The sequence below is a fragment of the Streptomyces ipomoeae 91-03 genome, from assembly GCF_000317595.1.
Lineage (GTDB): Bacteria > Actinomycetota > Actinomycetes > Streptomycetales > Streptomycetaceae > Streptomyces > Streptomyces ipomoeae.
The window spans coordinates 1-57,671 of the sequence record NZ_AEJC01000153.1 but is presented as its reverse complement, the minus strand read 5'-3'; the positions used below and the strand labels follow the sequence as shown (position 1 = coordinate 57,671).

Sequence of the window (57,671 nt, the reverse complement as noted above, 5' to 3'; positions counted from 1 at the left end):
TTTGACCTGCGCTTTCGTTTCGCGGTCTAGGCGGATGGGCAATGTTCGGGCAGCGTGGTCCCGGTCTGCACGGACCGAGGGAGGGGGAGCGCTGTGCATGACCTCGTACGGACGCCGGACCATGTCCGGACGGCCGACGGGCGGCGGTTGCGGGTCGAGTGCTCGGGGGATCCGCGGGGGCGGCCGGTGTTCCTGTTCCACGGGATGCCGGGCAGCAGGGTCGGGCCCCGGCCGCGGCCGATGTTCCTCTATCACTGCGGGGCGCGGCTCATCAGCTTCGACCGTCCCGGTTACGGGGGGTCGGACCGCCGGCCCGGCCGGCGGGTCGTCGACGTCGTGGAGGACGTGGCGACGGTGGCCGACGCCCTGGGCCTGGACCGCTTCGCGGTGGTGGGCCGCTCCGGTGGCGCCCCGCACGCGCTGGCCTGTGCCGCGCTGCTGCCGCACCGGGTGACCAGGGCGGCGGCCCTCGTCACGCTGGCCCCACGGGACGCGGTGGGGCTCGACTGGTTCGCGGGGATGGCGCCGTCGAACGTCCGTGAGTTCCGTACGGCGCACACCGATCCCCAGCGTTTCGCGGCCGGGCTGATCCCGCGCTCGGCGGCGATCCGTTCCGATCCCGCGCGGCTGCTGGAGGAGCTGCGCGACGACCTCACCGACGACGACCGGTCGATCGTCTCCGACAACGGCATCCGTTCGATGCTGCTGCGCAACTACAACGAGGCGCTGCGGACCTCCCCGTACGGCTGGATCGACGACGCGCTCGCGCTCACGTCGCCGTGGGGGTTCGACCCGGGTGAGATCCGGGTGCCGGTGCTGTTCTGGCACGGGGCGAAGGACGTGTTCTCACCGATCGCCCACTCGTCCTGGCTCGCCGCACGCATCCCACGGGCCACCGCCGTCCTCGATCCGGCCGCGGCGCACTTCGCGGCGCTGCGTGCCCTGCCGACCGTGCTCAGCTGGCTCCTGGCGGACATGCCGTTCACCATGTCGCCCCCCGCGTGAACCCGCGAGGTGGCCGTAAACCGCGAGGTGCCCGTGTGAACCCGCGAGGTGCCCGGCTGAACCCGGGAGGTTCCCCCTGAACCCCGGAGCCCCCGCCGCTCTCCCCGTCACACCGCCAGCGGCTCCAGGTCCCGGTAGATCCGGCGTTCCTGGCGCACCAGGCGGGTGATGCCGTTGTCCGGGCCCAACTGCCTGGACTGGCGCTCCAGCACGGCGAGGGTCTCCTCGCGCAGGCGTGCCGCGTCCTCGGTCCGGCCGAGCGCGCGCAGCGTCAGCGCCGAGTTGGCGACCACACCGAGCGCCTCCGGGTGCTGTGCCCCGAGCACGTTCTGGAGCGTGTCACGGGTGGGCTTCTCCACCGCCCAGGCCTCCTCGACGCGGCCCCGCTCGGCCAGGACGTTGGCGTAGTTGGCGCGCGCGAACAGGGTGTGGGGGTGCTTCTCGCCCAGGACCTCGGCCATGCGTTCCGTGACCCGCAGGAAGAGGGCCTCCGCCTCGTCGGCGTTGCCGCAGGCCCACTGGTAGATGCCGAGGTTGTTGAGCGCGGCCTGGGTGTACGGATGCTGCTCGCCCGGCACCTTGATGTACTCCCCGAGCACCGCCTGTGCCACCTGCCGCGCCTCCTCCCGCTGGTCGGCGGCGAACAGGTCGGCCGCCAGGTTCAGCTCGCAGGCGAGGGAGGCGGGAATGCGGGTCTCGTACTGTTTGCGGTACTCCGCCAGGGTCGCCTTGGACAGCCGGTGCGCGTCCTCGAACCGGCCTGCCCTGCGCAGTGACACCGCCAGTGACTTCGCGCAGGTCAACGTGCCGGGGAAGTCCTTGCCCAGGGTGTCCTTGTAGGCCCGGTACGCGTCGGAGAGCAGGTCCGCCGACTCGCTGTAGCGGCCGTCCTCGCGCAGGTCGCGGCCGAGTCGCTGGGCCGAGGCCAGGGTGTAGGGATGCTCGGGGCCGAGGACCTCCTTGCGGCGGTCGTAGGTGTCCTGGTCGAGATCGCGGGCGGCGCCGTAGTCGCCGACCATGCACAGCGTCAGTGCGAGGTTGTTCGCCGCGCTCAGGGTCCTGCGGTGCGACTCGTGGAAGATCTGGCCGAAGCCCTCGTGGGCCTCGCGGGCCAGTTCGAGCGCCCTGTCGTACTGTCCCCGGGCCGCGAGGTCGCTGGAGAGCGCGGAGACCGTGATGAACGTGTGCGGGTGCGTGGGACCGAGGACCCTGCGCTGGCGTTCCAGTACGTCCTCGTTCATCTCCAGGGCCTCCACGTAACGCCCCTGGGAGCGCAGCACGTTGGCGAGCTGGGAGCGCATGTACAGATACTGCTCGTGGTCCTCGCCGAGCAGCGGTTTCCACTGGGCCAGCACCTCCTCGGCCCGCGACTGCGCCTGGGGGAGGTTTCCGCGCTTCCACAGGTAGCGGACGCGGTCGATGAGCAGTCGGCGTGGCTCCAGCGTGGCGCCGGCGCCGATGTCGGAGGCGCGCAGATGCGGCCACAGGAGTTCGAACTGCGGCCAGTTCTTCGGGTCGTCGGTGGGTTCGTCGCCGTCGGGCCGGGCGCCCGCGAGGATGGTGTGGACGACTTGTCGTGCGGTCCGCTGCTCGTCCTCGGTGAGCTGGGAGCGGATCACCGCCTGGACCAGCCGGTGGATCTGGATGCTGTTGCCGACCTGGTCCACCTTGGCGAGCGCGAACCGGGCGATCTCGCGGATGACGCGGCCCAGCATCAGGCTCTCCGTCAGGGTCCGGTCCACCTTGCGCAGTTCGTCGAGCATCTCCTTGCTGTAGAGCAGCTGGGAGGCGATCGGCTCCGCCGCCATGAACGCGCACAGCTGCAGCATCCGTACCGAGGCGGGCGAGCGTTCCTTCAGGCGGGCGATGGAGATGTTCCAGGTGGCGGCCACCGTCTTCGGGTAGTCGGCGGCCTGGTTGAGGTCCAGTACGTCGGTGGTCTGCTCGGCCAGCAGCCGCAGATAGTCCTTGACGGGGGTGGCGGTCTCGTAGAGCCAGGCCGCCGCCTGCTCCACGGCGAGCGGCAGGTCGCCGACCGCCTCGGCCACGCGGTCGGCCTCCTCGGCGGACAGCCCGGGGGCGCGCAGCGAGAGATGCTCGACGCTCTCCTGCCGCTGGAAGACGTCGACGGGCAGGGAGGCGCCCTGCTGGGCCCAGGCCTGGTTGCGGGAGGTGACGAGGATGTGCCCGCCACCGCCGCGCGGGAAGAACCGCTTCAGCTCCGTGGGGTCGTCGGCGTTGTCGAAGACCAGGATCCAGCGGTTCGTCGGCACTCCGCGCGCCAGCAGCTGTACGGCTTCCTGGCTGGCCATGGCCATGTCCTCGCCGCCGAGCGCGCCGATGCGGGTGCCCAGCTGGGCGAGGGAGGAGACCACGTTGTCGATGTCCTCGGCCGACACCCACCACACCAGGTCGTAGTCGGCCATGAACCGGTGCACGTACTCCAGCGCCACCTGGGTCTTGCCGACGCCGCCGAGGCCGAACAGCGCCTGGGCCTGGGGCAGTACGACGGACATACCGCCCCGGAGCTGTTCGCGCAACTGGTCGAGGATGACCCCGCGGCCGGTGAAGGTGGTGTTGCGCTGCGGCGCGTTCCACACCTGGGGGACGCTGCCCGGGAAGCGGGGGCCGGCCGTTCGGCTCCCCGTGGGCTGTTCCGCGAGCCCCAGGGCGCCCAGCAGACCGCGTACGCAGTCGGCCTCGTCGAGGCGGTGCAGGTCCACCGGTTCACGGTCGAAGGAGGAGTCGGCCAGCCGGACCTCGTCGACGCGCAGGGCGACGGGGGCCGAGTGCGGGGCGTCCGCCGCGCCGCCGCGCAGGGCGTGCCAGACCTCGCCCGCGGCGCGCGACTTCTGGAAGGCGTGCGACAGCAGGACCAGGACGCGGGTCGTCGTGTCCGGGCGCTCCGGCGGGCCGGTGGACACATCGTGCAGCGCGGCGTCGCACCCGGCGGTGCGGAGCACCCCCTGCACCCACTCCGCCCACATCCGGTTCTCGGCGGCGTAGACCACCACCGCGTTCACCGACTGCAGCTGTGGCCGGCGCCGGGTGAAGGCCTCCACACAGCGCAGCCGGACCTGTTCGGGGATCGGCGGCAGCTGGGTGACCTCGCCGTCGGTGATCACCGAGGTGAGGCGTTCGAAGGCAGACAGCAGGGAGTTCGCGATCCCGCTCTCGTCGCCGACGGTCGCGAGCATCTCCTCGTACGCGTAGTAGGGCCGGTAGGGGATCTCCACCGCGCCCCAGTACGCGTTGACATCGGCGGGATCGAGGTGCTCACCGTCGGGCCCTTTGGGCAGGCCGTCGAACTTCTGCCGGGCCAGCGCCCGCCCCGCGTCGACCTTCTCCTTCTCGCCCTCGTCGATGCGCATCGGCACCGGCAGCACCCGGATGCGCCGCTTGCGGTAGCCCTCCTCGACGCTGTGGGCGACGGCCGCGGCGCCGTCCATCGACTGGCCGCTGAGGGTGAAGCAGTCCACGAGGACGTCGGGCATCTGGATGGTGCAGATGTCGGCGTTGTCCGACAGACCCGTGCGGCTGTCGATGAGCACGTAGTCGTAGGACGCCCGCATGTCGTCCCGCAGCGCGTCGAGGAACAGACCGCCGCCGAGCCGCTCGTAGAAGTTGTCCCACTCGAACGACGACACGGTCGCGGAGTACTCCCGGTTCTGCCTCCCCGCCGACAGGAAGTCCAGTGAGCCGCCGTCGGGGAAGGAGAGGCCGAGGACTTCGGGGTTGAGCGACATCGCGTGCGGCTCGACCCGCGCGTAGTCCAGGTGCCAGGACCCGGAGCGGGGGCCTCCGGTGGTGGCCGCCCAGGAGTACTCGGTGATCATGTCTATGACACCCGTGGTGGCGGCGAGCGCGTTGGGGTCCAGAAACGGGCGGAAGAAACGATCCAGCCCGGGGGCTTCCAGGTCCCAGTCCACCGTCAGCACACGCTTGCCGTTGGCGGCGAGGATCCACGCCGTGTTGGCCAGGGCCATCGTGCGGCCCGTACCGCCTTTGTACGAGTAGAAGGTGATGATCCGTCCGTCCTGCCGGGCCGTCATGCTTCTCCTCCATGGTCGGGACCCCCGTCGTGGGAGGGCGGCGGATCGTGGGGGCCCATGAGGCGGGGCCGGGGCCGGTGCGGGCCCGGGGGCGGGTGCGCGGAGGCGTGTCTGAGGAACTGCCGGGTGGCGTGCGCCACGACGGAGGGCAGGATGTCGATGAAGGCCTTCAGGGTGGGGACGCCGTTGACGGCCACCCGGCAGTCGGTGCGCCGGCCGCGCTCCAGGATGTTCGGCAGGACCCGTTCCAGCTCGGCCTTGAGTTTCAGCCCTTCTTCCCCGTGGCACTGCAGGTCGTTGCGGTTCCAGGGGACCATCGCGCTGACCCAGGGATGGGAGGCCCGGTCGAACGCCTCCAGTCTGCGCCGGCGTTCGTCGTCGAGGACCGCCCAGCGGTCGACCAGCAGGATCCCGGGGTGCGGGGGCCGGGCCGTCTCGCCGGGGGAGTGCCCGTCGTGCCCGCCACCCGTGGTCGGGACGTCGGAGGAGGGGTCCGTGTCGTCGAAGTCGGAGACGCTGATCCGGTAGTCCAGCGACCGGATCAGCTCCTCCGTCAGCATGGGCAGCGGACGCGTCGACTCGCTGTGGTACGGGTTCCAGTCCCGGGCGTCCTCCCCGTACGGCCGGACGTCACGGTGCTCCGGGACGGTGTGGCGGGTGGGTGCCGCCACGGTCAGATGGATGCTGCGGGGTCCCTCGCCGCGCGGCTTGAACGCGCTGGGCGTCGTCTCGTACGGCCGGGGCCTGCTGGACGGCAGCGGAGACTCCTCGGCGACCCGCACGATCCGCTGGGCCAGGGTGAGCACGGTCTCGTCGTACTCGTCCTTGAACCGGTTGAGCTTGATCAGCCCGTAGATGCCGTTGGTGAGATAGCGCTCCCCGAACGAGGAGTGGTCGATGTGGATGTGCCGTACGGAGTCGGGGAGCTGGTCGAAGGCGACATGCGTCCACAGGGCCGGGACGATGGCGGGCACGTCGCCCGCGCCGGCGCTCTTCGCCTGCACGATCCGCTCGTTGAACGCGTACCACTCACGCCCGCACATCTCGCTGGTGAAGTACCGCGGCGAGAACAGCGGTACGAACACCCGGCACAGGGCGAGGTTCTCGCTGAGCTTGTCCGGCCAGCCGTCACCGGAGCGCATCTCCCGGTCCATGAACCCGGCGGCACCGGCGGGCAGGTCGGTGAGGGCCATGATGTGGTCGCACAGATCCCGGAAGAGGACATGCACCCAGTGGTCGGGGTCGCCGCCGCCCGGCCCCCAGGAGGGTGTGTGGGCATAACTGAGAAAGAAATAGGGCCGGTTGTCCGCCGCGGCCCGCCCCCGTTCGGATATGTCCACTGATCCCCCCTGCCCGTCGAGACTCCGCGCCCCCTGGCGAAGCCGTCATCCGGGCGGACCAACAATGTGCCTGATCACCACCGTCACCCGGTGGCTTGTTTCACGCCATTTCCCCACGATATCCGGACATCAGTTCACAGGCCGTGTCGACGGCGTCACGCATCCCGAGGAGCACTGCGGCCTTTCCCGCCACTTCCCCCTCAGTGACAAGATCACGCGGAAGCCGGGCCCCGATCTCGCCGAAGTCCCCGTCGTGCAGGTCGAGATCCTCGTACTCGATCCAATTCCCCGTCGCCTTCACCACGCAACGATACGTCCGGATCGGCGGCGGCCCGGGCATCCGGTACTCGGCCAGATGGAACGCCGTGCACACCTCGAACCCCACCCGCAGCAGCAGGATCTGGGCGTCGGCCGCGTACAGCGAGGCCAGCGGGGAGCGCTCGCCGAGGTGGCAGTACGGGTCGTGGTCGGCGAGCAACTCCGCGGCCCGGGGCCCGAGTCCGGCGAAGGAGGTCTGCGGATGGAGGCTGCGGACCGCGCCCGGGGTGGTCCGCACGCACTCGGCGAGCGCGCCCATCGTCGGGCAGGGCGAGGTGTCCGGCTCGAAGGGCGGCATCGACGCCCGGAACTCGGCCTTCTCCCGCTCGCTCATCCCCTCGGTCCGGCGGTGGTACGCGGGGGAGGTGTCGGAGTTCTCCGGTGTGAAGGCCGGTACGACGAGGGTGCCGCCGGGGCCGAGCGCGTCCAGGAGGACATCGCGTACGGCGCCGGGGGCGAGGCCGGTTCCACCGAGGGACGCGTGCACCATGAGCACCCCGCCGCCCCGGATGCCCAACCTCCCTATCTCCTCGCGGAGCCGAGCGGGATCAGCCATGGAGCCCCGCCCATTCCCGCGCCAGCTCGTCGGCGAAGTGGGCGCCGCTCTGCGTGAGTTCGCCCGGGGGAAGCGCGGCGAGCCGTTCCAGGGCCCGCCCGGCCTCCGCCAGCGACTCGACGGCGTCCCCGGGGCGCGCGGCGGCCCGGCCGAGGCGCTCGCTCGCCTCGTCGAGCAGCCGTCCGGCGGCGTTGCCGGGCACATGCAGGTCCGTGACCTCGCGCAGCGCGCTGAGTCTGGCCCGTCTTCCCAGCAGGGGCAGTTGACGCACGAACTCCTCCGGTTCGAAGTCGACGGCCACCCCGAGAGCACCCGGCCCGTGCGAACCGAGCCGCAGTCCCGAGCCCGCCGCCAGCGGCGTGATCGTGGTGGCGAGCAACGCGTTGACACCCTCGCGCCAACCGGGCTCGCGGGCTTCCAGCATCTCGTACGCCGCGCGCAGCCGCTTGCCGAAAAGCGCCAGATCGCTCGGGCTCAGCGGCGCCGCGACCGGCACCGGGTAGCAGTCGCGGTACGGGTCGGCGTCGTCGATCAGCGCCGACGGCCCGTCGGCCGGGTCCAGCGACTCCAACGGCCGCCACTCCACGGGCACTTCGGTGGCCGGGTCCGTGCTCTCCGTGCCGCGCACCCGGAAGCCGTCCGCGGTGACCGTGAACTCCACCCGGCCCGGCCGTGCCAGCCGTACGGTCCCCAGGGTCGGCAGATGCGCCTCCGTGCCCGGCTGGTGCCAGCCGAGGGTCGTCTCCGCCTCCGCGAGTACGGCCGCCGCCGTGGCCACCGCCATGAACCGGGGCAGATCGACGGGGCCGTCCAGGGAGCGGTGCAGCGCGGGGCGGGTGTAGGGGTGGGCGAGGACCGTGTTGAGGTGCGCGGCGGTGCCCTCGTCGGAGTCGAGGCGGTCGAGCAGCCGCCAGGCCGCGTCCCAGTCGGGGTGCCCGGCCAGGTTCCGGTTCACCCGGGCCAGCAGGGACCGGTCCAGCGCCAGATGGGCCAGCCGGAGTTCGTCGCGGCCGGTGACCGCCGGGGCGAGGGCGTGCTCGGTGATCCGCTCGGCGACGCCCTCGACGAAGGCGCGCAGATCGGCGCAGTACACGGACGGGTTGTCGAAGCCGCGTTCGCCGCTGTACCGGTGGGCGTAGAGGCCGCCACCGCAGGACCGGACGACCGGGCAGCGGCGGCAGGTCTCGCTGATCCCGTCGAGCCCGAGTTGGCGCGCACGCACGCCGGGGTGGTCGGCGAACTCCTGGAAGGTGTGGTGGAGCACGTCGTAGCCGGTGGCGGGAGCGCCGTCGTACGCCGTCTTGAGCGAGTCCGCCTGCTCGAACGTGCCGTCGGTCTCGACGACCGCCAGATCGCTCGGCGCGAGCCCCATCGCCTCGGTGAGGCTGGGGCCGCCGCGCAGGGTGCTCAGCACCGAGTCGAAGGTGCGTACCGGCATGGGCCGGCCCTGTGCCTCCCAGCGGTCGAACACCTTCAGCAGCCAGTCCGCGTACGGGGTGCCCTCGCCGTGCCCCGGAGGCGGGTTGTCCCAGGTGGAGTGGGGGAGCAGATAGTCGATGCGGGGCGGTTCCAGCGCGGTGAGCGCGTCGTGCACCGCGACCGGGTCGTTGGCCACGTCCACGGTGCACAGCAGGCCCTGGTAGAGGTGCCGGTACTCCGGCAGCCGGAGGAGGTCCAGCGCCCGCAGCACCCGGTCGTAGCTGCTGCGGCCCCGGCGGTCCAGCCGATGGCGGTCGTTCGCGGCGCGGTCGCCGTCGAGCGAAATCCCGACCTTCACTCCGAATTCCCCGAACACTTCCAAATGGCGTCTGTTCAATTGCACGCCATTGGTGTGAATACGCAGGTCCAGTGCCGTTACCGGGGCGATGACGCGGGTGAGTTCCGCGCAGATGTGCCGCAGTCGGGCCGGGCCGACGAGCAGGGGTTCCCCGCCGTGCAGAATGACGGCCACGGATTCCAGTCCTTTGACCGTGGCATATTCCGCGAGTCGACGGGCGACCCGTTCCACGGTTTCCTCGGCGATCAGGATCGGCCGGGACTTCCAGCTCTGGTCCGCGTGCTCGTACACGTAACAGTGGTCGCAGGCGAGGTCGCAGCGACTGTGGATCTTGAGGACCAGTTGATGGATCGACCGCTGGTCGTGGAAGTCCGTCACTTCCCGCAGTGTACGCGCCGGGGCGGTCGGCGGCGGACATGCCGAGGCCCCAACCCCCTTGATGATCAAGGAGATTGGGGCCTCGGTGGTGGAAGCCCTAGGGTGCGTTTCATATGTGGATCTTGATGTGTCAAGATCCCACTTCGTGGGGCGGCATGATCTGACGAATACACAGTGGGCGAAGCTGGAGCCCCTGCTCCCGGTCGGCAAGAAGCCTGGACGGCCACCGGTGCACACCAAGCGGCAACTGATAGACGGCATACGGTGGCGCACCCGCGCCGGTGCTTCCTGGCGGGACGTGCCCGAGCGCTATGGCCCGTGGGAGACGGTCTACGGCCTGTTCCGCCGCTGGCAGCGGGACGGCACCTGGCACCGCATCTTCGAACAGCTGCAGGCCCAGGCCGACGCCGAGGGACTGATCACCTGGGACGTCTCGGTGGACTCGACCATCGCCCGCGCCCACCAGCATGCGGCCGGCGCCCGCAAAAAGGGGATCTGCAGATCGAGCCGCCAGGCGGTGTGTTCATCGAGCCCGACGACCACGGGCTCGGACGCTCCCGGGGCGGGCTGACAACCAAGCTCCACCTGGCGGTCGAGCAGGCCCAGAAACCGATGTCGCTGGTCATCACGGCAGGACAGCGCGGTGATTCCCCGCAGTTCCAGGTGGTCTTGGGCCGCATCCGGGTGCCCCGGCTCGGGTCGGGCCGCCCGCGCACCCGGCCGGACAAGGTGCGTGCCGACAAGGCGTACGGCTCCCGCGCGAACCGTGCCTACCTGCGCAAGCGCGGTATCCGCTGCACGATCCCGGAGAAGCGCGACCAGATCGCCAACCGCAAGAACCGCGGCTCCCACGGCGGCCGGCCACCTAAGTTCGACAAGGCCGACTACAAGGAGCGCCACGCGGTCGAGTGCGGAATCAATCGCCTCAAGCGGCACCGCGCTGTCGCCACGAGATACGACAAGTTGGCAGTTCGCTACGAGGCGACCGTGCTGGTCGCAGCCATCAACGAGTGGCTGTGACCAGCACTTTCAAAACGCACCCTAGATGGTCGAGTTGAACTCGGCCGACCTGTCGAGGCGTCCTGGGACGTCCGTCACCCGCGCGATCGACCGCAGGGTGCCGGGCGCGCTCGTGTTGATCGCCGTGAGCCGGTCGAGCCCCTTGGGGGCCGACGGGGTGCTGTGTGCCGTGCGGGGCGGCTTGGGGACCAAAAGGTTGTTCATGGGCTGTCTCGTCTCTCCATCCGGGCGTGAGGGACCAGCTCTGCCATCGGTCCCTTGCGGACACGATCCTGATGGTGGGCTCGGACAATGGGGGCGTGGACGACAGGCCTTTCGAAACTCTTTTACCACGTGGGAGGCTGGTGCGGCGAGGCAGGGAGGGGGGTGGCGGGGTGGTGCCATTCCGTGTTTGACGAGAGCATGACTCGGCCGTCAATTCCATCAATCCCGCGCGAGGTCCTGCATGGTGGCGACGCCCGGCCCGAGCACCACGGTGAGTGATCGAGATCTGCCCCCGCTGTTCCATGTGTGCGACGAGCTGGCACTGGTCCATCAGGGTGAGTCCTTCCGCATAGTCCGCACCCAACTGCTCGTCCTGCTGCTCGCCACCGCGACCGCCTCCCTCGCCGAGCGGGTGGGCAGCCGGATACCGTCGGCGGTCGCCGCCGTGCTGTACGCCGCGACCTTCGTGATCGGCATCCATGTCTCGCGGCGGCGGGCCCGGGCCCACTGGCAGGCCCACCGGGCCGCCGCCGAGGTGATCAAGTCGCTGGCCTGGCAGTACATGGTCCATGGGGGCCCGTTCCACTCCCGGCTCGCCAACCCCGAGGCGCTGTTCGCGGAACGGCTGGAGGAACGCCTCAGCGAACTGCGGAAGGTGGGGTGGGAGGACCCCCGGGAGAGCCCCGCCGAACTCGGCCTCGGGCAGATCACCACGAGGATGCGGGCGGTGCGCGCCAAGCGGTTCGTCGCGCGACGGGACATCTACCTCCGCGACCGGGTGGTCGAGCAACTCGCCTGGTACGGCAACAAGGCCGGGCAGGCCCACCAGGCGTCCGTGCGCTGGTCGGGCGTGACGACCCTGCTGACCCTGCTGGCCCTGGTCACCGCCGTCCTGCGCGCGATGGGTGCGATCGGCAGCCGCTGGGACCCCACCGGCGTGCTCAGCGCCGCCGCCGCGGCCGGTGTCGCCTGGCAGGAGGTCCGCCGCCACCGCCCGCTGACGTACGCCCACAAGCTCGTCGAACAGGACCTGGAGACCCACCGGGTCGCCATGTCCACCACCGTCACCGAGGAGGGCTGGGCGGACGCGGTCGCGGAGGCGGAACGGCTGGTGTCGCCGCAGCACACGGACTGGCTGGTGCGGTTCGGGTCCTGACGGTACGCCACTGGTGAGGCGGGATCGGACGCGTTGTGAGGCGGGTCAGGCGCGGCGTACGCCCGGGCTCCACAGCACTGTCACCGGGACGCCCGTGTGGCGGGCGTAGTCGACGATGTCGGCGGTGCCGCCGAGGCCGCGGGAGGGGGCGCCGTCCCAGACGGCGAGCATGCGGTCGGCGTGATCGACGATGTAGCGGCCGGCCGCGTAGTACGCCTCGTCATGGGTGCGCTCGTACGGCAGTTCCACGCGCTCGGCGCTGCACTTGAGGAGTCTGCGGTACGACGCCTTCACCCGGTCGTCGCCGAGGTGGGCCTCGTAGTCCGTGGCGGGGATCACCGCGGTCAGCGGGATGCCGTACTCCAGGGCGATCTCGGCGAACATCTGGTCGGCCCCCTCGGCGAGGCTGCTCAGCACCCGGGCCGAGGCGATGCCCCGCAGCTCGGCGCGGATACCGGAGCGTACGACGGGGAGGGCGGCGTCCGGGATCACACGGTGTCCGGTGATGCCGATCCGGGTCACGGGCCCTGCCATCCGAGCCTCACCTCCGTGGCCGCGGTCGTCGAAGTCACCTTAGCGTCACGGATGTTGTACGGATACGAACGTACGGGCGTTCGGTGGGGCGCCGGGGGCTCACAGGCGCGGCGGTCAGGTGACCGCCGGATTTCCGGCCGCCCCCTTGTGCCCCGGGGTGCTGCCGACAGCAGGCGTGGACATCTCGTCGATGGACAACAGGACCGTACGGCCAGTCGGTCGGTCGGGTCGGTCAGTCGTCGTTCACGTCGTTCACGTCGTTCACGGGAACGACGCTGAGGGGTACCGTGCGGCCCTCCAGCATGGCGCCGACGCCGAGGGCCGCGCACACGTCGGGGCGTTCGGCGATGTACACCGGCATGCGGGTGGCGTGGCGGAGCATCTGGTCGAAGCCGGGAAGCAGGGCGCTGCCGCCGACCATCATGATGCCGCGGTCGGCGAGGTCGGCCACCAGGTCGGGCGGGCAGTCGCGGAGGACCTTGCCGATGCCGTCGACGACGGCGGTGAGAGGGGTCTGGATGGCGTCGCGCACGGCGGCGGTGTCCACCTGGACGGAGCGGGCGAGTCCGGTGGCCACGTCGAGGCCGTGGATCTCGGTGGAGGCGGGGCCGTGCGGGGTGAGGCCGTTGCCGGAGAGGGCGAGCTGGAGGGGGCGTACGGACTGGCTGGGCAGGGTCAGCTCGTGATGGAGCCGCAGATGCTGCACGATCGCGTGGTCGATGGCCTCGCCGCCGACGGGGACGCGGACGGCGTTGACGACCGAGCCGAGGGAGAGCACGGCGAGCTGGGTGGCGGCGGCACCGCAGACCATGATCATGGTCGCCTCCGGCTGCTCCACCGGCAGGCCGCAGCCGACCGCCGCCGCGATCAGCGTGTCGACGAGTTCGACGCGGCGGGCGCCCAGGCCCACCAGCGTCTCGATCGTGGCGCGCTGGGCGAGGGGGTCGGCGTCGTGCGGGGTGCAGGCGGCGCCGCGCAGCACCGGCTTGCGGCGCAGCGTGCGGCGGACCTTGTCGCCGAGCAGATGGCGCAGCATGCGCTGGGCCATCTCGATGTCGACCACCGTCCCGCCGGAGACGGGCCGTACGACCCGGATGTAGTCGGGCGTACGGCCCATCATCTTCTCCGCGAACTCCCCGACCGCGATCAGCGCACCCGTCCGCGTGTTCACCGCCGCCACGCTCGGCTGGTCCACCACCAGACCCGCGCCCTTCACGAACACCCTGGTCCGCGCCGCCCCCAGATCGACGGCGAAATGACAACGGCGGAGCTGTTCGAGGCTGGCGCTCATGGTGCTGGTCATCGCGGCGGATCCTCCCGAGAAACACGGGCCGTACGGACCGCCGGGCGGCGGTTCCTGGTTTCCCTTGCCATCGTGAGCGGGATGGGGGGCGGGCCGCCTGTTGGAGTGGGCCGGGTGGGGTGGGGCTGGACGGGTGGTTCCGTGAGGGGCGACCAGTTGGACGACACGGTCGGTGGCGCGGTAGGGGCGGGCGCGGTGTCTGCGGTCCGGGGAGGCGGCGCAGGCATCGCCGCGCCTCCTTCACGCCCCGGCCGACGGATCGACGATGCCCCGTACGACACCCAGATCCACCAAGTCCTGTGGACGCAGTCGGAGCTGGGCGGCCGTGGCGTGGATCTCGGTCTTCGGGCGTTTGAGTATGGCGGTGGCCAGTTCCGGGGCGATCACCGAGAAGTAACTGTCGGGGGTGGCCCAGGTGTGGTCGGGGGCGGCCAGGGCCAGGGCGCCGCCTGAGCCGCCTTCGCCGATGAGGAGGGTGGTGATGGGGGTGTGGGCGGTGGCGACCGTGGTGAAGAGGTCGGCGATGGCCGCGCCCGCGGCCTGGCGTTCGGCTTCCGCGTCGTTCGCGGCACCCGGGGTGTCCACGAGGGTGAGGACGGGGATGCCGAGACGGTCGGCCAGGCGGATCAGGCGGGCGGCCGTGCGGTAGCCGGTGGGGCGGGTGGGTGTGCCGCGTTGGGCGGCGTAGGCGATGGTCCGGCCCTCGCGGTCGCCGAAGCCGCAGGTCATGCCGGGGTCGGTGCCGCCGCCGACTCGGTCGCCGCTGATGGTGGTGCGACGGGTGAAGTAGGCGTCCAGGTAGGTGTCCGCTCGGGGGCGCTCGGGGGAGCGGGCGCGGGTCACGGCTTCCCAGCCGGTGGCGGGGAGGGCGGGGAACGAGAACAGAGCGGAGGGAGGGGGTGCCGGGGTAGGTGAGGGGGTCGTCAGCAGGCGCAGCCACAGGGCCAGGGTCGCCCGTAGGTCCTCCGGGTGGACGACCGCGTCCGCCGCGCCTGTCGCCACCTGGGACTCGGCCGTGTACGCCGCCGGGTCCGCGTCGGGTGGGCGGACCCGGGAGCCGGCGAAGCCGACCTGGGCGTGGGGGAGGGCGAGGATGATGTCGGCGCCGGCGCCGAGGGTGGCCCAGCCGCCGCCCGTCGTGGGGTCGCGGAGGACGGCGATCTGGGGGAGGCCCGCCTCACGGGTGAGCGCCGACTGGCGGGCCACACGCTGGAGTTGGGTGAGGGCGCGCATGCCCTCCTGCATACGGCTGCCGCCGGTGGCGACCAGGGAGACCACCGGCAGGCGGTGGTCACGGGCGTAGGTGTACGCCGACTCCAGACGGTCGCCGGTGCGTTCGCCCAGGGAGCCGCCGAGGAAGCCGAACTCGAAGGCGATCAGGACGGCCGGGGTGGCGCCGACTCGCGCGTGACCGCAGATCACCGACTCCTCCTCCCCGGTGCGTTCGGCGGCGCGGGCGCGTGAGGCGTCGTAGCCGTGCCAGGCCAGGGGGCCGTCGGGCTCGGACCTCCTCATGGGGTACGGGAGTTCGGCGAAGTCGTCGGCGATCAGGGCGATGGCCTCGCGGGCCGAGGGGCGCGTCTCCTCGGTCGGTCGCTCAGTCATCCGTCTTCAGCGCCCGCTTCATGATCTTGCCCATGTCGTTGCGGGGGAGAGCGCCGAGGTAGTGGACGGTTCGCGGGCGCTTGTGAGGGGCCAGACGGGTGGCGACGTGGCTCGCCAACTCGTCGGCGGACGGCGGGGATTGGGGGTCGGCGGGGACGATCCAGGCGACCACGCGTTCGCCGAGGTCCGGGTCCGGTTCACCGGTGACGGCGGCCTCCCGTACCCCCGGGTGTTCCAGGAGCGCGTTCTCGATCTCGCCCGCGCCGATCTTGTAACCGCCGCTCTTGATCAGGTCGGTGGCCTTGCGGCCGACGATCCGTACGTAGCCGTCGGGGTCGCGGACCGCCATGTCGCCGGTGCGGAACCAGCCGTCCGGGGTGAACGCGGCGGCGGTGGCGTCGGGGCGGTTGAGGTACTCGGTGAACAGGTTCGGGCCGCGTACCTGGATCTCGCCGACCGATTCGCCGTCGTACGCCGTGAGAGGGGTGCCGTCGTCCTCCACCAGCCTCAGCTCCACACCCGGCAGCGGGACTCCGACGGTTCCGGCGCGGGGTTCGCCGTCGGCGCGGACGCTGGTGTTCATCAGAGTCTCGGTCATGCCGTACCGCTCGATCACACGGCGGCCGGTCGCCGTCGCGATCCGCTCGTGGTCGTGCACGGGGAGGGCGGCCGAGCCGGAGACGAGGAGTCGGGCGCCGGCCAGGGCCTTCGCCAGCGCCGGGTCGGTGGGCAGGGCCTCCGCGATGCGGTGGTACATCGTCGGGACGCCGAACAGCATCGTCGCGCCGGACGACAGCTCCCGGGCGACCCCTTCCGTGTCGAACCTGCCCAGGTGACGGACCGCGCCGCCGCGCCGCAGCGGGCCGAGGATGCCCAGGACCAGGCCGTGCACATGGAAGAGGGGCAGGCCGTGGACCAGGACGTCGTCGCCGGTCCACTGCCAGGCGTCGGCCAGGGCGTCCAGGGTCGTCGCGATGGCTCGGCGGGGGATGACGGCGCCCTTGGGCGGGCCGGTGGTGCCGGAGGTGTAGACGACGAGGGCGGGGTCGTCGTCGTGGGTCCGGTCCTCCGGAACGGTCCCGTCGGTCGCGCGCACGTCGATGTCGATGCGGTCCAACTCCCGGACGGGGGCGGGGAGTTCGTCGCCGGGGGCGGCCAGCACGAGTGACGGCGCGCTGTCGGACAGGATGTGGCCGAGTTCCTTCTCCCCGGACTTGGGGTTGAGCGGTACGGCGGCCACACCGGCGAGCAGGACGGCCACGACACCGACGGCCGTCTCCAGCGTCGGTGTCGCCCACACGGCGATCCGGCCCGTCCCGCGGATCCGTTCCGCCAGCGCGCCGGCCGCGGTGCCGAGTTCGCCGTACGTCAGCCCGCGGTCGCCGAAGCGGAGGGCGGGGCGCTCGGCCGGGTTGCCGGTCAGGGCCGGGAAGAGAGGGGACACGTGTCGTACTCCTTCGGTGTTGCCTCAGCAGTTGCCTTCATCGTCAGTCGCCTTCATCGGCGTGGTCGCCTTGGGTGGTCTACCCCCAGCCCGGTACGACCAGCACCAGCCACACCACCGCCGGTACCACCGCCACCACGATCCCCCCGTAGATCATCAGCTGTCGGAAGAAACGCTCACGGTCCACGTCCGGTGCCGCCGCCAGCACCAGTGCGCCGTTCGTGGAGAAGGGGCTGACGTCCACGACCGTCGCCGAGACGGCGAGTGCCGCGATCATGCCGACCGCGCCGATCTCGCCCCGTGCCAGGAACGGTACGGCGAGGGGGATCAGGGCGCCCATGATGCCTACGGACGAGGCGAACGCCGAGACGATCGCGCCGATGTAGCAGAGCAGGACCGCTGCCAGCAGGGGGATGCCGATGTCACTGACGCCCTCGCCGGCCCAGGTGATGGTGCCCAGTTCGTCCAGTACGCCTACGTAGGTGAGGACGCCGCAGATCAGGAGGACTGTGGACCAGGCGATCCGCGTCACCGCCTTGCGGCTGTCCTCCGGCCAGACGGCGCTGAGGAGGACCGCGAGGGTGATCGCGGTGAGGCCCGCGTCCAGGTCCAGGGCGAGGACCGCGATGACCAGGGCGGCGAGGGCGGTGAGGGTGGCTGTGCGTGCGGGCGTCAGGTGCGGGGTGTCGGGTGGGGTGGCTACGGCGACGGTCGTTGCCGCCCCGGCAACACGATGGCCCGCAGCCACCTCAGCGGTGGCGGGGCTGCCCGCAGCCGGGTCAGCCGGGTCAGCCGGGTCAGCCGGGTCGGCCGGGTCGGAGGTGGTCTCCACGGACCCCTGCTTCCACAGCCTCAGACCCCCGAACAGGACGAAGACCACGGCCGCGATCGCGATGTTGATGACCAGGGAGGTCAGGAAGAGGGCCAGTTCGCTGCCGGGGAGGTTTTCGCGTTCGACTATGCCGTTGACGATCGTCCCGTAGATGCTGATGGGGGAGAAGCCGCCGCCCTGGGCACCGTGGACCACCATCGCGCCCATGAGCAGCGGGCTGATGCCGTACTGCGCGGCGAAGCTCAGGGCGATGGGGGCGACGATGGCGACGGCGGCGGGGCTGACCGCGCCGATCGCCGTGAGGGTGCCGGTGAGGGCGAACATCACCCAGGGGATGAGGGCCACCCGGCCCCGGACCAGCCGGATCGAGGCATGCACCAGCCAGTCGGTGGTGCCGTTGGCTCGGGCGATCGCGAAGAGGTACGTGACGCCGACCAGGACGACGAACAGGTCGCCGGGGAAGCCGGCGAAGATGCCGTCCGCGTCGAGGTCGGCGACGAGCTCGCCCACCCCGAAGGCGGCGGCGAAGGCCAGGGCGCCCATGTTCACGGAGCGGGTGGTGGCGATGACGAACACCACGGCGAGGACGAGGATCGAGATGAGTTGGGGGGACATGCGGGCTCCCGTCGTTGGGTCCCGGGCGACTGGGGGGAGGGAGAGGGGGGAGGAAGGGCGGTGGGGATAAGTGGTCGAGTGGCTGAGCCACTTATGAAGGGTCAGCGTGGGGGCGTACGAGGGTGGCGTCAAGGGGGTGGACCGAAATTGGCTCAGCCACTTGGCCAGTCAGCCACCGGTCCACTGCCAGGACCCGGTGTTACGCTCCCGGACGAGAGGGGGAACCCGTGACCGATGCCCTGCGCCCCATGGCCAAGCAGCGTCTGTACGAGCAGGTGCTCGACCGGCTACGTCAGTACGTCGCCGAGGGGGGCCTCAAGGCCGGTGACCGGCTTCCGCCCGAGCGGGATCTGGCCCAGCGGCTGGGCGTCAGCCGGGCCTCGGTCAAGCAGGCGATCGTCGTCCTGGAGGTCCAGGGCCTGGTGGAGGCGCGGCACGGCGGCGGGACATATCTCGTCCGGGACAGCCTCGACGCCGAACCGGTGGAGAGGATGGTCGAGCGTCGGCGGCGTCTGCCCGATGTGCTGGACGCCCGCGAGGCGCTGGAGACCAAGCTCGCCGAACTGGCCGCCGAGCGGCGTACGGAGGAGGACCTGGCGGCGATGCGGGGCGCGCTCGCGCACATGGCCGAGGAGATCGAGCGGGACGGGCACGGCGTCGAGGGCGACCGGCTCTTCCACGCGGCGGTCACGGCGGCGGCGCACAGCGGTCTGCTCGCCGAGTTCATGCGCTCCATCGCCGACCAGATCGCCGAGAGCCGCACCGAGTCCCTTCGCCAGCCGGGCCGCCCCACCCGCTCCCTCGCCCAGCACCAGGCCATCCTCGACGCCATCGCCGCCGGACACCCCAAACAGGCGGCCACCGCGATGCGCCGCCACGTACGCACAGTCGCGAAGGTCCGCCTGCTGGACTGGGACCCGGGGGACTCGCCCGCCTAGCCGTGGCCCGACCTCGACCCCGACCCCGCCCCCGGCAATGGTCACCCCCCGGCATCGGTCATGGCTTGGCCACCACGTCCGCCACGACGCAGCTCACGTTGTCCGGGCCGCCCGCCTCGTTCGCCTCGGTGATCAGTCGGCGTACGGCCGTCTCCGGGTCCTGGACCGAGGTCAGGATCCGCTGGATGGCCGGTTCCGGGACCACGCCCGAGAGACCGTCGGAGCAGAGGAGGTAGCGGTCGGCGGGGTGGGCGTCCTGGAGGCGGAGGTCGGGGGTGGAGATGGTGTCGTCGGTGGTCAACGCCTTGAGGAGCAGGGACCGTTGAGGGTGGGCCGTGGCCTCCTCCGGGGTCAGGCGGCCCTCGTCGATCATCGACTGGACGACGGTGTGGTCGTGGGTGATCCGGAACAGTTCGCCGTCGCGGAGCAGATACGCGCGGGAGTCGCCGATGTGGACGAGGGCGAGCTGGGAGCCGGTCCAGAGCATCGCGGTGAGGGTCGTACCGTCCTCCCCGCCGCCCGCGATCTCCCGTACGGCGGTCGTCGCGCCCCGTACCGCGTCCTCCAGCAGGTTCAGCACGCCGCCCGCCGGGAGGGTCTCGCGGTCCAGGGTCTTCAGCGCCTCCACGGCCGCCGTGCTCGCGGGCGCGCCGGCCGGGCCGAAGCCGTCGGCCACGGCGAGGACGCGGGTGCCGGCGTAGGCGGTGTCCTGGTTGGCGGCGCGGACCAGTCCGGTGTCGGAGAGCGCGGCGTAACGGAGTTCCAGCATGGTGGTGTCCTTCCCTGAGGAGCCGGTGAGGTGGTCCACGAGGAACGCCGCCAGGTCGCGCCGGGTCGCCGTCTCGGCCTCGACCCCGGCCCAGTACGCCCGGATCTCCCGTGCCGCCGGGCCCGGGTCGAGCGAGCAGACCGTACGGATACGGGCCAGCGGCATGCCGAGTCGGCGCAGCCACGCCACCAGCCGGGCCTGTTCCAGCTGCTCGGCGGCGTAGTAGCGGTAGCCGGTGTCCGGGTCGACGCGGGCGGGCCGGAGCAGGTCCAGCTCGTCGTAGAGCCGCAGCGCCTTCGGCGACAGCCGGCACGCCTTCGCGAACGCCCCGATCGTCAGCATGCCTCCGGTCTCCACCACAGCTCCCCCTTGCCCACCTTTGCTCAGCCCTGGTCCCGCTTGTCCTGCCGGCCGCGGCTGATTTCCTCGCGGCCGTTCCTCGTTCCGCCATCGAGGCTGGGGCTTCACCAAAGGTGAAGGTCAACCATGTGTTCCGGAGGAGATTCACCGAGCGAGGCATGCGCGCGTCAAACACCCGTTATCGTTTCGTGATCGATCGGGCCACATCCGATCACATCCCGATCACACTCTGAAGGAACATGACCGCACACGATGCGACACCCGACGCGACACCTTCCCGCGGCCACCGGCGCCGAAGCGGCTCCGCACACGCCGCCAGAGGCCGAGGCGGCTCCGCGCACGCCGGTTCCGCACGCGCCGCCGGGCGCGCCTCAGGGCGCCCGGGAACGGGCACCGGCTCCGGAGGCGGCCGGCGGAGGAAGACGTCCGGGCGTCGAGGCAAGGGTCCCGCGCGCCGAGGCATGGCGCCCTTGTGGGGAGGCCTCGCGGTGACGGTCGTCCTGGCCGCCACCGGGTTCGTGGCCGTGGACTGGGCGACCGGCGACAAGGACGGCAAGGGCGAGTCATCCGCCGACGCCGGGCCCACCACGTCCGGCGAGCCCACCCCCGAGGACGCGTCCGAGCCCTCACCCGACCCCTCCCGGTCCACCCCCGGCACCTCCCCGACCGCCTCGCTCGGCGCGTCCCCCGAGGGGTCCCCGGACACCTCCCCCAGCACCTCCCCCGACACCTCCCCGAGTACGTCACCCAGCCCGCCCCGTCGTACCACCATCCCCGAGACCGGGCCGGGCACGTTCACCGTGGCCTCCGGCAAGAGCGCCAAGGTGGGCAAGGGGACGGCCCTGCGCTACCGGGTCGAGGTCGAGAAGGGGCTGTCGCTGTCCGCCTCGGACGTCGCCGAGGAGGTGGAGGGCATCCTGCGGGACCCGCGCGGCTGGACGGCGGACGGCACATCGGCGTTCCAGCGGGTCTCCAGTGGCGCCACCGACTTCGTCGTCAAGGTCGCGACCCCCGGCACCGTCGACGACATCTGCGGCGAGTTCGGCCTGGACACCCGCGGCGACTACAACTGCAACGTCGGCGAGAACGTCATGGTCAACCTTGAGCGCTGGGAACTGGCGACCCCCGTCTACGCGGACGACGTCAAGGCCTACCGCGCCCTGATCATCAACCACGAGGTCGGCCACTTCCTCGGCCACGGCCACGTCACCTGCCCCGGCGAGGGCAAACCGGCCCCCGCGATGATGCAGCAGATCAAGGGCATGAAGGGCTGCGTCCCCAATGTCTGGCCGTACGACGAGAACGGGCGGCTCATCACGGGGCCCGCCGTGCCCTGAGCCCGGGCCCGTGGTGCCCTGAGCCCGGGCCCGTCGTGCCCTGAGCCGGAAGTCGCCGCCGGGCGCCGACGCGAAACCGCTCCGTCCTGGTCATTCCGTCCTGGTCATCCGGGGTTGTTAGCCTGCGCCGAGACCAGCCGTCGAACGGCAGTCCCGACGACCGACCTACGAGAGTGGAGTCCCCGTGGCCCGCACAGCCGCCCCCCGTATAGCCGTCGCCACCTACGACCCCGGCGCGGAGGCCGGCGCCGACCGGGATCTGCCGGGGCTGGTGCGCGCCCTGCGCGAGGCGGGGGCGGACGCGGCGGCCGTGCACTGGGACGACCCGGAGGCGGACTGGTCCGGCTACGACCTGGTCGTCATACGGTCCACCTGGGACTACAGCTGGCGGGCGGCGGAGTTCGTGGCCTGGGTGGAGCGGTGCGGCAAGGCCACCCGGCTCGCCAACCCGGCCGAGGTCGTGCGGTGGAACACCGACAAGCGGTACCTCGGTGACCTCGCGGCGGCCGGGGTGCCCGTCGTGCCGACCGCCTATCTCGCGCCGGGCGACCCGGTCGAGGGCGGGCTGCCCGACGCGTACGAGTACGTGGTGAAGCCGACCTCCGGCGCGGGCGCCCGGTTCGCCGCGCGATACACCCCCGGGCAGCGGGAGACCGCCGTACGGCATGTCGAGCGGATGCACGCCGAGGGGTTCACGGCGATGGTGCAGCCGTTCATGACGAGCATCGACACCGAGGGGGAGCGGGCGCTGCAGTTCTTCGGGGGCCGGCTGCTGCACGCCAGCCGGAAGGGGGCGGTGCTCTCGCCCGGCACCGCGTACGACGCCGACAAGGTCGCCCACCCGGACCTGGTGCCCTGGCCCCCGACCGAGGCCGAACTCTCCGTCGCCGAACGGGCGCTGGCCGCCGTACCGGGGTCGGCCGAGCTGCTGTACGCGCGGGTCGACCTCGTCACCGGGGAGGACGGGCAGCCGTGCGTCATGGAGCTGGAACTCGTCGAGCCCAATCTCTTCCTGTCCCTCCACACCGACTCGCTGCCGCGCGTGGTCGAGGCGATCCTGACGGCGGCCACCGCCGAGCGCTGACCGCGCCCTCCGGCCGTCTTCGACCCGCCGGGTCCTCTCACCCGGACAGGCGGCAATCCAGGAAGGGGGCGAACGGGCCGTGCCCGCTGCCTACCCTTCGGGGTTACAACAGCGCGTACGGGAACCACAACTGAGGGCGTGACCGGGGTCGTGGGCGGATCGGAGTCGCGGCGCACTTCCGGCTTCCCGACGGAGCTCACGAGCTTCGTGGGGCGGCGGGACGAGGCGGCGGAAGTCAGGCGGTTGTTGTCGGCGGGAAGACTGCTGACGCTGACCGGGCCCGGCGGGGTGGGCAAGACCCGGCTCGCCGGCCATGTGGCGGCACAGGTCGCGCGGGCCTTCCCGGACGGGGTGTGGCTCGTGCAACTGGCCGCCCTGCGGGACGAGGTGCTCGTACCGCACGCCGTGAACGACGCGCTCGGTGTGCGCAACGCGAGCGTACGGCCGCCGCTGGAGATCCTCGTCGAGTACTTGCGCGAGCGGCAGTTACTGATCGTGATCGACAACTGCGAGCATCTGCTGCGCAGTTGCGCGGTGCTCGCGGGGACCGTGTTGAGCGCCACCGAGGGCGTACGGATCCTCGCCACCAGCCGGCATCGGCTCGGGGTGGCCGGGGAGCAGCTCTTCGAGGTGCCCCCGCTGTCCGCGCCCGCACCGGAGGAACTGGCCCCGTCGACGGACCCCTCGGCGGCTTCGTCAGCGGTCGAGAACTTCCCCGCGCTGCGGCTGTTCGCCGACCGGGCGGCGGCGGTGGTGCCCGGCTTCACGATCGGTGAGGGCAACCAGCAGGCGGTGGCCCGGCTCTGCCGACGCCTCGACGGGCTGCCGCTCGCCATCGAGCTGGCGGCGGTCAGGGTGCGCGCCCTCGGCGTGGATCAGCTCGTCGAACGGCTCGACGACCGCTACCAGTTGCTCACCGGCGGCAGCCCGGTCTCCGCGCCCCGCCACCGCACGCTGCGCTCCGCCGTCGACTGGAGCCATGGACTGTGCACCCCGCAGGAGCAGTTGGTGTGGGCATGGCTGTCGGTCTTCGTCGGCGGCTTCGACCTGGCCGCCGCGGAAGCCGTCTGCGGCGGCGGGCGGACGGGTGGGGCCACCGGTGGCGGCGCGGACTCCGGCCCCGGTGGGGAGGGCGACGAGTCGGCCGGAGAGGGCATCGAGTCGGTCGACGTCCTGGACGCCGTCGCCGGGCTGGTGGACAAGTCGGTGCTCGTGCGGGAGGAGTACGGCGGTCAGGTGCGCTACCGGCTGCTGGTCTCGCTGCGCGACTACGGGCTGGAGAGGCTTCAGGAGCTGGGCGGGGCGACCGAGGCCCGGCGGCGGCACCGGGACCACTTCGCGCGGCTCGGCGCCGAGTACGAGCAGGCCTGGTTCGGCCCGGACCAGGCGGAGATCACCGAGCGGCTGCGGATCGACCAGGACAACTTCCGGGCCGCGCTGGACTTCTGTCTCACCACCCCCGGCGAGGCCCAGCACGGGCTCCGGCTGGCCTCCCTCCTGTGGTTCCACTGGGTCGCGGGCGGCAACTGGGCCGAGGGCCGGCACTGGATGGACGGTGCGCTGCGGGCCGGGGCCGCACCGGACGTGGCGCTGACCCGGGCGCTGTGGGTGGGCGCCCTCACCTCGCTGGTGCACAGCCGCTCGGCCGCCGTCCTGTCCGGCCTCGACCCGGAGCGCACCGCTGCCGTGGCCGACAGGGAACTCCCGGTGCCCGCCCCGCCGCCGGTACCGGCAGCCACCCTCGGCCCCGGCCGGGCCCGCACCTCCACGACCGGTTTCGTCGTCCTCACCCGCGTCGAACTGGCCTGCACTCTCGTCAGCCGGGGCCGCGCGGCGGAGGCCGTCCCGCTGTGCGCCGAGGCCGTCGCCCTGTGCGAGGCCCACGGCGAACAGTGGGCCCGCGCCTGGGCGTTGCGCACGCTCGCGCTGGCGCACTGGTCGACGGGGGAGTACGAACGGGCCGCCGAGCACGCGCGTGCCTGTCTGCGGCTGCCGTACACCGTGCAGCAGCACCACAGTCTCGCCCGCACGCTCGATCTGCTCGCCGCCGTCGAGGCCCTGGCGGGCGGCGCCGAGCGGGCCGGTGTACTGCGCGGCGCGGTCGACCGGATCTGGCACGACATCGGCGGCAACCCCGTGAAGTCCCCGCGACCGGGCCGCCCCGGCGTCGCCGAACGCCACGCCCGCCAGGCCCTCGGCGACGCCGCCTACGAACGGGCCCACCGCCACGGCGGCACCCTGTCGGTCGAGGAGGTCGTCGCCTACGCGCTCGGCGAGCCGCACGACGACGCCACCGGGCCCGTACGACGGCGCGCGGCATCGGCGGTACGGACGAGCACCGGCTCGGCGGTACGCAAGGGCAACGGGCCGGTCGCGGCGGGACACGGGGGCGCCGCACCGTTCGGTCACAGGGATTCGTCCCCACCGGGCCGTCAGGACCTGTCCACGGCCGGCCGTGACGGCTCGTCCCCGGCCGCACGCGACGGCTCCACCCCGGCCGCGGGCGCTGGTTCGGCACCGCCCGCACGCGGCGGTTCGGTCCCCCTCGGCAGCCGCCCGGTCGGCGAGGCATGGGCCGGGAGCGCCGCCCCCGCCGCTCACCCCGCCCCCGCCTCCCCCGTCGACGACCCGGTCCCGCTCACCCGGCGGGAGCTGCAGGTCGCGGAGCTCGTCGCGCAGGGGCGTACCAACAAGCAGATCGCCGACCATCTCGTCATCGCCCGGCGCACCGCCGAGGGCCATGTCGAACGCATCCTCGTGAAGCTGGGCTTCCACAACCGCAGTCAGGTGGCGGCCTGGTTCAGCGCGCGGTCGCGGTCGTAGCGGAAGGGGCCGGGATCGTAGGGGCCGTCGGGGCGGGGAGGCGGACGGAGAGGGTCGTGGTGGTGCCCCGGGGAGTGGTGTGGAGTTCGAGACGGCCGGCGAGGGACCGGACGAGGGACTGGGCGAGACGCAGCCCGTGGGCCTCGGGCCGATTGGTCAGCAGCCCGGGTCCGCCGTCGGTGATCTCGCAGTGCAACTCGCCTGCCAGCACCCTCAGTTCGATCGTCCCCGTGTCACCGCCGTGGGTCACGGCGTGGGCCGCGCTCTCCACCACGGCCTGGACGAAGACCCCGTGGGAGGGCGGGGAGAGCCCGGCCCGAAGGGCACACTCCGTCACCAGGACGCGCAGGAGCGGCAGTTCCTCAGCGTCGAGCCCCGCCCACAGCAGCCGCTGCCCGCCGCGCTCCCCGCCGCTCTCCTCGAACGGCCGGCCCGCGCTCACCGCACCCCTTCCCGACAACCCTGCTCGTGCCCCTGAGCCGGTTCCCGACAACCCTGCTCGTGCTCCCGTGCCCGTTCCCGTTCGTGCTCCGGCGGCTCCGGCTCCTCCTCCACGCTGACCACCAACTGCGGCACCTCGCGGGCGCCCAGCTGCTCCAGGACCAGCCCGAGCAACTCCCCGCAGCGCACGGTGACCTCACTGCCGGTCGGCAGCGACGAGGCGAGGCTGATCAGCTGCCACGCACAGTGGGCCTCCATGAAGCACAGGTCCCGCAGGTCGAGGACGAGACGACGCGGCCCGGAGTCGTCGCGCCGCTCCAGGGCCGCGCGCAGCGCCTCGACGAACTCCGTCCGCGTACTCAGCTCGGCGGTGCCGGCGATCCGGCCGCCCTCCGGGGTCTCCGTGATCTCCAGTGAGTCGAGGCGTTCCATGACCCGCAGCGGATGCACCTTGGCGGCACTCGCCGCCATCCCGTCGTCGAACCGCTGTCGGTCGTACCAGCAGATCGCGGTGAACAGCGGATTCGCGAAGAGCGGCGCCACCGAGGCCTCGTAGTCCAGCAGCCGGTCCTGGGCGAGGTTGATCCGCGGCGCCCAGCCCATGTCGGCGGTGACCCGCAGCCCCGACCAGCCGTCGTCATGGGCCCGATCGAGTTCACCCCGATAGGTGTCGAGCGTGCGCTGCTCCTGGAACCGTCCGTCCGGAACGTACACCTCCGTGTTCCGCCTGACCGACAGCTGCCCACTCTCCCGCGCCGCCACCACCTGCCCACTGCCCCGGTCCAGCAGCGCGACCACCTCGTCGTCGCTCAGATCGTCCGGGTCCATGACCAGCAGAACCTTCTCCCGGCGCGCCAGACTCGTCCGCGTGTACGCCGTGAACACCTTCCAGGGCGACTCCCCGTCGACATCGACCGGCCCCATACAGGCGTGATCACCCAACCGCAACCGTTCGACAGGCACGGTCCGCTTCGCGGGGCGTTCGGTCGTCATGGGGGCGCCTCCCCTTGAGACTTGGGATCGGGACAGATCAGGACTCTGCACGGACCGTAGGTCCCTTAGGACCGAGATCCGTCAGCTGACCACCGATTTCCGTACCGGCGCCGCTTTTCGGGGACATTCAGGGCAACGGCCGACCGAGTATGTCCGTGAAGGGGCGATCCCTGACAGCCGGGGCCTGTGTCCCGTCGCCTAGGCAACCCGCTGCAACAGCCCCCACGTGAACTCGGCGACACACTCCCGCCGCACCCCCTGCCGGTCGGGCGCCATGAACGCCAACCCCCACCGCGTAGGCGCCGACCCCTCCAACGGCCGAGCCGGCGCGAACGCCCGCGCCACCTCATCGACCGTGCAGGACCACGGCGTCAGATCCTCCAGCGTCCGCAACTCGGGCCCGGGCGCACCCGGCGCCCGCACCAGCCACTCGTTCCAGACCGCACGGTTCGGCCCGACCAGCACCTCGAACCGCAGATCGGCCCACAACGGCACCGGCCACAACCACGCCTCGCACTCCAGATCCCCGATCCTCCGAGGCACGACCGACTCCGGCACACCCAACACCGAGCGGTACCGGGACGCGGCCCCACGCCCCCGGGGCGCCCGCACCATCGCCTGCCACCGCTTGTTCGCCTCCCGCATCTCCCCGATGGAAACCCCCAGCTCACGCCGGGCATCCTCGACCAGCCCGGGGTTGTGATCGGCCATACGCCGCAACAACACGAGCTGAAAGTCGAGCGGGGTGAACGGACCGGAGGAGCCACCAGGGCTACCGGCGCGCTTCGCGGAGGACATGTGCCCCATCGTGGCGCATCCCGCCGGAGGCGCACGGCCCACCCGGGCGCCGCCCGTCCGGCAGGAACAGCACCGAGTTCACATACCGAGGCCCCGAGAACGGCAGCACGCGCCGCAGCAGCCCCCGGGAGACGACGTACGACGTCCGCGCCTGGTGGGCTTCGAGGGCGGCCGGGTCGAGCGGGAGCCAGGTCCCGGCGGGGCGGACCCAGCCCGCGTAGCCGAGGCCGCCGAGGAGGCCGACGACCGGGGCGATCGGCTGGATACGGGACTCCAGCTCGATGAAGAGCGCGGGGCGGTCGCGTACGAGGAGGCCGGTCGCGCCGCGCAGGACGGCGAGCTCGTTGCCGTCCACGTCGATCTTGATGAAGCCGACGTCGGTCAGACCGAGCCCGTCGAGGGTGACGCACCGGACGTCCAGCGCGCGGGCGTGGATGTCACGGCGGACCAGCGACGACACACCCCGCTCACCCTGGTCTCCCGGCGGCAGCCACAGCCGGGCCGTACCCGGGTGGTCCGAGGCGGCGGCCTGGATGACGCGGACGTTGTGGGGGGTGGCCGAGGCGAGCAGCCGGGCGAGCCGGGGCACCGGCTCCACGGTCACCACGCGCCGGGCCCGTGTGGACAGGCGGCGCGTCCAGGGGCCGTACCAGGCGCCGACATCGACGGCCGTACCGCAGTCCGGCGGGCACAGCTCGTCCAGCCGGGCCAGTTCAGGCTCGAAGCGCGGATAGACGGTCCGGGCCGCCGCGGCGACCAGCCGCTCCGGCAGGAGAGGCGCGAGACGGGCGGCCAGCGTCGTCATGAGGACATCCTTTTGAGCAGTTCCTCGTGCTCGTCCTCCGTCACCTGCTCGCCCGAGGACGGCAGCAGCTGGGGAATGCCGTCGACGATCGGATAACGGCGGTGCAGCCGGGGGTTGTACAGCGACTCCGACGTCTCGGAGGGGTCCGGCCGGTCGCCTTCCGGGGCTTCCAGGCCGTCCTTGGCCTCCTCGTGGCGCACCAGGTGCAGCGGGCCCTTGTCCAGGGGGCACGCCAGGATCTGGAGCAGCGGGTCGTCGGGGCTCATGGCGGGGTCAACTCCTTGGCGGGGTCGGGGGTTTCGGACGGCGCGGGCGGCGGGGTGTCGTGCTTGGGCATGCTCAGCAGGACGGCCACCGCCAGCACCGTGCCGGACAGCCGCAGCGCCAGCCGCAGCGGATCGTCCGGCAGTGACTCACCGAACGACAGCGTGCCGAGCACGGCCGTGAACAGACAGGTCACCGTCGTACAGACCGGCACGATCAGCGAGGCCCGGCAGCGTTGCAGCGCGGCCTGCGACATGACCAGACCGAAGGCGCCGGTGAAGAGCAGGAGGTACGGGTACGGGGAGCGCAGCAGGCCGAGTACCGCGTCCCCTGGTCCGCTCGCCGTCAGATAACTCGACACACCCTTGATCGCGAGCGAGCTGACGCCGTACAGCAGGCCCACCGCCACGCCGTACTCCACGCCCGTGGTCGGCAGCCGGTGCCGGTGCCGGGCGCGTCGCTCGGCTGACCGGTACAGCCACACGCCGGTCGCCAGCGCGGGCAGGCAGATCGTGAGGACCAGCGCGTACGGGGCCCCGCGGCTGACCGTGTCGGCGCCCTCGTCCAGCGACAGCACCACCATCAGCAGTGCGGCGAGGATGGCCCCGAGGGCATACCGCTCACGGCCCGTCGTCTCCTCGCCGAGCAGCCGCGCCGACAGCAGTACGAGCAGCACCAGACCCGATACGAAGATGCCCTGCGCGGCGGCGATCGGCAGCGTCCGGTACACGGCGAGTTGTGCGGCGAACCCGGCGGCCAGCGCCAGCGAGCCGCCGATCCACAGCGGACTGCCGAGGACCAGCCTCAGCAGGCGTACGGGCTGCCGGACCGTCACCTGGGGCAGCGCGGTCAGCGCCCGTTTCTCCAGCACGAATCCGGTGCTGTACAGGGCGTTCGCCAGCAGGGCCGCGGCCACTCCCCACCACATGTCACGCCCCCCGCGACGGCTTCCGCGCGTGCAGCAGCAGGATCGACGCGGCCGACGGGGCCGCACAGGCCAGGCGGTCCAGCGCGCGCAGCGGGCGCGGCACGCCGTGGAAGGGCGCCCCGCGCAGTCGTACGACCTCGAAGCCCGACGCGGCGACGAACTCCCGTAGCGCGCGAGCGGTGTAGAGCCGCAGATGCCCCACGACCTCCGTGCCCGGGCGGCCGTGGATGCCGCGCAGGCTCACCTCCGAGAACACCGGCTGGACGCCCGCGAGCAGCAGGGCGCGGTTGTACCAGGCGGCGAGGTTCGGGGTGGAGAGCATCAGATGGCCGCCGGGGCGCAGAACGCGGCGGATCTCGTCGAGCGCGGCGTCCGGGTCGACCAGGTGCTCGATCACCTCGCTGAACAGCACGGCGTCCGCCGAGTCCGACCTGAACGGCAGTCCGCCGTCGGTCAGTTCACCTCGGATCGCGTAAGGGAGGCGGGTGCGGGCGCGTCTGAGGGCGTCCTGGGACCAGTCGATGCCGATGATGTGGTGGCCGGGGAGGAGGGGGGCGGCGGTGGCTGCCGCGGTGCCGTCGCCGCAGCCTATGTCGAGGATCGTGCGCCTGCCTCCGGCGGGTGGGCCGAGGGCTTTTGCCAGCATGCGGGCCTGGGCGAGGGTGCGGGGGGTGCCGGAGGCCACGGGGACGGCCGGGTTCTCGTAGAAGTCGCGAAGTCCCGGTCGTGCGCGGTGGGTCGGGGTGCCGGGGGCGGGTGTCGTGGTCGGCATCACGAGGTGTCCTCTTCCGTCTTGTGCAGGTAGTGCTCGAAGAGGTCGCGGAGATGGGCGCCGTCGCCGTGGCTGAGCAGGGCGCGGGACCAGCGCAGGGCCAGGTGCAGGCGGCCCGCCGTGGCGGCCGTCGTCACCGTGAGGCCGCGGGGCATACGGGCCGGGGCCGAGAACCATACGGCGTGGGCGCGGCCGGCCTCCTCGCCGAAGTCCAGCGCGTACGGGATGCGGCCGATGTTGCTGAGCAGGGTCGTCGATGTCCATGGGGCCGCGGCTCGGCGCAGGCCGCGGGTGAGGGCGGCGCGCCACGCCACCGGGACGACCGGGGCGGTCAGCAGGGAGGCGCCGTGGCCCAGTTGGGGGCGGGGGAGGGACTTCAGGGCGCGGGTGCGTTCGGCCGTGCGGCGGAGGAGGGCGGGGGTGGGGGTGTGGGTCGGGTCCAACTCCCTCGGACTGAACGGGACTTCGACCAGGCGGGTGCCGTTTCCTATCGGCATGTCCGTGTCCCTCGGGCGGTCGTCCACGGGCATCGTGATGCGGAGGGGGCGGGGGGTCGCGCCGTGTTCCCGGTTCCAGTGGGCCAGCATCAGGGCGGTGGTGACCATGAGTTGGTCGTTCACGGTGTACGGGGCGGACTTGGGGCGGCGGGGGACGGGGAGTTCGGTGACGAGCATGCCGTTGCCGGGGGAGGGCTGGGGGGTGCCGGGGGCTACTCGGGCGGGTGGGGTCCAGTTGGAGGGGGTGTCCGGGGCGGGGGGTGTTGTTTCGGGGGTGGTGGAACGGACTGGGGGTGCGGTGGGGGAGTTGTTCCGGCCGCCGTACAGCTCCGCTGCGGTGGCGAGTATGCGGAGGCAGGCCGGGCCGTCCAGGGCGGTGTGGTTGATGGTGAGGAAGAGGACGGTGCCGTTGCGCGTCGGCTCCGCAGCAGCACCTCGTACCGCCGAGTCGCGGAACCTCCCCCCGGTCGGCCCCGCCTCCGTGCGTCCGACGGCGTGGCCCACATCGTCGCTGGCCTCGCTGCCCACCGCCGGTCCCGCACCCGCGACCACCTCCAAGCGGATCGGCGGAGACAAGGACAGCGGGGGTGCCTCCATCAGGGCCCTTGTTCTCGCGTCGCGCAACGCGTGCGGGCCCGGCGGCAGGAACCTCACCACCTCCACCTCCGGCTCCGCTGTCAGTTCCCACTCGTAGCGGCGGCTGTACCAGTGGCCCGGGACCTCGCGCATGAGGATGCGGGGGTGCTGGTGGAGGGCCGCGATGAAGGCGGTGCGTAGGCGGTCGGGGTCCACGCGGCCGGGGAGGTGGACCTCGATGTGGACGGTTTCCGGTTCCTCCTCCTGGAGGCAGTGGCGGGAGATCTCGTCGACCACCGGGAAGGGGATGCGGACGGGGGCACGGGTCGCGTCGTCGCGGGCGGGGTGTTCCAGTGCGGTCATGTCGGCTCGCCCCTTTCCTTCCCGTCGGTGCCACTGCCGGCGCCGCCGGTGCCGTTGACACCGCCCGCGCCGCTCCCGCCCCGGCCGCCCTCGTCATCCGGCTGCGTCGCCCTGAACCTCGGCTTCGTGAACGGGATCCGCCGGGTCGGAGGGTCGAGGTCAGGGTCAGGGGCAGAGGCAGGGGCAGGATTCGGTTGCGGGGAACCGGGGCCGCGCGCGGAGATCGTCGGCCCGGCGGCCGGACCACCCGTCGCGCTCCCCGTCGGGCCGCCGCCCGTCCCCGCAGGCGCCGCGGCGCTCGGCGCAGCCGCCCGCCCCGTCGTCCTCCTCCGCTGCGGCAACGGCTCCGTCGGTGCCTCCGCCCCCGGCGGTACCCCGAACTCCAGCGTCGAGCCAGGGCGTTCGGCGGCGGTGGACCCGACGCCCGCCCCCGCCCCCACGGTCACCAGCGCCGCGAACAGCCCGATCAGCGCGAGGAGCTGGGCCACCGGCCCGAACGCGCCCTCGTCCGCCGCCACCGGCTCGCCCGCGCCCACGGCGGCGGCGATACCGGCGCCGGTGAGGGCGAGGAAGGCGATCGGTACGAGGAGGGCGTGACGTTTCCAGGCGAGGAGGGCCAGGAGGGGGACCAGCAGGGCGAAGAAGCCGGCGATCACGATTCCGACCAGCGTCAGCGCCACCGTGCCCAGCCACAGCCCCGGGCCCGGCGGCACCGGCTGCGGGGCGTCCGGGTTGGGCTCCCGGCGGCGCCACAGGGCGAGGCCGACCAGGGCCGCCAGCCCCACACCCGCGCCGATCAGCCCGGCCTCGTACGTGACGGACGGCTCGTACGACAGTTTGACCGTGCCGCCCGCGCCGCCGGGGATCCGCCAGCCCTGCTGCCAGCCGTCGAGGCGTACGGGGGTGAGTTCACGGCCGCCCAGCGTGGCCGTCCAGCCCTCGTTGAAGTTCTCGTACGTGGTGAGGTACGAGGCGGCGCCCTCGCCGACGGTCACCTCGCGGCGGTCGCCGAGCCAGTCCCGTATGCCGAGGTCGCGGCCGGTGGCGGAGGGCTCGGCGACCGTGCCCCGGGTCAGGGTGACATCCGTGACGGCCAGGGCGCCGGAGTCCTCGGACTCGACGGTGTGCCGGTCGGCGGAGCCGAGCTCCAACTCCGGGTTGACGGCGGAGCCCTGACAGACAGTCACCTCGATCGCGCGGCGCTCCACCAGGTCCCGTACCGTCCCCTTCGCGCTCGTCTCGTACGACTTGCCGTCCACCTCCACCACCGGGCCCTCGCCGCACGGCAGCTCGAACTCGCGGGTGGGGGCGGGCTGCGGGGTGCGGTACTGGTCGAGGGCCGGGATGTAGGCCTCGGTCAGGCCGACCGGGAGGCGCAGATCGTCGTCGGCGACGGGGTTGTGGAGGGTGAGGGGGGCCGTCTCGGTGATGGTGATGTCGAGCTGGTCCGTGGTGATCGGGTCGAAGCGGACCCAGCCGTTCTCGTCGACACCGGCGATGACGGCACCGTCCGGGGAGCTGATCTCGACCTGGGTCGGCCGGGTCGACAGTCCGCCCGCCGGGGCCAGGACGAGCGAGCTGATCGGCCACTTGTCGCCCCAGCTCAGATGGATGGTCGGGTCGTCGCCCGCGATCCAGGCCGTGGTCAGGTCGCCGTCGGTGAGATTGCGCGGCGAGAGACCGGCGCCCAGCGCGGCCGTGGAGTCGGCGGTCGCCGTGATCCGGGTCTGCTGCTCGGGGGCGACGTCGTACAGCAGCTGGTCGAGGTCCTCGCCCGGCACGGGTACGGCGGTCGCCCTCACCTCGTACGTGCCCGCCGTGGAGGTGGCGAAGGTGCGGTGCAGCCCGGGTTCCGTGCCGGTCGGGGAGAGGCCGGTCGGGTCGGTGGCCCGGTGCAGGGAGATCACCTCGGCGTCGGCCTCCGTGACGTCGGGGACCTCGGCGTCGGTGGGCAGCCGCAGCATCCGGGTGACCTCGACGCCGGGGATCTCGATCTCGGAGAAGCCCGCGCCGACGATCCCGGCGTGTCGTTCCGCCGAGTCGAGGATCGTGATCTTCAGCCAACTGGTGTCGCCGGGACGGACATTGACCGTCTGCGTGGACCCGTCGGCCTGCAGATTCGTGGAGCGCGAGCCCCGCTCGGTCTCGACCTTGATCCGTGTCGGCGCCGACCGCACCCCGTCCTGCGGCAACGGCGTGACCTCGAACGTCGACGGCAGCTCCAGCGCCTCGTCGAAGTCGATCCGCAGCCACTGCCCGTTCGCCGAGCCGGGCGCCCCCTCCGCCCACGCGGTCGCCGGGTCGCCGTCGAAGGCGTTGACCGGGTCGTACTGGGGGAGGTGGAACAGCCAGTTGCCGCTGGTGGACGCGGTCACCTTCGCGGCCCCGCGCAGCTCGGCCACGGTCTGATGGCCGAGCCCCCGCACCGGCAGGATCTGCTTCGGCTTCCTGCCCGGATCCTGCACGCTCCCGCTCGGGTTCCGCTCGTCCGCCGTGTACGTGTACGACGTGTTGGCGTTGACCAGCCCGAACCGGGTGTCCGCCAGCCGCAGCCCGTCACCGACGACCTGGACGGCAGGGGTGCCGAGGCCGGGGTGGTTGTCGCCGGTCAGCACGGTGGCGCGGTCGCGCAGCTGCGGGTCGGCGGCGAGCGGCAGCAGCGACTCGGGGCCGCCGGAGACCACGGCGGTGTCGGCGATCGCCTTCAGCCCGGCCTGCCCGGGCCGCGGCACGCCCTCCGCCGGCCGGTAGATCTCCACGGCCCGCTGCCTCGGATACAGCCCCTCGACCTGCAGCGGCGTGTCCTCGGCGATCCGCCCGCCGGTCATCACCGGCCCCAGCCCCGTCACCCGCTCGTACCCGGACTGCTCCAGGGTCCGCTTCACGGTCGTGGTCGGCACATAACCGATCTGGTCGGGGTCCAGATCATTGCGTACGACGACGTAGTACAGCCCCGCCCGGCTCAAGTAGTCCGCGAGCCCCGGGACCTGGCCGCCGGTCAGCAGCGCCTGCTCGACCGCGTCCATCGCGCGCCGGTTGCCGGGGGTGCCGAAGGGCACGTAGTCGCGTTGCGCCCAGCGGGAGTCGGCGAGCACGTCGAGGGGCTGGTCGATCGTGGAGCCCCAGGTGTAGATGCCGTGCGCGGTGGCGGGCACCACCAGCGCCCGCGAATCCGGCGAGTACTTCTCCAGCCAGTCCGCCGTGGCCTGCCAGTACTTGGGCAGCTCCTGGAACGACCCCGGTTGCAGCACCGAGCCGTTCAGATACGGCCACAGCAGCCCCGGAAGCACCAGCACGGCGGCGACGAGCGGCGCGAACCGCCGCCCCCGCACCCGGCGCGCCCCACGCTCCTGTACGGCCACCCCCACCAGATGCGCCAGCCCCAGCACGAGCGCGAGCGCCAGCCCCGTCTGGAACTTGTAGATGTTCCGGAAGGGCGCGAGCCCCGCGTTCAGCCAGTCCTGGACCACCCCGTGGAAGGGCGCCCCGAAGGAACCCCCGTAGCCGGCGAGCGTGATGAGCGCGACGACGAGGACGGTCAGCACCAGCCACTGCCGCTCGGGCATGTCCCGCCGGGCGAGCCCCGCGAGGCCCAGCCCCGCCGCGAACGCCGAGCACACGATCACGATCACCGAGGCGGCGACGGACCACCCGGCCGGCAGCCAGGCCTCACCGAAGTTCAGATACGCCACCCAGTTCCCGGCGCCGCGCAGCGCCTCGGTGGCGGACATGGGGGCGGTCGTGGTCTGCGAACTCTCCACATAGGGAAGGAAGTTCTCGCCGTAGACCCCGAGCAGCAGCAGCGGTATGACCCACCAGGCGGTCGCCAGGAGAACCCCCGGCACCCACCACGCGATCAGCTTCCGCTGCCGTGGCCCGCGCGGCCGGGTGAGCAGATACAGCCCGACGGGCAACAGCGAGGCCAGCGTCGCCGCCGCGTTGACCCCGCCCATGAAGGGAATGAAGAGCGCCGACCGCAGCGCCGCGACCCGCGCGCTGTACCGCTCGTTCGTCAACGGCAGCAGCACCCACGGCAGAAAGGCCCCCGGCAGCGCGGCGGCCGAGGTGGACCCGACGACGGTGGTGAAGACGGGCCACAGCGCGTAAGCGGCGGCGGCCACCAGCCGGGCGGGCGGACTCCCCACCCCCAGCCGCTCGGCCAGCCGCAGCGCTCCCCAGAAGGCGACCGACACGATCAGCGACAACCACAACCGCTCCGCCAGCCACACCGGCAGCCCCACCGCATCGGTGAGCCCGTAGTACGGCAGCATCGGCCACGCATAACCGACGTACTGGTCCTGGATCCCACCGAACCCGCCCCGGTCGTGCCAGAGCTGCCCGAGATCGGCCAGGAACTGCCAGGGATCGGTCGTCACCCCCAGCTTGGTGTCGAAGGTCTGCCGCCCCGGCTGCACGGCGACGAGCAGCACGAACACCACGGCCCAGAACCCCAGCAGCCAGCGCCGCGACCGAGGGCCCGCAGGAGGTCCCTCGGTCGTGCCGACCGGCCGTACCGGCGCGGGAGGTGGAGCCTGGACCGTGCTCGTCATGGTGGACACCGCCGGAGAATGAGAAGGAGGTTCCAGGTGGCGAACTCGCGCAGTCCCGGCGCCTTCACGACGGTCTCCGCGAGAAACGGCCAGTAGCGGGAGCGCGCCGACACGACCGTCACGTCGTCCCGGTCGCGCACCTGCCGCAGAGTGCGTCCGATGTGCACGGCGAAGAGGTTCTCGCCGAGGGTGTGCTTGGCGTCCTTCCCGGTACGCCGCCGATAACGGGCCCGAGCCCGCTCCGCCCCCAGGTAGTGCCAGGGAGCCCACTCGTGCCCGCCCCAAGGGGACAGCCAGTTGGTGAACGACACGTAGATCAGCCCGCCGGGCCGGGTCACACGTACGAGCTCACTGAGAAACGTCTGCGGATCGGCCACATGCTCCAGCACATTGGAGGAGAAGGCCACATCCGCGACCCCATCACCAAGGGGCAACAAATACCCATCGGCGACGACGGCCCCGTCGGGCGGCTCGGCTCCCAGCTCCCGCGAGTCCGGCTCGAAGAGATACGCATGCGCTCCCCGCCGCCGAAACTCCTCGGTGAAGTAGCCGGAACCCCCGCCGACGTCGACGACGGTACGACCGTCGACGACCCCGCCGTACGCCTCGACCTGATCGACGGCGTCGCGAGCGAGCAGCGAATAGCAGTACTCGGGGTCCTCCTGCTCCCGCATAAAGGCCCGAAAGAGAGCGAGGGACCGCTGCAAAGAGGGATCTTTGAAGCGCCGCTGAGCATCCGCGCCCCTCAAGGGGCGCGAGGCCGTGACGTGTGCGGCTCCGCCGCGATGGGGGAGTGACCAGCCAAGACGATCCCGCACTCGCCGTCCGTCAGTCGCGGCACTCCGTTTGGCGCTCACGTCGAACCCCAACCCCGCACAGCTTCTCCGGCGACATCCCGAAACCGCCGAACCGTGTGAGCCCACCGGTAACGCGCGGCCCGCTCCCGCGCGGCCTTCCCCATCCACTCCCGGCGCTCCCCCGAGAGGGCGAGCGCACACCACGCCGCGGCGAACGAGGACTCCCCCCGAGCCAGCACCCCGGTCTCCCCGTCCACCACGGAATCCCGCAGCCCGGGCACATCGAAGGCGATGGCCGGCGTCTCCCGGACGGCGGCCTCGGTGACGACCAGCCCCCACCCCTCGACGGCCGACGGATGCAGCAACAACCAGGCCGCACACAGCAACCGGTGCTTCTCGCCCTCGGAAACATGCCCGGCGAACTCGACACCGGGCCCGGCCAGAGCCTCCAGCCGGGCCCTCTCGGGCCCGTCGCCGACGATCACCAGCCGCCCGCCGGTCACGGGCCGCACCCGCTCCCACAGCCGCAGCAGCAGATCGATCCGCTTGTACTCGACCAGCCGCCCCACGGCCACGAACAGCGGCTCGGCGGAGCGCGCGGCCCGCGGCCCCGGCTCCTCGACGCCGTTGTGGACGACCCGTATCCGCTCCCGCTCCACACCGATCGAGCGGAGCGCGCCGGCGGTGGAAGGGGAGACCGCGACCACGAGATTGCGACGCTGCGCACCGGTCAGCGCCCAGTGTTCGAGTCTTCGGCCGAGCCGCGCCGCCGGCGCCAGCAGACCGCCGAACCGCAGCTGCCACAGATCGGTGTGCACATGGTTGACGAGGCAGAGCGTGGGCCCGCGATGCCACAGCGGCGTCAGATACGGCATGCCGTTGCACACCTCGACGAGCAGGTCGCAGTCGCCGACCTGGCGGGCGAACGTGGATCTGGCCCGCAGATGATGGCTCAGGTCGCCGCCGGCCGACACGACCCGGTAGTCGCGGACGGCCGCGGGGCCGCCGCACAGCAGGGTGACCTGGTGGCCGAGTCGGGTCAGGCCCTCGGCGAGCCGGTCGACGAGGAGCTCGGAGCCCCCCGCTGCCGGATTACCGAGGTCACGGCGGGCGAGGAAGACGATGCGGCGTGGCGGTGGGGCGCCCGCCGCCTCGTGCCGGACGCCACGCGGGAACGTGTCGACCAGCGAGAACGGCACGTGCTGGGGCATGGGTGCTCCAACTCGTCTCGGGGTGCGGAACTCAGCGGGGGAGAGAACTTCGCTGTGGGGGGTCGTTCCAGTAGGGGTCGTTCCAGTAGGGGTCGGTCCAGTCGCAGGGAATCCGGGGCGTATGGGCGAGGTGTGGGCGGGCTGTGCTCAGGTGGGGTGGATAGTTTTCGCCGAGCGGTTCGAAGCTGCTACTCACCGGCGTGACAATTTCCGGGGTTTGTTGAGCTGACGCCCTGTCACATCGTGATCGGCTCCTGGGACGACTCGGACGTATCAGGGCGCCGCCTGCCCCGTACGACCAATACGGCACCCGTCGCGGCGAGGGCGAAACCGACCACAGCGGCACCTATCGGCACCGTGCGCCCCACCAGTCGCAGCAGCCCACTGTCCTTCTCGGCCTGGTCGACGGCGAATTTCTGGGTCGCCGGGGTGAACGCCAGCTTCCGCGCGTCGAGCAGTACCGCCGCGTCCTCGTTGCCGCCGGGCGCCCGCAGGGTCCGGCGCGGCCCGGTCTGCGCGTAGAGCACTCGCCCTGTGCTCTGGTCGACGACGAGTTCGATGCCGTGGTTGGCGTACCACTCCTCGGCGAGCACCTGTGGCCGGGTCGGCTCGTCGACGAGGGCGCCGGGGACGAGGCGGGTACCGGTCTTGGTGGCCGGGACCTTCGCCGTGAAGCGCAGTCCCTCGTAGCCGCGGATCTTCTTGCGGTCCTTGTAGTGGAGCGTGACCGTCGCGCCGAGGGTGTTGTCCCACCAGCGGTAGGAGCGTTCCTGTACATCGAAGGGGAACTTCAGGTACGCCTCGCCCTCGATGTACGGCTTCTCGTCGCAGCAGTGGACGGGCCGGTTGGTCCTGCGGTCGCTGACCCAGCGGTGCGGGGTGAAGTCCAGCGCGTCGTGCGGATCGGCGGCCGGCAGTGTCTTGTCGGTGTCCACCGTGGTCGTCACGTCCCAGACGGCGGCCCCGCTGCGCTCACTTTCGGCCACGTCGCCGCGTACCCGCTGGGTCACGGTGATCTTCTGGTCCGGCACGGTCTTCACCTGCTCCACGTCGAAGACGCTGCCCGTGCCGGTGTAGACGGCGGTCGTGTCGATGTCGATCGGGTTCACGGCGGCCCGTGGCTCCACGTACCACGCGAGCAGGGGCGCGAGCACCAGCAGGAAGGTGCCGAGACCCAGCAGAACCAATGAGAAGGCGACCGGAAGGTGCGGCCCGAAGGGCCTCGATGAGGGGTGGTGGTCGGGCGACGGGTGGGCTGTACGGCGCATCCGGGCACTCCAGGGGCGTTGGGAGGTGCGACTCGGGTAGGCGTGCGTGGGGTCGACACCGAGGAGGGGGCTGTGCGCGTGCGGCAGGGGCCGGAAGGCACCCATGTGAGGGAAGCCGGAGGGCACCCACTTGGGCCGGGAACCGTAGGCGGAGTCTTGACGCAGTGTCAATGCATTGCTGACACTGGGCCGGAGCCGGCGGCCTGGGCGGGGCGCCGGCCCAGGGTCCGTCAGGAGGTCCCGTCGCGAAGCGGGCGGGAGTCGCCGGACAGACTTGGGGACCATCGGACGGTCCCGGTCGGTGCGGGGTGCCCGGGTGGGGGACGACCTTTCGACAGAGAGGCTGACCCTGCGATGTCCAGACTGCTCGCCGCCGCGCTGACCATGGTGGCCGCCGCCGCGCTCGCCGTGGGGGCCGCGCTCGGCGTCGTCGCGCTGCTCGACGCGACGCCGGACCAGCCGAACACCCCGCTCATCACCTACGAGAACGCCGGCCAGGAGCGCTGAGACGTGACCGGGCGCCCGGGAACCGTCACCGTCCGCTCCGCCTGGCACGATGTGCCGCGCCTCCAGGTACGGCAGTTCGCCGCGATCGCCATGGCCGAGGCCCCCGCCCTCGCCGAGGAGATCCTGCGCGAGATCCGCCGCGAATACCCCCACCTGCCCCTCGTCCTCGACGACTCCGGCGAACCGATGGCCCTCATCGGCATCCGCCGCGCCATCGAGGTCTTCGTCCAGCACCTGGAGACCGCCGAGGGCCGCCCCCGCGTTCCCCCCGGTGTCTTCCAGGAGTTCGGCCGGGGAGAGGGGCTGAACGGCCGCAGCCTGGACTCCCTCCAGGCCATCTACCGTCTCGGCGTACGCCTCGCCTGGCGCCGCTTCGCGGACATCGGGCAGCGGGTGGAGATCCCGCCGCCCGCGATGTACGAGCTCGTCGACGCCGGATACGAGTACCTGGACGGCCTGGTGGACCAGTCGGTGCGCGGCTACGCGGAGGCGGCGGCCCGGCAGGCGGGCGAGCGGCTGCGCCTGCAGCGCCGGCTCATGGAACTCCTCCTCGCCGAGCACCACCGGGGCGACCCCGCCGACGCGCTCACCGAACGGGCGGCCCGGATCGGCTGGGCCCTCCCGGAGAAGGTCGCGGTCGGCGTGCTGCTGCGCCCCGCCCGCGAGGCCATGGCCCCGGCCGTCGGCCAGGGCGTCCTCCTCGACATGGAGTACGAGCAGCCGCGCATGGTCGTCCCCGAGCCGGACGCCGCCGGCCGCCCCGAACTCCTCCACCGCGCCCTCACCGGCTGGTCCGGCGCCATCGGCCCGCCCGTACCGCTGGCCGAGGCGGCGAAGTCGCTGCGCTGGGCCGAGGCCGCCGTACGGCTGATGGAGCGGCGCCTACTGCCCGGCGGGGAGGTCCTGCACTGCACCGAGCACACCGAGGCCCTGGTCCTCCTCCAGCCGGAGGAACTGATCGACGACCTCGCCCTGCGCTGCCTCGCCCCCCTCGCCCACTGCGGCCCCACCCATGGCCGCCGCCTCGCCGAAACCCTGCTCGCCTGGCTGGAGACCCGCGGCGGCGCCCCCGAGGTCGCCACCCGCCTCGGCGTCCACCCCCAGACCGTCCGCTACCGCCTCCGCCAGATCCGTGAGCTGTGGGGCGACGAGATAGACGACCCCGACCGCCGCTTCGAACTGGAGCTGGTCCTCAGGGCCCAGCGCCTACGCGGCGAACTGGGCGACCCGCGTTCCCGCCGCTGACTCTTCGCCCGCCCACCCGTCTCGGTCGGCTGGAAAGCGGAGGACAGCCGCGCCCCCAAGGGGCGCGGTCAGGCTGTTCCCCCGTCACAGAGCGCACCCGACCATTGCCCGCCCGCATCCCGTTGACTAGCCTGTGTTCGTTATGCCGATCGTCTGTTGAAATTTCGAACAGACTCACAGAGACAAGGGAGGGGGCCGACCGTGGGACGCCTAGTACCTGCCGTGACCCGGGCGCTCGACATATTGGAGCTCTTCCTCGACGGGGACGGCACACTGTCGGCCCCCGACATCGTGCGCAAGCTCCAGCTGCCGCGCACCACGGTGCACGAGCTGGTCACCACGCTCGCCGCCCGCGCGTACATCGTGCCGGTGCAGGGCCAGCCGGGACGCTACCGCCTCGGCGTCCGCCCGTACCAGCTCGGCAGCCGCTACGCCGAGCAGCTGGACCTCGCCGCCGAGGGCCAGCAGGTCGCCCGGTCCGTGGCCGAGACCTGCGACGAGACGGTGCACGTGGCGATCCTGGAGTACACGGACGTCATCTACATCGCCAAGGTCGACTCCACGCACGCGGTCCGCATGGTCTCCGCCGCCGGCCGCCGCCTCCCGGCGCACTGCACCTCCGTCGGCAAGATGCTCCTCGCCTCCCTTCCCGAGGCCGAGCTGAACGCCCGTATCCCGGACAACGCCGATCTGGTCGCCATGACACCCAACAGCATCACCGACCCGGCCGCCCTGCGGGAGGCCCTGGCGCGGATCCGTGAGCGGGGTCTCGCCGTGGAGAGCCGGGAGTCCAACCCCGATGTCTCCTGCGTCGCCGCCCCGGTCCGCGACCGCGCCGGCAAGGTCGTCGCCGCGCTCTCGATCTCCGTCCCCATGATCCGCTGGAGCGACGAGCGCCGTATCGAGCTGGAACAGCTGGCCGTCAAGGGCGCCGCGGAACTCTCCGAGCGCCTCGGATACCGGAGCGTGGCATGAGCACCTACGAAGTAGCGGTACGGGAGTACGCGACCCTCGGCGAGGGTCCCACCTGGGACGCCGAAGCCCAGCGGCTGATCTGGATCGACATCCTCGGCTCCCGCGTCTACACGTTCGACCCGGCCGACGGCCGCCGCACGGTCCTCGTCACCGAACAACACGTCGGCGCCGTCAAGCCCCGCGCCGGCGGCGGCCTCGTCCTCAACCTCCGGGACGGCGTCGGGCTGCGCGACGCCGACGGCGGCTTCCGGTGGCTGCACCACGAGCCCGTCCCCGGCCGCCGCGCCAACGACGCCGCCGTCGCCCCCGACGGCTCCCTCTTCGCCGGCACCATGCGCTACGACGAGGCCCCGGGCGGCGGCACCCTGCGCCGGATCACCGGCGACGGCACCGTGACGCCGATCCTCGACGACGTCGCCGTCAGCAACGGCACCGGCTGGAGCCCCGACGGACGGCTGATGTACTACATCGACTCACCGACCCGCCGCATCGACGTCTTCGACTACGACGGCCACCTGCCGGTCGACCGGCGCCCCTTCGTGACGATCGAGGAGGGCGCCGGCTTCCCCGACGGCCTCACCGTCGACGCCGAGGGCTGTGTCTGGGTCGCCCTGTGGGAGGGCGGCGCCGTCCGCCGCTACACCCCGTCCGGCGACCTGGACCGCGTGATCGACCTCCCCACCCCCCGCCCCACGGCCTGCGCCTTCGCCGGCCCCGACCTGACCGACCTGTACATCACCACGGCCCGCGTCGGCACGGACACACCGCACCCCCTGTCGGGCTCGCTGCTGGTGGTCCCGGGCGCGGGCAAGGGCCTCGCCCAGCCACCGTTCGCAGGCTGAACCCCGGCCGCCATCTCCTCCCCCCGCTTCAGCCTCAGCGGGGGGAGGACGCGCGCGCCGAGGTGGCCGCGAGGGTGCGTACCGCCTCGATGTCGGCCGTCCGGCGGAGCATCCGCGACACCGCCTCGATGTCCTGGAGGAGATCGGAGGTGGCGAACGGCGGGGCGGACGCCGTCGGCCCGTCGACGGGCGACCGCCTCCGCGCGGCCAGCGCGTCCTGGATCGTGATCGCGGCGGCCAGGGCTCTCGCCCGGGCCGGGGTGTGGCCGAGGGCGAGGGCCGCGTCGTACGAACGGCGGCGCAGGTCCTCGTCGAGGTGGCGGCCGAGCTGGAGCAGGGCGTCGCGGATGAAGGTCTCGCGGCGGGTGAGGCGCAGCTCCGCCGGGGCGCGCAGGGTGAAGGGGACGCCGGGGCCGCCGGCGGTGCGGGTCAGCAGGTACAGGGGGCGCAGCCGCCAGAGGCCGACCCGTACCCGCCAGCGGTCGTGCAGATACTGGCCGCCGTGCGGAAGGATGAAGCCGACCGCGACGAAGATGGCCGCCACGGCGGCCACCGGCGGCGCGAGATGGGTGCTCAGCCAGTCCAGGTCGTGCCCGGTCCAGCGGGCGACCAGCGCCGTGAGCTTCGCGGCGTCGAACACCAGGTTGAGCGCGTAGCCGATGCCCAGCGCCTTGAGACCGCCGCGCAGCCACAGGTCGAGGCCGTTCACGCGGACCCAGTCGCGGATCAGCCGGTACGTGATCACGCAGGCGGCCGTGTGCGCGACCAGGTAGAGAAGGATCTCCTCGCGCATGAAGGGCGTGGTGGCGTAGTACGTGTCGAGATCGCGCAGCCGCTCCTCGTCGACGTCGGCCAGCGCGAACAGCACCCACAGCAGGACGATCACCGACGCGTACACGGCGACGACCCGGCGCCGGGCCCGGCGGGTCGTCGCGGAGCTGTCGGGCGGGCCGTGCCGCCAGGCGACGATCAGCAGCAGACCGGACGCGCAGAACGCGGTGATCAGGGAGTACACCCAGGGCGCGGCGATGTTCGGCACCCCGGCGACCCGGTTGGTCCACGCGATCGTCGACGGCACCGCGAACACGAACACACAGCAGGCGAGCAGCAGCAGCCCGCCGACCGCGCGCAGCAGCGGTTCCCGCCACAGCTTCACGATGCTGGGCAGCTTGATCATCAGGGCGGCGGTCAGCACGGCCGTGGGGATCCAGAAGGAGATGTACAGCCCGCCGAAGAAGTCGGCGGGACTCATGGCCCCCGTCGTCGTCACGGCCACGGCGGCTCCTCTCATCCGCGGGGCCTGCGACAGCCCAGGGACGCCTGGATGGCCCGCCCCACGGGGTCGGCCGGGTCGACGGGACCGCCGCCGCCCGGCCCGGTGTCCACCCAGGCACGGAAGGCGGTGGCGAGGAGGTGCCCGAAGTCCTCGGCCTCCCGCTCCTCGGAGGCGTGCGAGCCGTTGCGGGCCGCGATCGGGGTGCCGCCCTGCTCGAACGCGGCCGACAGCTTGGGGGAGAGCGCGGACCCGCGCCACCCCGCACGCCCGGACAGCGCGATCGCGGCGGCGTCGGCGCCCTTCACATGGTGATGACAGTGCCCGGCGTGCATGTGCCACAACTCATGGCCCAGGATGACCAGTTGCTGCACCGTCTCCGCCCGCTCCTCGACGATCACCAGGTCGAAGTCCGGGAACTCCATCCACAACCCCGTGACCTCGAACTCGTCCGGAAACCGCTCGAACCGCAACTCCACCGGCCGCCCACCCCGCCGGGCGCTCATCTCCGCACACAGCGCCGCCCCCAACTCCCGTACCCCGACGGGCGCGTCCAGCCTCGCCCGCACCGCCTTGGCGAGCCCGACGGTCAACTTCCGCATCTCGGCGGAGGACCGAGAGGGCGACAACGCCGCCCGCGCCCGCGCGGCGACCCTCCGCAGACCGCCGACCTCCGCCGCGCCCTCGCCGCTCATCGCCCGGGTCCCCCCTCCTCGGCCCGACCCTATGTGGCCGCTGCGGCCCGACACCACAAAATCCAGCGGTCGTTGAAGATCGGCCGACCGAGAGCGGGAGAGCGACCAGCCACGTACAACCCGCACGCGCCACTCGTCGTGCACGGCGGACGCCCGGGCACCCGGCCCCCATTGACGCGCCCTGACTTCGACCCTAGCGTCCCGTTCGATGTAACGAGCGCCATCCGTAATGTCGAACGACGAAGGGCTCCCATGTCCCGTACCGCCCGCTTCACCCTCGACCCCGCTTTCACGGTCGGCGAGGTCAACCCCCGACTCTTCGGCTCCTTCGTCGAACACCTCGGCCGCTGCGTCTACACCGGGATCCACGAGCCGGGCCACCCGACGGCCGACGAGGCGGGCCTGCGCACCGATGTGCTGGAGCTGGTCCGGGAGTTGGGCGTCACCACGATCCGCTACCCCGGCGGCAACTTCGTCTCCGGCTACAAGTGGGAGGACTCCGTCGGTCCGGTGGAGGACCGCCCCCGCCGCCTCGACCTCGCCTGGCGCTCCACCGAGACCAACCGCTTCGGCCTCTCCGAGTACATCGCCTTCCTGAAGAAGATCGGCCCCCAGGCCGAGCCCATGATGGCCCTCAACCTCGGCACCCGAGGCGTCGCCGAGGCCCTGGAACTCCAGGAGTACGCCAACCACCCCGCCGGCACGGCCCTGTCCGACCTCCGCGTCGCCCACGGCGACAAGGACCCCTTCGGCATCAAACTCTGGTGCCTGGGCAACGAGATGGACGGCCCCTGGCAGACCGGCCACAAGACCGCCCAGGAGTACGGCCGTGTCGCCGCCGAGACCGCCCGCGCCATGCGCCAGATCGACCCCGGCGTCGAACTCGTCGCCTGCGGCTCCTCCAGCCAGTCCATGCCGACCTTCGCCGCCTGGGAGGCGACGGTCCTGGAGGAGACGTACGACCTCGTCGACTACGTCTCCCTGCACGCCTATTACTGGCCCACCGACGGCGACTACGACTCCTTCCTCGCCTCCGCCGTCGACATGGAGTCCTTCATCGAGAACGTGATCGCCACCGCCGACCACGTGGGCGCGAAGCTCAAGTCCAAGAAGAAGATCAACCTCTCCTTCGACGAGTGGAACGTCTGGTACCTCCAGGAGTGGGAGGACTCCGCGAAGGAGAACCCGCTGGACTGGCCGGAGGCCCCGCGTCTGCTGGAGGACAACTACAGCGTCATGGACGCGGTCGTCTTCGGTTCCCTGCTGATCGCGCTGCTGCGGCACGCCGACCGGGTCACCGTCGCCTGTCTCGCCCAGCTCGTCAACGTCATCGCCCCGATCATGACCGAGCCGGGCGGACCCGCCTGGCGGCAGACGACCTTCTTCCCCTTCGCGCAGGCCTCGCGGTACGGGCGCGGTCAGGTGCTCGACGTACGGGTGGACTCGCCGACGTACGAGACGAAGAAGTACGGGGAAGCGGCGCTGCTGCATGCGACGGCGGTGCGGGCCGACGACGGGGCGGTGACCGTTTTCGCGGTGAACCGCAGCCGGGACGCTGCGCTGCCGTTGGAAGTGGTGCTGAACGGGCTGGAGTTGAGCCGGGTTGTCGAGCACAGTGCGGTTGCCGATGCCGATCCTGACGCGCGGAACACGTTGGAGGAGCCGGAGAGGGTGGTTCCGCATGCGGTTGAGGGGGCGGTGCTTCGGGACGGGGTGTTGAGCGCGGTTCTTGAGCCGCTGTCCTGGAATGTGATCCGGCTCGGCTAGGAGCTCGGTCGAGACCGTCTGTCGCCGACTGCGGGTCGTTCGTGGTTGCTCGCGCCCACGCGGCGGAGCCGCATATCCGCCTCGCGCCCCTAATGGGGCGCGGGGTGCTGGGCGGCGGTGCCAAGCAGGCGACAATGGCCCCATGAGGATCTCTGCGCGGGCGGACTACGCGGTACGGGCTGTGTTGGAGTTGGCCGTGCGGCAGGAGGAGGGGCCGGTCAAGGGGGAGGTCATCGCCTCGGCGCAGGAGATTCCGCACAAGTTCCTGGAGGGGATCCTCGGGGATCTGCGGCGCGGGGGGCTGGTCACCAGCCGGCGGGGTGGGAGCGGGGGATACCGGCTCGCCCGCGACCCCGGCGAGATCACCGTCGCCGACATCATCCGTACCGTCGACGGGCCCATCGTGTCCGTACGCGGCGAGCGGCCCACGGGGCTGACCTACACTGGTTCCGCCGAACCCCTGCTGCCCCTCTGGATCGCCCTGCGGGCCAACGTCCGCCGCATCCTGGAGGGCGTCACCGTGGCCGACATCGCGGCCGGTGCGCTGCCCGAGCCGGTGAAGCAGCTGGCGGCGGAACCGGCCGCCTGGGAGAACCCGTAACCGGTGGGCAGCCGGTGACCGTGTCCCCGTGGCGGAGCGAACCCGCACCGGATCGTTATCTCGTCCTCAGCCTTTCCTCAGTTCGGTCCCGTACTGTGGCCCGGCCAATCCCTACTCAGCCGGTGGGGAAGCTAGGAAAGGCGGGACGAACTCGATGCGGACGCTGGTACTGCTCGCGCTTGCGGGTCTGGGCGCCCAACTGGTGGACGGCAGCCTGGGCATGGCCTACGGGGTCACCTCGACGACGCTGCTGCTCGCCATGGGCACCAACCCGGCCGCGGCCTCGGCCACGGTCCACCTCGCCGAGATCGGTACGACGCTGATGTCGGGCGCCTCGCACTGGCGGTTCGGCAACGTGGACTGGAAGGTCGTCACCAGGATCGGTGTGCCGGGCGCGGTGGGCGCGTTCCTGGGGGCCACGGTCCTGTCGAACCTCTCCACCGAGGTCGCCGCGCCGCTGATGTCGCTGATCCTGCTCGGTCTCGGCCTCTACGTCCTGTCCCGCTTCACCCTGCGCGGACTGCCCAAGGAACGGCTCGGCCAGCCGTTGCGGAAGCGGTTCCTGTCGCCGCTCGGCCTGGTCGCCGGCTTCCTGGACGCCACCGGCGGGGGCGGGTGGGGCCCGGTCGGGACGCCCGCGCTGCTGGCCAGCGGCCGGATGGAGCCCCGCAAGGTCATCGGCTCGATCGACACGAGCGAGTTCCTCGTCGCGGTCGCCGCGAGCCTCGGCTTCCTCTTCTCCCTCGGCTCCCAGGGCCTCGACTGGGCCTGGGTCGCCGCCTTCCTGCTCGGCGGTCTGATCGCCGCCCCCATCGCCGCCTGGCTGGTCCGTCTGGTCCCGCCGCGCGTCCTGGGCTCCGCGGTCGGCGGCGTCATCATCGCCACCAACGTCCGTACGCTGCTGAAGAGCGACTGGATCGCGGCGTCGGGCGCGGTGAGCACGGTGGTGTACCTGGCCGTGTACGTGCTCTGGGCGGCGGCGTTGACGTACTCGATCCGCGCCCACCTGAGGGAGAAGGCGGCGCTCCCCGCGCCCGAGAGGGGCACAGGGAGCGCCGCGACCGGCCACGACGCCGAGTCCGCGGTCGTCGAACCGGCCGGATCGCGCAACCTCTGACGCGTATCGGCTGTCAGTCGCCGCTGTCGACGCCCACGGTCAGCGTCGCCTTGAAGCCGTCCGACACGCCGCTGCCCAGCGCGGTGAGCGTCAGCAGACCACTGGACGCGCCCCCGTCGTCGTAGATGCTGTCCTCCGAGAGGAGCGTCTCCCTCGTGGTGTTCTCCGAGTACGGGGCCAGCGCCTGGATCTCCGCGTTGATCTCCTCGTCGAAGAAGAGCTGTCCGGTGTGGATGACCTCGCCGCCGGTGTAGGAGTCGTCGGTGAGGGTGACGTCCGTGTGCACTCGCATATGGACGTGGGTGCAGCGGGAGACGTAGTGGCCCGGCCAGATCGAGGTGATGCTGCACTGACCGTTCTCGTCGGTCATCTGCCCGCCGCGCAGGAAGGTGCCGTTGTCCTCCTCCTGGTGGCCGTTGCCGCCCACGAAGCCGGAGTACTCGCCGAGGTGGTCGGCGTGCCAGATCTCCACCAGGGCGCCCGCGAGCGGGGCGCAGTCGTTGGCGACGTCGACGACCGTGAAGGTGTACTGGACCTCGAAGCCCTCCTTGTCCTCCCGGATGTCCTCGCGGACCAGGGCGCCGTCGAGGGAGTACGGACCCTCGGTGACCTCGGCGTTCAGGACACAGACGCTGCTGGTCGAGGAGGACGACGACTCGGACGACGACTCGGAGGTCGAGGAGGAGTCGGCGGTGGTGCTCGACGCGGTGCCGCTGTCGGTGGTGGCCGCCGCCAGGCCGGCCGCCGCGAGCCCGCCCACGGCGGCGACCGAGGCACCGCCGATGAGGACCCGGCGCCGTTGGACGCTCTTGTCCCGGCGGTGTTTGCCGGTGGCGTCCTGCGTGGAGGCCTGGTGTGCGTTCTGGGGTGTGGTGTTCTCCGTCATGTGCATGAAGTTAGGAGCGCATCTGAAGAGAACCTTTATGTGCTGCTGTGAACGCGCTGGGGATGTATCTCTCAACTACCGGTGATTACGGCCCAGTTGGGACACTCTCCGTGTGTCGACCGGAGTGGAACCGTCGGCCCGGCGGCTCACCTCAACCGCATCGCCAGCGTCACCGCGGCGCCCTCGCCCGTGGTGTGGGTCGTGACCGTCAGGCGGTCTGCGACCAGGTGGGCGAGCCAGAGGCCGCGGCCGGGGCAGTCGTCGGTGAGGCCGGGGAGGAGTTCGGGGATGGCCGGGACGAAGCCGGGGCCGTTGTCGGTGATACGGCACTCCAGTTCGTCCGGGAGCCGGCGCAGTTCCAGCCGGCCGTGGCCGCCGGCGTGCTCGACGGCGTTGGCGGCGATCTCGCTGACGGCCAGCGTGAACTCGCCGAGCCGCACCCCGCCCAGCCCCGCCGCGGCTGCCGTGTCCTCGACCTGGGCCCTCACCCGGGGCAGGTTCTCTTCGGTGAAGTGCCGTTTCAGCAAGAGCTTTTCGGGGGTTTCGACGGAACCGCCGCCGCCGGGATCGCCGGTGCGGCCGGTGCCACGGGTGCCGCCGGTTCCGCCGTCTGTCTCCCCGCCCGACATCGTGGCCGCCTCCTCTCGGTAGGGGTCGATCGGTCTGGGCGCGGGGCGCCGGGCGTCAAAGGTGAACTGCCGCACCTCGCCCACGCTAGCCGCGCTCGCCCGATCAGTACCCAGGAGATCGAGAGCGCATCGTGCCTGGTCGCAACCGTATGAATACGACCGGAGTGCGATCGGTTTCGACCGACCTCGGCTGATCGGTTCACGCCGCCGATCACGAACCCGGAAACGCCGAAACGCCGAAACGCCGAAGTACCGCAATGCCGCCGCCCCCCCTCCCGCACGGTCTGGGAGGGAGGCCGGGGCCTCTCCGGGCGGGGAGATCCGGCAGCGGAGCCGGAAGGGGCTACGTCAGCTCGACTCCACCCCCACCGTCAGGGAGCCCGCGTAGCCGGCCGACGGGGAGCTGCCCAGTGCCGTCAGGGTGAGCAGGCCGGAGGCGGCGCCCCCGCCGTCGTAGATGGAGTCCTGGGCGAGCGTGGTGCGGGGGACCGTGTTGGTCGAGTACGGCGAGAGCGCCGCGACCCTCCTGGTGACGGCCTCGTCGAAGTAGAGCTGGCCGGTGTGGAGCTCCTGGCCGCCGGTGAACGAGCCGTCGGGGGTGAGCGTGACGTCCGTGTGCACCTTGAGGTGGATGTGGATGCACCGGCCCCGGTACCAGCCGGGGTAGATCGTGGTGATGGTCGCGACGCCGCTGGAGTTCGTCAGCACACCGCCGCGCAGGAACCGGCCGTTGTCGGGCTCGTTGTGGCCGTTGTTGCCGACGAAGCCGGAGTACTCGCCGAGGTGGTCGGCTTGCCAGACCTCGACCAGGGCGCCCGCGAGCGGCGCGCAGGTGTCGTCGTCGACGACGGTGAGGGTGAGCCGGAGCGGGATGCCGGGCTTGTTCTCGGTGATGTCGGCGCGGACGAACTGTCCGTCGAGGTAGTAGGGGCCTTCGGTCATCTCCCTCGTGAGGGTGCAGACCGCCGCGGCGGCCACCGGGGCGGCGTCCCCGGCTCCGGCCGTCCCGGCCGCGGGGGCCTCGGATGTGGCGGCGGCGCCCACGGCCAGGGTGGCGGCGGTGGCGCCCGTGGCGATCAGTACGGTGCGACGTCCGATCGAAGATGCCTCTGGAGGCATTGAGGTGTCTGTCATGAACACGACAGTAGAGCGGAATCTGTCGGTCGGACGGCGGTCGAAAAAAGTGAGCGACCGTCAAGTATCTTCTCAGTCAGGCAAGTTGATCGGCATCAGTGGCGACGCCAACGCCACCCGTCGCCCGTGCCGTCGCGGCGTTCCTCGTACCGCTGGGTCGCGTCGAGCACGCCGTAGCCGTACCGCTCCGGGTCCTCGACCGGCGCCATCCGGTCCCGCCCCGCCACGCACCGCGGGTCGTCCCGCTCGGCCAGGCCGAACACGGCCATGACGCGGACGGCCTCGTCCTCGTCCCCGAATCGCTCGGCCAGCGCGTCCCTGAGGGCGGGGTGCGGGTCCGGGTGCTCGGCGACCGTGACGACCGCCGAGCACCGGACCGGCGTCGACGGGTCCCGCATGAGCGCGCACAGCGCCTCGCGCGCCGCCGGTGAGAACGGCTCCCGGCTCTCCAGGAGCCCGGGCACGATGCCGCGCACCTCGGGGTCCGCATGCCCCGCGAACCTCAGCCCCACGGCCTCGTTCCGGGGGTCGTAGTACTGGACGAGCCCGACCAGCACGTTCGGCAGCACCAGCGGGTGCCGCTCCTCCTCGACCCAGGCGGCGAAGACGTCGTACGCGCGGTCCTCGTACGGCGACGATGCCCAGGTTCCGTCGTCGGGCACGTACCGGGTCGTGGTGTGCGAGAACAGTACGTCCATGGCGAGGAGCCGTCGGATGTGATCGGGGTGGGCGCGCAGGGCGAGGACGGCGGACCAGGTCTCGTCGTCCCAGCGGCAGCCCAGCGTGTTCGAGACCTGCCACCGGACCATGTGATCCCGGTCGGGGAACGCGAGCGCGCGCGTCACCAACTCCTCGAACGGGGTACGGATTTCGAACTGCTCCTCGCACCAGGTCAGGATCGCCGCGTGGCCGTCCCGGACCGTCACCCCGCCGAGGGTGATCTCCTCGCAGTGGTGGTACTCGTCGTCCATGACCCGAGCCCGCCCGGCGGGCCCGCTCGCACCGGTACGACGACGCAGCTCGGCCTCGGCTCCGGCCTCGTACCAGCGCCGGGCGAGCGACAGCACCGCTTCCCGCTCCGCGGGCGAGAGCGGCTTCTCCAGGTCATGGAAGACGGTGGAAACGAGGTCCGCCGATCCGCCGTCGACCGCACGGAGCAGATCGTCGACCGTCACCCGTGGAACATCCGGTTGACACACGGTCACCCGGTCGTCTCCGCGATCGACTCCAGTACGGTCCGGGGGTTGCCGTCCGGCGCCACGGCCTGGCCGATCCGCCGGCGGATCGCGGTGGCCACTTCGGACCAGTTGGTCTCGGCGACAGGGTAGAGCTGGAGGTTCCGGAGGGTGTCGAGGCCGTTCCACAGGGGCTCGTGCTTCTTGTCGGCGCGCATGGCGTCGGCGGCGGACACGGTGACGGGGAGCAGTTCGTACTCGGTGGCCTGCTCGGTGACGTACTTGTCGCCGTAGAGGAAGTCGAGGAACTTCCCCATCGCCTCGCGGTGTTCGTCGTTCTTGAAGGCGATGACCCAGTCGGCGGTGCCCATGGTGGGGGTGGCCTTGCCGTTCCTGCTCGGCAGTGGGACGGAACCATAGGGGACGGACTCGGAGGAGTCCTCGATCCGGCGGATCAGCGACAGCGGGCCGTTGACCATGGCCGCGTCACCGTCGAGAAAGGCCTGGACGGCGGTGCCGCGGTTCAGCTCGCCGGGTGGGACCGGGCCGGTGAGGCCCTCGCCGACCAGCTTGTCCCTGAGCCAGGTCAGCGTTCTCACATTGGCGGCGGAGGCGATGTCGTAGCTGTTCGTGCTGTCGGTGTAGCCGCCGTCGCCGGCCAGCAGCCACATCAGGGTCTCGGCCTCGGCCTCCTCGGGGCCGAGCGGCACGGCGATCGGATACTTCACGCCCAGTGCCTTCAACGCCCGTGCGGCGCTGAGGAGTTCGTCCCAGCTCTTCGGGGGTTCGACACCCGCTTGGGCGAACAGGTCCTTGTTGTAGTACAGCAGCCGGGTGCTCGCGGTGAACGGCAGCCCGTACTGGCGCCGGTCCAGCTCGCCGGCGTTCTCGAGGCTCGGTACGAAGGAGGCCTCGACCGGGACCGACAGCACCTCGTCGGCGCTGTAGAGGAGGCCGTCGGCGGCGTACTCCGAGTAGCTGTCGGACTGCACGATGTCGGGTGCGTCGCCCCGCTCGACCAGTTCGGCGACCTTCTCGTCGATCTCGCCGGGGTCGTAGACCTTCACATCCACGTCGATGTCCGGGTGTTCGGTGCTGAAGGCCAGGGTGACCCGGCCCCAGAACCCCTCGGAGTTCTTGTGGACGCTGTCGCCGTAGTTGGTCGCGACGACGGTCAGCGTGACCGCCCCGGCCTCCGGGTCCGAGTTCCCGCCGCATCCGGACAGCCCGGCCACGAGCCCCAGCGCGGCCGTGGCCGCCGACACCATCCGGGCCTTGTGACGCACGGTTCACCACTTCCAGCCGAACCTGAGACACGTGAGTACATGGGCTTGGCCTCGCACGCACGCGTACGCGAAGGCTTGATCGTAGAACGTGCGCTCGTGCGGTACGGGGCCCGTGGCATTGCGTTTCGATTCCAAGGCTGTGACACGGGTGGCCGGGACGGCTTGACCGGGACGGCCTGTGGACGACAGGAAGTACGGATTCGGCGCCTGTGTCGTTCAGGTCGCGAAATGGAACGACAAGAACCCGTCATGGAACGACAAGAGCCCGTCGGACGCCGGGCGTCCGACGGGCTGTCACCCAGGTGAGGCCTACGTCAGTTGGTCACCACGAGCTTTGTCGGGAAGCCGACCCTCCTGGCCTGCTCGTACAGCTTCTTGATGTCGGTCGGGCTCATCTTGATGCAGCCGGCGGACTTGTAGTCGTTGTTGCCCTCCCAGCGGTCCGCGTCGTCCTTCCCCGGAGTGTTGGCGCCCTGGCCGCCGGTCCTGGTCATCTCGCTGTGGATGAACAGCTCGGTCCGCCAGGTGCTGTTGTTCTTGCACTTGGTGTCGTTGAGCTGGAAGGCGTAGCCCTTGATGACGCTGCCGTTGTACCTCGTGAACCAGTTCTTGATGGTGTACGACTTCGTGGGCAGCCAGCCCTTCATACGGGTGCACTCGTTGGTGCTGACGCCGGAGCCGGCCCGGAAGGACGCGATGACCTTGTTGGTGCCCGACTGCTTCAGGTACAGCCGCGAGTTGGTGTTCGTGCCCTTGTCGAAGTGCAGGTAGTAGCCGGAGGCCGCGGCCGACTTCGTGCTCTCCGGGGCGGCGTGCGCCGGGAGCGACGCGGTGCCGGCGAGCCCGGCGACGGCGACGACCGCGGTCGCCACGGCGGTGATACGCGTACGTGTGCTCAAGGTGTCCCCCATGTTGTGTCGCTGGTCCCGCGTGCGTAGCGGGTGTTCGTGTGTCACGGCGGTCACGCGAATCCCTTGTGAAGGAGCTGCGCTGCGCCGGTGACCTGGCTATGACATTGGTCCGTAGGCTTTTCAGGAACCTTTCAAGTTCTTTGAAGGGCGAGGCAGTCACCGGAATTCGGGGGGTTCGTGGTGCTGGAGTTCGCTGTGCTCGGAAGACTTGGGGCGTATCGGGGCGGAACGGGAGAGGCCGCCGGTTCTCGGGGGGAGGCGGTGGATCTCGGTACGGCTCGGCAGCGGGCGGTGCTGGCGGCGCTGCTCGTGAACACCGGATCCCCGGTGACCGTGGCCCAACTCATCGACCGCGTCTGGGCGGACAGGCCGCCCAAACGGGGCGCCGACGCGCTCTACACGTATCTCTCCCGGCTGCGCCGGGTGTTGGGGGACGACGCCGGGATCGTACGTGGCGGGGGAGGCTTCGTTCTCACGGTCGAGCCTTGTGCGGTGGACCTCCACCGGTTCCACGAGTTACTGGCCGAGGCCCGCCGGGCCGCCGACCCGGCGACCGCGGCGGGCTGCCTCGAACGGGCGCTGGCCGTCTGGCGGGGCGAGCCCTTCGCGGGCCTGGACACACCGTGGTTCAACGCGCTCCGTGTCGCCCTGGAGTCCGAACACCACGTGGCCCAGCTGGACCTGACCGACTTACGGCTGTGCGCCGGGCGCCACGGCGAGGTGCTGAGCACGCTGTGCGTACGCACCGCCGAGCATCCACTGGACGAGCGTCTGGCGGGCCAACTCATGCTCGCCCTCGCCCAGTCGGGCCGCACCGCCGAAGCCCTGGAGCACTACCGCACCACCCGCGACCACCTCCGCGAAGAACTCGGCATCGACCCCGGCCTGCCCTTGCGCCGCCTCCACGAACAGATCCTGACGGGCGAGGTGGAACCACTGTGGGCGCCGCTCGGGAGGTGGGCGGTGGTCCGGCGGCGGGGAGTGACGGGACGGCGACGGGGAACGCGCGTCGCCGAGCGACGGGGGGAGAGGGCCGAGCGGCGCAGGTCGGTGGTCCAGCAGCGGGACGCGGCGGCCGACCGGCGACGTCCCGGTGAGTGATCGGTCCAACCTCCTTCCGGGCCGGCTCCGGCGTCAGCACCAACGAGTGAACCGCTCTCGGGCGGGCCCGGGCGCAACAATCTCCACCCGAACCGAACGGAGGGTCGGCGAGCACCGAGGGGCGGTGAGCACCGAGGGGCGGTGAGAACCGGGGGTGGAGAGAGCTGCCGGTCGTCCGGTCGGTCGGCCGGTCGGTCAACGACGAACGCCCCCAACAGGCGCCCTGTCCAGGCCTGTCGGGGGCGTCTCCACGTTCCGGTATCAGCCCACCTGGTTGTACATCGCCCCGGCCGCCGGCCAGCCCTGGGGCTCGTCCACCGGTTCCGGCTCCGTACGACCGCGTACCTGGGCCGCGGTGAGCCCCTGGGCGGCGCCCATCGCGCGGCGGCCCGCGGCGGCGGCGGCGAGGCCGGGCATACCGGTCTGGGCGACGGGCTGGAGACCGGGCGCCGGCATCGCGGCGGCGGGCGTCGGCAGGGGAGCCGGTGTCGGCAGGGGGGCAGGCGTCGGCAGCGGTGTGGGTATCGGCGCCGGAGCGGGAGCGGGAGCGGGAGCGGGCGCGGGAGCCGGCGCGGGGGACGGGAACTGCATGGAGGAGGCCGGTGCCGGGGCGGGCATGCTCATGGCCTGCGCCGCGAGGCCCTGCATCCCGGCGCCGTTGGTCTCGCTCATCAGTCTGTCCACGGCCGCCGTACCCGAGCTGTAGCTGGTCCCGGTGCCCAGCTCAGGTACGGCGGCTCCCCTCCTGGACCCGTAGAGAACCGACTCCAGGCCTGACACCAGGCGACGCACGTCTACCTGGGGCCGGACCACGAGTCGCAGGAAGCGACTGGACGAGCCGACCTTGTTGCCGCACTCGCGGACCAGGATGCGGTGCTCGGTGAGGAGCCGGTCCCGGACCACGGTGCCCTCGGCGCCCACGGGCAGGCGCACGAAGAGGAAGTTCCCCTGCGACGGGTAGACCGTCAGCCCGGGGAGGGCGGAGAGCTGGCGGGCCATGTCCAGCCGGTCGCGGCGGACCTGGTGCAGGCTCTCCATGTACTCGGCGCCGTGGTTCTTCAGCATGAACACCACGTGCTCGGCGAAGGAGTTGAGGTTCCACTTCGGCAGCATCGAGCGGACCTTGCCCGCCAGCGCCGGGTTGGCGACCAAGTAGCCGAAGCGGATGCCGTGCAGACCGAAGTTCTTGCCGAGGCTGCGCAGCACGATGACATTGGGACGCATCACCGCGTCCTGGACGGTGCTCGGCTCGGACTCGGCGTCGGCGAACTCCAGGAACGACTCGTCGATGACGATCAGGTCGAGATCGGCCATCGCGTCCATGAACTGCACCAGCGCGTGCCGGTGCAGGAAGCCGCCGTCGGGGTTGTTCGGGTTGCAGATGACGGCGACCCTCGTACCGCGCTGGCGGATGAACTCGGCGTACTGGGCGAGGTCCAGGGCGAAGCCGCTGGACTCCTGGAGCGGGAACATGTCGACCCGCTTGCCGGTCTCCATCGGCTGGTCGGTCCAGCGGCCGAAGGTGGGGACGGGGACGGCGAGGGACTCACGGACCAGCAGGTGGTCGATCCAGGTGATGAGCTCGGTGGAGCCGTTGCCCATCGCCACGCACTGCGGCGGCAGTTGGAGGAGATTGCACAGCTCGGCCGTGATGGTGTCGGCGCTGCTGGGGTAGTACGTGATGATGTCCCGCAGCCTGCTCGCCATGTCGTCGAACATGGCGGGGGTGGGGAAGTAGGGGTTGCACGGGATACAGAAGTCCACCGGACCCACCCCGTCGCCGCCTTCGCGCGTCAGCGCCGCCATCGAGGGGC

At 71.7% G+C, this 57,671-nt stretch carries 47 protein-coding genes; 15 read left to right on the top strand and 32 right to left on the bottom strand.

Annotated elements, in window-relative coordinates:
• Positions 1-93: 93 nt before the first annotated feature.
• A complete protein-coding gene (locus STRIP9103_RS10045) occupies positions 94-1,005 on the top strand; it encodes an alpha/beta fold hydrolase (protein WP_009306825.1) in 912 nt (303 codons plus the stop codon).
• A 107-nt stretch (positions 1,006-1,112) separates the two neighbouring features.
• Here STRIP9103_RS10045 and fxsT read toward each other — a convergent pair whose 3' ends face one another.
• The 4 genes from fxsT to fxsBH form a co-directional block, all read right to left on the bottom strand.
• Positions 1,113-5,057: an FxSxx-COOH system tetratricopeptide repeat protein gene (gene fxsT / locus STRIP9103_RS10040; RefSeq protein ID WP_009306765.1), complete on the bottom strand. Its 3,945-nt coding sequence runs from the start codon at positions 5,055-5,057 to the stop codon at positions 1,113-1,115.
• The gene (locus STRIP9103_RS10035) at positions 5,054-6,397 is read right to left on the bottom strand and encodes a TIR-like protein FxsC (RefSeq protein ID WP_009306786.1); all 1,344 of its coding nucleotides are present in this window, start codon (positions 6,395-6,397) and stop codon (positions 5,054-5,056) included. Before STRIP9103_RS10035 ends, fxsT begins: the two co-directional genes overlap by 4 nt.
• A 100-nt stretch (positions 6,398-6,497) precedes the next feature.
• Positions 6,498-7,271, bottom strand: a complete 774-nt coding sequence (locus STRIP9103_RS10030; RefSeq protein ID WP_009306797.1) for an AAC(3) family N-acetyltransferase — start codon at positions 7,269-7,271, stop codon at positions 6,498-6,500.
• Positions 7,264-9,426 carry a radical SAM/SPASM protein FxsBH, inactivated beta-hydroxylase extension form gene (gene fxsBH / locus STRIP9103_RS10025; protein ID WP_009306830.1) on the bottom strand — a complete coding sequence of 721 codons (2,163 nt, stop codon included), beginning with the start codon at positions 9,424-9,426 and terminating at the stop codon, positions 7,264-7,266. The genes STRIP9103_RS10030 and fxsBH overlap by 8 nt, the downstream gene beginning before the upstream one ends.
• A 145-nt stretch (positions 9,427-9,571) precedes the next feature.
• Here fxsBH and STRIP9103_RS46205 point away from each other — a divergent pair.
• Positions 9,572-10,446, top strand: a protein-coding gene (locus STRIP9103_RS46205; protein WP_411572367.1) for an IS5 family transposase whose coding sequence is annotated in 2 segments (ribosomal slippage) — positions 9,572-9,961 and positions 9,964-10,446 — 873 coding nt in all. Because the reading frame shifts where the segments join, the coding sequence is not laid out codon by codon here.
• Between the two features lie 21 nt (positions 10,447-10,467).
• On the opposite strand, the gene fxsA is transcribed toward STRIP9103_RS46205, so the two are convergent.
• Positions 10,468-10,650, bottom strand: coding sequence for an FxSxx-COOH cyclophane-containing RiPP peptide (fxsA, locus tag STRIP9103_RS10010; RefSeq protein WP_048820013.1), 183 nt, complete (start codon positions 10,648-10,650; stop codon positions 10,468-10,470).
• 241 nt (positions 10,651-10,891) lie between these two features.
• On the opposite strand from fxsA, the gene STRIP9103_RS10005 reads away from it, so the two are divergent.
• Positions 10,892-11,806: a DUF4231 domain-containing protein gene (locus STRIP9103_RS10005; protein WP_009306736.1), complete on the top strand. Its 915-nt coding sequence runs from the start codon at positions 10,892-10,894 to the stop codon at positions 11,804-11,806.
• A gap of 45 nt (positions 11,807-11,851) precedes the next feature.
• Here the strand turns inward: STRIP9103_RS10005 and STRIP9103_RS10000 are convergent, their stop codons facing one another.
• The 5 genes from STRIP9103_RS10000 to STRIP9103_RS09980 all read right to left on the bottom strand — a co-directional run bounded on the left by STRIP9103_RS10000 (position 11,852) and on the right by STRIP9103_RS09980 (position 18,139).
• A complete protein-coding gene (locus STRIP9103_RS10000) occupies positions 11,852-12,340 on the bottom strand; it encodes a hypothetical protein (protein WP_009306816.1) in 489 nt (162 codons plus the stop codon).
• Between the two features lie 232 nt (positions 12,341-12,572).
• Positions 12,573-13,631 carry a rod shape-determining protein gene (locus STRIP9103_RS09995; protein WP_048820019.1) on the bottom strand — a complete coding sequence of 353 codons (1,059 nt, stop codon included), beginning with the start codon at positions 13,629-13,631 and terminating at the stop codon, positions 12,573-12,575.
• Between the two features lie 252 nt (positions 13,632-13,883).
• Entirely contained in the window at positions 13,884-15,248 is a 1,365-nt protein-coding gene (locus STRIP9103_RS09990) for a carboxyl transferase domain-containing protein (protein ID WP_009306762.1), read from the bottom strand.
• Positions 15,241-16,692, bottom strand: a complete 1,452-nt coding sequence (locus tag STRIP9103_RS09985) for an acyl-CoA synthetase (RefSeq protein ID WP_009306769.1) — start codon at positions 16,690-16,692, stop codon at positions 15,241-15,243. The genes STRIP9103_RS09990 and STRIP9103_RS09985 overlap by 8 nt, the downstream gene beginning before the upstream one ends.
• Positions 16,693-16,771: 79 nt before the next feature.
• Positions 16,772-18,139, bottom strand: a complete 1,368-nt coding sequence (locus tag STRIP9103_RS09980) for an SLC13 family permease (protein WP_009306757.1) — start codon at positions 18,137-18,139, stop codon at positions 16,772-16,774.
• Between the two features lie 227 nt (positions 18,140-18,366).
• Here STRIP9103_RS09980 and STRIP9103_RS09975 point away from each other — a divergent pair, with 227 nt between their 5' ends.
• Positions 18,367-19,077, top strand: coding sequence for a FadR/GntR family transcriptional regulator (locus STRIP9103_RS09975; protein ID WP_009306734.1), 711 nt, complete (start codon positions 18,367-18,369; stop codon positions 19,075-19,077).
• 58 nt (positions 19,078-19,135) lie between these two features.
• On the opposite strand, the gene STRIP9103_RS09970 is transcribed toward STRIP9103_RS09975, so the two are convergent.
• On the bottom strand, positions 19,136-20,188 hold the full coding sequence (locus STRIP9103_RS09970; protein WP_009306777.1) for a MerR family transcriptional regulator: 1,053 nt from the start codon (positions 20,186-20,188) through the stop codon (positions 19,136-19,138).
• Between the two features lie 479 nt (positions 20,189-20,667).
• Here STRIP9103_RS09970 and STRIP9103_RS09965 point away from each other — a divergent pair, with 479 nt between their 5' ends.
• The 3 genes from STRIP9103_RS09965 (at position 20,668) to STRIP9103_RS09955 (ending at position 25,450) form a co-directional block, all read left to right on the top strand.
• Positions 20,668-21,543 (top strand): DUF3152 domain-containing protein, encoded by an 876-nt coding sequence (locus STRIP9103_RS09965; protein ID WP_048820011.1) that lies wholly within the window; start codon positions 20,668-20,670, stop codon positions 21,541-21,543.
• Between the two features lie 184 nt (positions 21,544-21,727).
• Entirely contained in the window at positions 21,728-22,627 is a 900-nt protein-coding gene (locus STRIP9103_RS09960; RefSeq protein ID WP_009306826.1) for an ATP-grasp domain-containing protein, read from the top strand.
• Between the two features lie 138 nt (positions 22,628-22,765).
• On the top strand, positions 22,766-25,450 hold the full coding sequence (locus tag STRIP9103_RS09955) for a LuxR C-terminal-related transcriptional regulator (protein WP_009306821.1): 2,685 nt from the start codon (positions 22,766-22,768) through the stop codon (positions 25,448-25,450).
• Here STRIP9103_RS09955 and STRIP9103_RS09950 read toward each other — a convergent pair.
• From STRIP9103_RS09950 to STRIP9103_RS09895, 12 genes are all read right to left on the bottom strand, one after another.
• Entirely contained in the window at positions 25,428-25,892 is a 465-nt protein-coding gene (locus STRIP9103_RS09950) for an ATPase/histidine kinase/DNA gyrase B/HSP90 domain protein (RefSeq protein WP_009306780.1), read from the bottom strand. The genes STRIP9103_RS09955 and STRIP9103_RS09950 overlap by 23 nt on opposite strands.
• Positions 25,889-26,884, bottom strand: coding sequence for an MEDS domain-containing protein (locus STRIP9103_RS09945; protein WP_009306791.1), 996 nt, complete (start codon positions 26,882-26,884; stop codon positions 25,889-25,891). The genes STRIP9103_RS09950 and STRIP9103_RS09945 overlap by 4 nt, the downstream gene beginning before the upstream one ends.
• A gap of 198 nt (positions 26,885-27,082) precedes the next feature.
• Positions 27,083-27,691, bottom strand: a complete 609-nt coding sequence (locus tag STRIP9103_RS09940; protein ID WP_048820010.1) for a hypothetical protein — start codon at positions 27,689-27,691, stop codon at positions 27,083-27,085.
• A complete protein-coding gene (locus STRIP9103_RS09935; RefSeq protein ID WP_009306806.1) occupies positions 27,657-28,487 on the bottom strand; it encodes an FkbM family methyltransferase in 831 nt (276 codons plus the stop codon). Before STRIP9103_RS09935 ends, STRIP9103_RS09940 begins: the two co-directional genes overlap by 35 nt.
• On the bottom strand, positions 28,484-28,753 hold the full coding sequence (locus STRIP9103_RS09930) for a Trm112 family protein (protein ID WP_009306771.1): 270 nt from the start codon (positions 28,751-28,753) through the stop codon (positions 28,484-28,486). The genes STRIP9103_RS09935 and STRIP9103_RS09930 overlap by 4 nt, the downstream gene beginning before the upstream one ends.
• Positions 28,750-29,667, bottom strand: a complete 918-nt coding sequence (locus STRIP9103_RS09925) for a hypothetical protein (RefSeq protein ID WP_009306795.1) — start codon at positions 29,665-29,667, stop codon at positions 28,750-28,752. The genes STRIP9103_RS09930 and STRIP9103_RS09925 overlap by 4 nt, the downstream gene beginning before the upstream one ends.
• Before the next feature lie 13 nt (positions 29,668-29,680).
• Positions 29,681-30,451: a class I SAM-dependent methyltransferase gene (locus tag STRIP9103_RS09920; RefSeq protein ID WP_048820009.1), complete on the bottom strand. Its 771-nt coding sequence runs from the start codon at positions 30,449-30,451 to the stop codon at positions 29,681-29,683.
• Positions 30,451-31,887 carry a hypothetical protein gene (locus STRIP9103_RS09915; protein WP_009306753.1) on the bottom strand — a complete coding sequence of 479 codons (1,437 nt, stop codon included), beginning with the start codon at positions 31,885-31,887 and terminating at the stop codon, positions 30,451-30,453. Before STRIP9103_RS09915 ends, STRIP9103_RS09920 begins: the two co-directional genes overlap by 1 nt.
• Complete coding sequence (locus tag STRIP9103_RS09910; RefSeq protein WP_009306814.1) at positions 31,884-36,437, bottom strand: alpha-(1->3)-arabinofuranosyltransferase domain-containing protein; 4,554 nt, start codon at positions 36,435-36,437, stop codon at positions 31,884-31,886. Before STRIP9103_RS09910 ends, STRIP9103_RS09915 begins: the two co-directional genes overlap by 4 nt.
• Entirely contained in the window at positions 36,434-37,111 is a 678-nt protein-coding gene (locus STRIP9103_RS09905; RefSeq protein ID WP_048820008.1) for a class I SAM-dependent methyltransferase, read from the bottom strand. Before STRIP9103_RS09905 ends, STRIP9103_RS09910 begins: the two co-directional genes overlap by 4 nt.
• Positions 37,112-37,290: 179 nt before the next feature.
• The gene (locus STRIP9103_RS09900; RefSeq protein ID WP_009306827.1) at positions 37,291-38,445 is read right to left on the bottom strand and encodes a glycosyltransferase family 4 protein; all 1,155 of its coding nucleotides are present in this window, start codon (positions 38,443-38,445) and stop codon (positions 37,291-37,293) included.
• Positions 38,446-38,681: 236 nt separating this feature from the next.
• Positions 38,682-39,713, bottom strand: a complete 1,032-nt coding sequence (locus tag STRIP9103_RS09895) for a PorA family protein (protein WP_009306800.1) — start codon at positions 39,711-39,713, stop codon at positions 38,682-38,684.
• Positions 39,714-40,067: 354 nt separating this feature from the next.
• On the opposite strand from STRIP9103_RS09895, the gene STRIP9103_RS50595 reads away from it, so the two are divergent.
• From STRIP9103_RS50595 to STRIP9103_RS09880, 4 genes are all read left to right on the top strand, one after another.
• On the top strand, positions 40,068-40,220 hold the full coding sequence (locus STRIP9103_RS50595) for a hypothetical protein (RefSeq protein WP_009306761.1): 153 nt from the start codon (positions 40,068-40,070) through the stop codon (positions 40,218-40,220).
• A 3-nt stretch (positions 40,221-40,223) separates the two neighbouring features.
• Positions 40,224-41,465 carry a helix-turn-helix domain-containing protein gene (locus STRIP9103_RS09890; RefSeq protein ID WP_009306724.1) on the top strand — a complete coding sequence of 414 codons (1,242 nt, stop codon included), beginning with the start codon at positions 40,224-40,226 and terminating at the stop codon, positions 41,463-41,465.
• 201 nt (positions 41,466-41,666) lie between these two features.
• Positions 41,667-42,440: an IclR family transcriptional regulator gene (locus tag STRIP9103_RS09885; protein ID WP_009306728.1), complete on the top strand. Its 774-nt coding sequence runs from the start codon at positions 41,667-41,669 to the stop codon at positions 42,438-42,440.
• The gene (locus STRIP9103_RS09880) at positions 42,437-43,282 is read left to right on the top strand and encodes an SMP-30/gluconolactonase/LRE family protein (protein ID WP_009306751.1); all 846 of its coding nucleotides are present in this window, start codon (positions 42,437-42,439) and stop codon (positions 43,280-43,282) included. Before STRIP9103_RS09885 ends, STRIP9103_RS09880 begins: the two co-directional genes overlap by 4 nt.
• A gap of 34 nt (positions 43,283-43,316) precedes the next feature.
• On the opposite strand, the gene STRIP9103_RS09875 is transcribed toward STRIP9103_RS09880, so the two are convergent.
• Positions 43,317-44,573 carry an MAB_1171c family putative transporter gene (locus tag STRIP9103_RS09875; RefSeq protein WP_086019246.1) on the bottom strand — a complete coding sequence of 419 codons (1,257 nt, stop codon included), beginning with the start codon at positions 44,571-44,573 and terminating at the stop codon, positions 43,317-43,319.
• The gene (locus STRIP9103_RS09870; RefSeq protein ID WP_009306834.1) at positions 44,570-45,250 is read right to left on the bottom strand and encodes a hypothetical protein; all 681 of its coding nucleotides are present in this window, start codon (positions 45,248-45,250) and stop codon (positions 44,570-44,572) included. The genes STRIP9103_RS09875 and STRIP9103_RS09870 overlap by 4 nt, the downstream gene beginning before the upstream one ends.
• Positions 45,251-45,502: 252 nt before the next feature.
• On the opposite strand from STRIP9103_RS09870, the gene arfA reads away from it, so the two are divergent.
• The 3 genes from arfA (at position 45,503) to STRIP9103_RS09855 (ending at position 48,735) form a co-directional block, all read left to right on the top strand.
• Positions 45,503-47,017, top strand: coding sequence for an arabinosylfuranosidase ArfA (arfA, locus tag STRIP9103_RS09865; protein ID WP_009306781.1), 1,515 nt, complete (start codon positions 45,503-45,505; stop codon positions 47,015-47,017).
• A 142-nt stretch (positions 47,018-47,159) separates the two neighbouring features.
• The gene (locus STRIP9103_RS09860; protein WP_009306810.1) at positions 47,160-47,618 is read left to right on the top strand and encodes an RrF2 family transcriptional regulator; all 459 of its coding nucleotides are present in this window, start codon (positions 47,160-47,162) and stop codon (positions 47,616-47,618) included.
• A gap of 154 nt (positions 47,619-47,772) precedes the next feature.
• Positions 47,773-48,735: a sulfite exporter TauE/SafE family protein gene (locus STRIP9103_RS09855; RefSeq protein WP_009306726.1), complete on the top strand. Its 963-nt coding sequence runs from the start codon at positions 47,773-47,775 to the stop codon at positions 48,733-48,735.
• A 13-nt stretch (positions 48,736-48,748) separates the two neighbouring features.
• Here STRIP9103_RS09855 and STRIP9103_RS09850 read toward each other — a convergent pair whose 3' ends face one another.
• The 6 genes from STRIP9103_RS09850 to STRIP9103_RS09825 form a co-directional block, all read right to left on the bottom strand.
• Positions 48,749-49,621, bottom strand: coding sequence for an intradiol ring-cleavage dioxygenase (locus tag STRIP9103_RS09850; protein ID WP_048820006.1), 873 nt, complete (start codon positions 49,619-49,621; stop codon positions 48,749-48,751).
• A gap of 146 nt (positions 49,622-49,767) precedes the next feature.
• Entirely contained in the window at positions 49,768-50,250 is a 483-nt protein-coding gene (locus STRIP9103_RS09845) for an ATP-binding protein (protein WP_009306746.1), read from the bottom strand.
• A gap of 348 nt (positions 50,251-50,598) precedes the next feature.
• Positions 50,599-51,384: an intradiol ring-cleavage dioxygenase gene (locus STRIP9103_RS09840; RefSeq protein WP_048820015.1), complete on the bottom strand. Its 786-nt coding sequence runs from the start codon at positions 51,382-51,384 to the stop codon at positions 50,599-50,601.
• Between the two features lie 95 nt (positions 51,385-51,479).
• Entirely contained in the window at positions 51,480-52,559 is a 1,080-nt protein-coding gene (locus STRIP9103_RS09835) for a HEAT repeat domain-containing protein (RefSeq protein ID WP_048820005.1), read from the bottom strand.
• A gap of 26 nt (positions 52,560-52,585) precedes the next feature.
• The gene (locus STRIP9103_RS09830) at positions 52,586-53,845 is read right to left on the bottom strand and encodes an ABC transporter substrate-binding protein (RefSeq protein WP_009306748.1); all 1,260 of its coding nucleotides are present in this window, start codon (positions 53,843-53,845) and stop codon (positions 52,586-52,588) included.
• A gap of 314 nt (positions 53,846-54,159) precedes the next feature.
• Positions 54,160-54,744, bottom strand: a complete 585-nt coding sequence (locus STRIP9103_RS09825; protein WP_141583325.1) for a L,D-transpeptidase — start codon at positions 54,742-54,744, stop codon at positions 54,160-54,162.
• A 273-nt stretch (positions 54,745-55,017) separates the two neighbouring features.
• Between STRIP9103_RS09825 and STRIP9103_RS09820 the strand changes: the two genes are divergently transcribed.
• Entirely contained in the window at positions 55,018-55,857 is an 840-nt protein-coding gene (locus STRIP9103_RS09820) for an AfsR/SARP family transcriptional regulator (protein WP_048820003.1), read from the top strand.
• Positions 55,858-56,118: 261 nt separating this feature from the next.
• On the opposite strand, the gene STRIP9103_RS09815 is transcribed toward STRIP9103_RS09820, so the two are convergent.
• A partial coding sequence (locus STRIP9103_RS09815) for a pyridoxal phosphate-dependent aminotransferase (RefSeq protein WP_009306741.1) occupies positions 56,119-57,671 on the bottom strand: 1,553 nt, incomplete at its 5' end.

Coding starts and splice junctions, on each gene's coding strand:
- fxsT (WP_009306765.1), bottom strand. CDS start 5,057: ATGACGGCCCGGCAGGACGGACGGATCATCACCTTCTACTCGTACAAA.
- STRIP9103_RS10030 (WP_009306797.1), bottom strand. CDS start 7,271: ATGGCTGATCCCGCTCGGCTCCGCGAGGAGATAGGGAGGTTGGGCATC.
- fxsA (WP_048820013.1), bottom strand. CDS start 10,650: ATGAACAACCTTTTGGTCCCCAAGCCGCCCCGCACGGCACACAGCACC.
- STRIP9103_RS10005 (WP_009306736.1), top strand. CDS start 10,892: ATGGTGGCGACGCCCGGCCCGAGCACCACGGTGAGTGATCGAGATCTG.
- STRIP9103_RS10000 (WP_009306816.1), bottom strand. CDS start 12,340: ATGGCAGGGCCCGTGACCCGGATCGGCATCACCGGACACCGTGTGATC.
- STRIP9103_RS09995 (WP_048820019.1), bottom strand. CDS start 13,631: ATGAGCGCCAGCCTCGAACAGCTCCGCCGTTGTCATTTCGCCGTCGAT.
- STRIP9103_RS09990 (WP_009306762.1), bottom strand. CDS start 15,248: ATGACTGAGCGACCGACCGAGGAGACGCGCCCCTCGGCCCGCGAGGCC.
- STRIP9103_RS09980 (WP_009306757.1), bottom strand. CDS start 18,139: ATGTCCCCCCAACTCATCTCGATCCTCGTCCTCGCCGTGGTGTTCGTC.
- STRIP9103_RS09970 (WP_009306777.1), bottom strand. CDS start 20,188: ATGCTGACGATCGGGGCGTTCGCGAAGGCGTGCCGGCTGTCGCCGAAG.
- STRIP9103_RS09965 (WP_048820011.1), top strand. CDS start 20,668: ATGGCGCCCTTGTGGGGAGGCCTCGCGGTGACGGTCGTCCTGGCCGCC.
- STRIP9103_RS09945 (WP_009306791.1), bottom strand. CDS start 26,884: ATGACGACCGAACGCCCCGCGAAGCGGACCGTGCCTGTCGAACGGTTG.
- STRIP9103_RS09940 (WP_048820010.1), bottom strand. CDS start 27,691: ATGGGGCACATGTCCTCCGCGAAGCGCGCCGGTAGCCCTGGTGGCTCC.
- STRIP9103_RS09935 (WP_009306806.1), bottom strand. CDS start 28,487: ATGACGACGCTGGCCGCCCGTCTCGCGCCTCTCCTGCCGGAGCGGCTG.
- STRIP9103_RS09930 (WP_009306771.1), bottom strand. CDS start 28,753: ATGAGCCCCGACGACCCGCTGCTCCAGATCCTGGCGTGCCCCCTGGAC.
- STRIP9103_RS09920 (WP_048820009.1), bottom strand. CDS start 30,451: ATGCCGACCACGACACCCGCCCCCGGCACCCCGACCCACCGCGCACGA.
- STRIP9103_RS09915 (WP_009306753.1), bottom strand. CDS start 31,887: ATGACCGCACTGGAACACCCCGCCCGCGACGACGCGACCCGTGCCCCC.
- STRIP9103_RS09910 (WP_009306814.1), bottom strand. CDS start 36,437: ATGACGAGCACGGTCCAGGCTCCACCTCCCGCGCCGGTACGGCCGGTC.
- STRIP9103_RS09905 (WP_048820008.1), bottom strand. CDS start 37,111: ATGCGGGAGCAGGAGGACCCCGAGTACTGCTATTCGCTGCTCGCTCGC.
- STRIP9103_RS09900 (WP_009306827.1), bottom strand. CDS start 38,445: ATGCCCCAGCACGTGCCGTTCTCGCTGGTCGACACGTTCCCGCGTGGC.
- STRIP9103_RS09895 (WP_009306800.1), bottom strand. CDS start 39,713: ATGCGCCGTACAGCCCACCCGTCGCCCGACCACCACCCCTCATCGAGG.
- STRIP9103_RS50595 (WP_009306761.1), top strand. CDS start 40,068: ATGTCCAGACTGCTCGCCGCCGCGCTGACCATGGTGGCCGCCGCCGCG.
- STRIP9103_RS09880 (WP_009306751.1), top strand. CDS start 42,437: ATGAGCACCTACGAAGTAGCGGTACGGGAGTACGCGACCCTCGGCGAG.
- STRIP9103_RS09875 (WP_086019246.1), bottom strand. CDS start 44,573: ATGAGAGGAGCCGCCGTGGCCGTGACGACGACGGGGGCCATGAGTCCC.
- STRIP9103_RS09870 (WP_009306834.1), bottom strand. CDS start 45,250: ATGAGCGGCGAGGGCGCGGCGGAGGTCGGCGGTCTGCGGAGGGTCGCC.
- arfA (WP_009306781.1), top strand. CDS start 45,503: ATGTCCCGTACCGCCCGCTTCACCCTCGACCCCGCTTTCACGGTCGGC.
- STRIP9103_RS09860 (WP_009306810.1), top strand. CDS start 47,160: ATGAGGATCTCTGCGCGGGCGGACTACGCGGTACGGGCTGTGTTGGAG.
- STRIP9103_RS09855 (WP_009306726.1), top strand. CDS start 47,773: ATGCGGACGCTGGTACTGCTCGCGCTTGCGGGTCTGGGCGCCCAACTG.
- STRIP9103_RS09850 (WP_048820006.1), bottom strand. CDS start 49,621: ATGACGGAGAACACCACACCCCAGAACGCACACCAGGCCTCCACGCAG.
- STRIP9103_RS09845 (WP_009306746.1), bottom strand. CDS start 50,250: ATGTCGGGCGGGGAGACAGACGGCGGAACCGGCGGCACCCGTGGCACC.
- STRIP9103_RS09840 (WP_048820015.1), bottom strand. CDS start 51,384: ATGACAGACACCTCAATGCCTCCAGAGGCATCTTCGATCGGACGTCGC.